The sequence below is a fragment of the Streptomyces sp. NBC_01171 genome (assembly GCF_045039805.1).
GTDB lineage: Bacteria > Actinomycetota > Actinomycetes > Streptomycetales > Streptomycetaceae > Streptomyces.
Genome location: NZ_CP108609.1, coordinates 4,617,916 through 4,673,713, shown reverse-complemented (window position 1 = coordinate 4,673,713; position 55,798 = coordinate 4,617,916). Strand labels below are relative to the sequence as shown.

Genomic DNA, 55,798 nt, shown 5'->3' with positions numbered 1-55,798 from the left:
GCAGGTAGGGGCGCTGTGAGCAGTGGATCAGGTGATTCACGCCACGACCGGCGGCTTTGCGGCCCCCGGTAAAGTGGCCGGGTCGTCATACACCCGTACGGGGGGAAGCCGGTGTGATTCCGGCGCTGACCCGCAACCGTCATCCGGCGCCCTGGAGGCCCGGTGAGCCGGAACGCCTCGGCGGGACGTTGACCGGCTCACGTGCGTGGCGCTGTGCCGCGCACGGCACCGTCGAGGCATACGGGGCCGGGCCGCCGGGGTGGTTCCCGCGCGCGTCGGCCCCTCGCAGGAGAGGCAGTCGCCGACCATGAACGTCCGCCGCAGTGCCGCGGCTCTCGCCGCCATAGGCGTGCTGGCCGCAGCCGCGCCCGCCACGGCCGCCGAGGCCGCCCCGTCCCCGAAGGCGACGGTCCCGGCCGGGCTGTTCGGCAAGGGCGACCCCACCTACGACGGCGTCTGGCGCCAGTCCCTCGCCCTGCTCGCGCAGGCCACCGCCGGTGAGAAGCCCGCGGACGAGGCCGTGAAGTGGCTGACCGGCCAGCAGTGCGCCGACGGCGGCTTCGCCTCCTTCCGCGCCGACACCGGCAAGGCGTGCGGCGGCAAGGGCGCGCAGGCGGACACCAACAGCACGGCCGCCGCCGTCCAGGCGCTCGCCGCGCTCGGCGGCCACGACGACGTGACCGGCAAGGCCGTGAAGTGGCTGAAGGCCCAGCAGAACAAGGACGGCGGCTGGGGCTACTCCCCCGGCGGCCCGAGCGACACCAACTCCACCTCCGTCGTGGTCGGCGCGCTGGCCGCCGCCGGCGAGAAGCCGGCCGAGCTGCGCGGCAAGGGGAAGACCCCGGCCGAGGCGCTGGCCTCGCTGGCCGTGCCCTGCGCCCAGAAGGGCGGCGGCGCGCTCGCCTTCCAGCCGGACAAGAAGGGCAAGCTGGAGGCCAACGCGGACGCCACGGCCGCCGGTGTGCTCGGCGCGCTCGGCAAGGGCTTCGTCGTGGAGCCCGGCAAGGCCCGCGACAAGGCCCCCGCCTGCGCCTCCTCCGGCAAGGCGACCCCGGCCCGCCTGGCCGACAACGCCTCCGCCTACCTCATCGGCGCCGTCGGCAAGTCCGGCCACCTGATGTCCGCGATGCCCGGCGCCGAGAACCAGCCCGACTTCGGCAACACCGCCGACACCGTGGTGGCGCTGGCCGCCGACGGCTGGACGGAGCAGGCGAAGGCCCCGTACGCCTGGCTGGAGAAGAACGCCGCGAAGTGGGCGCAGCAGAGCGGCCCCGCCGCCTACGCCCAGCTCGTCCTCAGCGCCCACGCGGTCGGCGCCGACCCGCACGACTTCGGCGGGACCGACCTGGTCCGCGCCCTGGACAAGCTGGGCCCGGCCCCGGTGAAGCAGGCCGCCGCCCCGGAGAAGAAGGCCACCGAGAAGTCCGGCAACAGCGTGTGGTGGATCATCGGCGTGGGCCTGGTCGCCGGTATCGGCGTCGGCTTCCTGTTCAGCGGCCGGAAGAAGAACCGCCCGTGACCTCGGTCCGCCGTGCCGCGGCCCTGCTGGTCGCGTCCCTCCTCGTCCTGGCCGCCGCCGCCGAGGCGCAGGCCGCCGGATACCGGTACTGGTCCTTCTGGGACCGCTCCGGCGACCGGTGGACGTACGCCACCCAGGGCCCGGCCTCCGAGCGTCCCGACGACGGCTCGGTGCAGGGCTTCCGGTTCGCGGTCAGCGCGGACTCCTCGGACGCCGACCGGCCGCGCGGCACGGCGGACTTCGGCTCGATCTGCGCCAAGACGCCCGCGAAGGCGGGCACCAAGCGGGTCGCGCTCGTCCTCGACTTCGGCACCCGGGCCGACGCCCCCTCCGGGGAGATCCCGCCCGCCGCGCGCGAGGTCTGCGCCCGCGTCTCCCCGGACGCGAGCACCGCCGACGCCCTGGCCGAGGCGGCCAAGCCCCTGCGCTACGACACCAACGCCCTGCTGTGCGCCATCGCCGGTTACCCGGCGCGGGGCTGCGGGGAGCAGGTGGCGGCCGATGACAAGGCTGAGAAGCCGTCGGGGAAGCAGGCCGCTCCCAAGGACGACGGCCCCTCCCTCGGGCTCCCCCTCGGCATCGGTGTGGTCGCCGTGCTCGGCGGGGCGGCGTTCTGGCAGGCGCGGCGGCGCCGGAATGCCTGACACCGGCGTCCGCGCCGCCCGCACCACCGTGCCCGTCCGCCGACGGACACGCCTCGAACTGCACCCCGGTGCCTGGTGGTTGTGGTCGCTCGGGCTCGGCACCGCGGCCACCCGCACCACCAACCCGCTGCTGCTCGCCCTGCTGATGACGGTGGCGGGCTATGTGGTGGCGGTCCACCGCTCCAGCGCGCCGTGGGCCCGCTCGTACACGGCGTTCGCCAAGCTGGCCGTCGCCGTGCTGCTGATCCGGCTCGTGTTCACGGCCGTGCTCGGCTCGCCGGTGCCGGGTACGCACGTGCTGTTCACGCTGCCCGAGATCCCGCTGCCCGACTGGGCGCAGGGCATCCGGCTGGGCGGGCCGGTGTCGGCGGAGGCGCTGCTGTTCTCCGGCTACAACGGCCTGAAACTGGCGGCCCTCCTGGTCTGTGTCGGCGCCGCGAACGCCCTGGCGAGTCCGGCCAAGCTGCTCAAGTCGCTGCCGGGCGCGCTGTACGAGGCGGGGGTCGCGGTGGTGGTCGCGCTGACCTTCGCCCCGCATCTCATCGCCGACGTCCAGCGGCTGCGCGCCGCCCGCCGCCTGAGGGGGCGCCCGGACCGGGGGGTGCGGGGGCTGTTCCAGGTCGGACTGCCCGTGCTGGAGGGCGCGTTGGAGCGCTCGGTCGCGCTGGCCGCCGCGATGGACGCCCGCGGCTACGGCCGTACCGCCGAGGTGCCCGCGCCGGTGCGCCGTACGACGACCGCGCTCACCCTGGGCGGTCTGCTCGGGGTGTGCGCGGGCACGTACGGGCTGCTCACCGCCGAGGGCGGGGTGTACGGGATGCCGGTGCTGCTCGCCGGGGCGCTGGCCGCGCTCGCCGGGCTGCGCCTGGGCGGCCGCCGCTCGCCGCGCACCCGGTACCGGCCGGCGCCGTGGGGGGTGCGGGCGTGGCTGGTGGCGGGGTCGGGCGCGGCCGTCGCCGCGCTGCTCGCGCTGGCCTCCGTACGCGATCCCGGCGCGCTGTACCCCGGTGTCGTCCCGCTGGCCGCCCCCGCGCTGCCACTATGGCCGGCCGCCGCCATCCTGCTGGGCCTGCTGCCCGTGCTCGTCGTACCCCAGGACCGCAAGGAGCCGTCGTGATCCGCTTCGAGGACGTCGCCGTCACGTACGACGGGGCGGCCGAACCGACCGTCCGGGGCGTGGACTTCGAGGTGCCCGAGGGTGAACTCGTGCTGCTCGTCGGGCCGTCCGGGGTGGGCAAGTCGACGATCCTGAACGCGGTCAGCGGACTGGTCCCGCACTTCACCGGGGGCACCCTGCGCGGCCGGGTCACGGTGGCGGGCCGGGACACCCGCACCCACAAGCCGCGCGAACTGGCCGACGTGGTGGGCACGGTGGGCCAGGACCCGCTCGCGCACTTCGTGACGGACACCGTGGAGGACGAACTCGCCTACGGCATGGAGTCGTTGGGCCTGGCTCCGGAGGTGATGCGGCGCCGGGTGGAGGAGACGCTCGACCTGCTGGGCCTCGCCGATCTGCGGGAGCGTTCCATCGCCACCCTGTCCGGCGGGCAGCGCCAGCGGGTCGCCATCGGCTCGGTGCTCACCCCGCACCCCCGCGTGCTGGTCCTGGACGAGCCGACCTCGGCACTGGACCCGGCGGCGGCGGAGGAGGTCCTCGCGGTCCTCCAGCGCCTGGTGCACGACCTGGGCACCACGGTCCTCATGGCGGAACACCGGCTGGAGCGGGTCGTCCAGTACGCCGACCAGGTCGTGCTGCTGCCCGCCCCCGGTGCTCCCCCGGTCCTCGGCGCCCCGGCCGACATGATGGCCGTCTCCCCGGTGATCCCGCCGGTGGTCGAGCTCGGCCGGCTGGCCGGCTGGAGCCCGCTCCCGCTGACCATCCGGGACGCCCGGCGCCGGGCGGGGCCGCTGCGGGAGAGCCTCGCCGGTTCCGATAGGGAGGAGCGGAGTCTCCCCCGGGTCACCGCCACCCCGGCCCGCCGCCGTTTCCGGCGGGCCGCGCCCGCCGAGCCGCAGGTCGCCGAGATCCGGGACCTGGCCGTGCGGCGAGGCCGGGTCGAGGCGCTGCGGGGCGTCGACCTGATGGTGGGCCCCGGCGAGACCGTCGCCCTCATGGGCCGCAACGGCGCCGGGAAGTCCACGCTGCTCGGCTCCCTGGTCGGCCTGGTGGCCCCGACCGGCGGCTCCGTCCAGGTCGGCGGGGCCGCCCCGCACCGGCTGAAGCCCGCCGAACTGGTGCGCCGGGTCGGCCTGGTGCCGCAGGAGCCGCGCGATCTGCTGTACGCCGACACGGTGGGCGCCGAGTGCGTCGCCGCCGACAAGGACGCGGACGCCTCCCCCGGCACCTGCCGGACCCTGGTGTCGGAGCTGCTGCCGGGCATCACCGACGACACCCACCCCCGCGACCTGTCCGAGGGCCAGCGTCTCGCCCTCGCGCTCGCCGTCGTCCTGACGGCGCGTCCCCCGCTGCTCCTGCTGGACGAGCCGACGCGCGGACTGGACTACGCGGCCAAGGCCCGCCTGGTCGCCGTGCTGCGCGGGCTGGCGGCCGAGGGGCACGCCCTGGTGCTGGCCACGCACGACGTGGAGCTGGCCGCCGAGATCGCGCACCGGGTGGTGCTGCTGGCGGACGGCGAGGTGATAGCCGACGGCGCCACGGCCGACATCGTGGTGTCCTCGCCGTCCTTCGCGCCCCAGGTCACGAAGATCCTGGCCCCGCAGCCCTGGCTCACGGTGTCCGAAGTACGGAAGGCCCTGGCATGACGCCCCCCGCCGTACGGGCCGTCCGGCTCGGCCCCCGTTCCGTCGCCGCGCTCGTGCTGGTCGGCGCGGTCGGGGTGGCCGCGTTCGGGTGGCCGTTCCTCGCACCGCCGGACTCGCAGGTCAGCGCCCATGCCGAGGATGCGCCCTGGCTGTTCGCGGGGCTGCTGGTGCTGCTGGTCGCCGTGGTGGCGGCGACCATCTCGGAGTCGGGGCTCGGACCGAAGGCCGTCGCCATGCTGGGGGTGCTCGCGGCCACCGGGGCGGCCCTGCGACCGATCGGCGCGGGTACGGCGGGCATCGAGCCGATGTTCTTCCTGCTGGTGCTCAGCGGGCGGGTGCTCGGCCCCGGCTTCGGCTTCGTGCTGGGCTCGGTGACCATGTTCGCGTCCGCGCTGCTGACCGGCGGGGTCGGGCCGTGGATGCCGTTCCAGATGCTGGCGATGGGCTGGTTCACCATGGGCGCGGGCCTGCTGCCGGGCGCCGCCCGCCTGCGCGGCCGTGCCGAACTGGCGATGCTCGCCTGCTACGGCTTCCTCGCGGCCTTCGCCTACGGCACGATCATGAACCTGGCCGGCTGGCCGTTCATGGGCACCATGGCGTCGAACATCTCCTTCGACCCGCACGCCGCGGTCCCCGCCAACCTGGCCCGCTTCCTCGCCTACTGCCTGGCCACCTCCATGGGCTGGGACCTGGGCCGGGCCGTCTGCACGGTCGTCCTCACCCTGACCCTCGGCCCGGCCGTGCTGCGCGCCCTGCGCCGGGCCACCCGCCGGGCCGCCTTCGAGACGCCGGTCACCTTCGACGCGCCCGGTACGTGAGCCACCCCATATGACCGAGGTCACCTACGACCTCGGATCGTAGACCTTTAAGTCCGTTATGCACCTTCTTGCAGCGCCTCTGACCTGCGCTTTGAGAGCCCGGTCACACCAGGGGGCGTTCCCGGCGGTCCGGCCACAACTAGTAAAAGGGGGTATTGCGGACGTTTCGGAAGCTTGCTTCTCTGGAGGCCGTCGCCTGGCGCCACGGTCCCCACGGGTCGCGGCGCCGACGCATGCGGCCACACGCGGAGCGTGCTGGAACGCGAACGGCGACCCGTCGTCCCCAACGTAAGAGGTTTTCGTGTCGTTCTCCGCCATCCGCCGCATCGTTTCCCCGAAGAAGGCCGTCACCGTGGCCGCCCTGGCCGCCGGTGTCGCCGGTGTCGCCCTCGGCGCCGCCCCCGCGCAGGCCGCGACCAACCCGTCGCCGTCCTCGGCGCAGTCGGTCGCGCACAAGATGATCCAGGACTCCGCGCAGTACAACGCGTTCAGCAAGATCGTCGAGCACGAGAGCGGCTGGAACGTCTCCGCCCAGAACAGCTCCTCGGGCGCGTACGGCCTGGTGCAGGCCCTTCCGGCCTCCAAGATGTCCTCGGCCGGTTCCGACTGGAAGACCAACCCCGCCACCCAGATCAAGTGGGGCCTGGACTACATGAACTCCCGCTACGGCAGCCCCGTCCAGGCGTGGAACTTCTGGCAGGCCAACGGCTGGTACTGAGCCACCCTCACGCGCGGGCCGTTCCCCGCACCGGGCCATCCGGTGCCACGACCACCCACGGTCGACGGCCCACCCCCTCTCCTTCCCGCACCCTCGCCACCGCTCGGCGAGGGTGCGCGCGCATGTCCGCACCCCGTGGTCCACTGGTCCGGCCCCGCCCGCCCGACCGGAGGACGCGATGCCGACGACGACCGCACCGGCCTCGGAGCACCGGGGGCGCGGGTTGCGGCTCCCGCTGGTCCTGCTCGTGCTGACCGTGGTGAGCGGGCTGATCGACGCGGTCGGCTATCTGGGCCTCGGGCGCGTCTTCACGGCCAACATGACGGGCAACGTGGTGGTCCTCGGCTTCGCCGCCGTCGGCGCGCCCGGCTTCTCCGTACCGCTCACGGCCACTTCGCTCGGCTGCTTCCTGGTCGGCGCGGCGGCGGGCGGCCGGCTCACCTCCCACGTCCGGCGCGCGACCCGGCCGACCCTCGTCGCGGAAGCGCTGCTGGTGGGCGCCTCGGCGGCCATCGCCCTCGCCTGGCCCGAGCGGCCGGGCACCCGGTACGCGCTGATCGCCCTCACCGCGCTCGCCATGGGCCTCCGCAACGCCACCGTCCGCGCCCTGGGCGTCCCCGACCTCACCACCACCGTCCTGACCATGACCCTGACCGGCCTGGCCGCCGAGTCCCGCCTGGGCAGCGGCACCGGGCAGCGCTCCCCGCGCCGGACGGCGGCCGTGCTGGCCATGTTCGGCGGTGCCTGCCTGGGCGCCTGGCTGGTCCTCCACCACGGCCTGGGCATCCCGCTGCTGCTCGCGGCGGTGGCCTCAGCGGCGCTGGCAGTCCTCGCCTCGGACCGCGACTGAGCCGGGGCCGGCCTTCCGTACGTAGACCACCACCTGGCCGCCCCACACCCGGACCCGCTCGCATTCCTGGAAGTACTCCCTGAGCGTGCGCCGTTTGACCTCCTCCTGCGGGAAGGGATCGAGGGGCTGGCCGTCGGGATCGGTCAGGGCGAGTACCCGAGGCGTGGCCATGAGGCGGGTGCGGATGGTGGCGGGGGGCAGCTCGGTGCCCTGGAGGGTGTGGGAGGCGGCCGGGGAGCGGGCGAGGGCCAGGTCGTCGAGGCGGGCGTGGAGGGTGGGGTAGGACATCAGCCACTCGCGGCGGCGGGACGGGAGGAACAGCACGCCGTCGCCGGGGTGGGACAGCTTCCGTACGGTCCGGGCGATCGCGACCACGTCGTCCTTGCGGCTCTCCGGTGTGCGGACCGCGAGGGACGCGGGCAGCAAGGCGACGGCCAGGGTCGCGGCCAGCACGCAGGCGGCCCCCTTTCCGAGCTGCGCCGGTACCCGGTCCAGCGCGAGCCCGGCGAGCAGGGCGAGGCCGGCCAGGGCGTAGAGGACGTACCGGTCGACGTACCAGGGCTTGAGCAGTGAGCCGGTGATCAGCAAGCCGGGCGGGACGATCAGCAGGGGCAGGGCGAGGGCGGTCACCGTGCGGTCGGCCCGGGCCGGGACACGGCTCAGCAGCAGGCCCAGCGTGGACACGGCGAGGAACGCGAGCCACATGGCGAGGCTCGGGCGGCCCAGCCAGCCGAGCTGCTGGTCCGCCTGCCCGGCACTGACCACCGCCAGTGGCGCCACCGCCACCAGTACCCCGGCCGCCGCCACACCCCATCTGCGCCACGGCACCCCCAGCAGGCGCAGCGTCACGGCGTGGGCGAACAGCACCAGCGCGGCGAACTCGTGCACCCAGCACACGACCGCCAGCACCACCCCGTACCCCACCCACCAGCCGTGCGCGGTGGAGCCGAGCCCGCGCAGGAAGAGGTAGGTCGCCCAGACGACACCGGCGGTGACCAGGGCGTACGACCGCCCCTCCTGCGCGTACTGCTGGGTCGCCGGGAAGAGGGCGAACAGCACGCCCGCCAGGACGCCGGTCCGGGGTCCGGCGAGCCGGGTGCCGAGTGCGCCGACCCCGGCGGCGGCGAGGGCGGTGGCCAGCACCGAGGGCAGGCGCAGCGCGGGGAGGCCGCCGTCCCAGAGGGCGAAGACGCCGTGCATGAGCAGGTAGTACAGCCCGTGCACGGCGTCGATGCGGCCCAGCAGCGCGAGGAGTTCGCCGAGCGGGCGGTGGGCGAGCTGGTAGGTGACGGACTCGTCGCGCCACATGCTGTCCTGGCGGGTGAGGCCCCACAGCCCGAGGCCCGTGGCGAGTACGGCGGGCACGAGCAACGGTGCCTTGGTGCGCCTCTCCGGAGCGCGGGGCGGGGCGAGCGGGCGGTCGAGGTCTCGCGTCGGGGTGTTCACCTGCTGCCGCCCGTCGCCGGCTCAGCCCGAGGTGACCGGCTGCGACTGGTCCTGCGGCTTGCGCGGGGCCGGGGGCCGCCCCACCTCCCCGCTGTCGGCGGCGATCCCCCGGGGCCCGAGCAGCGCGTACGTGAGGGCGAAGCCCCCGCCGACCACCAACGCCCCGCCGGCCGCGTCCAGCACCCAGTGGTTGGCGGTGGCCACGATCGCGGTGACGGTGAGCAGCGGGTGCAGCAGCCCGAGCACCTTCATCCACCAGCGCGGCGCGAGGACCGCGATCACCACCCCGCACCACAGCGACCACCCGAAGTGCAGCGAGGGCATCGCCGCGTACTGGTTGGTGATCGCGGTCATCGCGCCGTAGTCCGGGTCGGCGAGGTCCTGCGCGCCGTGCACGGTGTCGATGAAGCCGAGCCCCGGCATCAGGCGCGGCGGGGCCAGCGGGAACAGCCAGAAGCCGATCAGCGCGAGCAGGGTGGCGAAGCCGAGGGACGTACGGGCCCAGCGGTAGTCGACCGGGCGGCGCCAGTAGAGGACGGCGAGCACGGTCAGCGGGACGACGAAGTGGAAGGACTCGTAGTAGAAGTCGAGAAGTCCGCGCAGCCGGCCGACCTGGACGACCGCGTGGTTGACGGTGTGCTCGATGTCGATGTGCAGGAACCGCTCGGCGTCGAGGATCAGGCGGCCGTGGCGCTCGGCGGTGGCGCGGGCGGCCTCGTCGCTGCCCCCGGTCGCCGCGAGCCGCACCTGCGCGTAGGCGGCGTAGGTGACGCGGATGAGCAGCAGCTCCAGCAGCAGGTTGGGCCGGGTGAGCGAGCGCCGCAGGAACGGCAGCAGCGGTACGTGTCCGAGCCGCGCCGGGGTCTGGTGGGCGTACGCGGTGGGCGCCGGGGTGTCGTAGTGGGGGGAGGTGCGGGACAGGAAGGGGACGGCGGTGGCGGCGGCCAGCGCGGCGAGGAGGACGAGGTTGTCCCGCAGCGGGTACATCACCGGCGTGTTCGGCAGCATCATCGTCGCCGGGAGGGTGGTCACCAGGACCACCGCGACCGGCCAGACCGTACGGTCGGCGGCCCGCGTCCCGGCCCGGCCGACCACCGCGAGCAGCACCCAGAGGAGCTGGTGCTGCCAGGTCGTCGGGGAGCCGGCGACGGCCGCGCACCCGGTGACGGCCACGGCGAGCAGCAACTGCCCGTCGCGGGCGTAGCCCACGGCCCGGCGCAGCGCGAGGACGGCGACGGCCGCGCCGAGCAGCAGGAAGAGCGCGATCTCCAGCGGGCCGCTGAGCCCGGACCGGAGCAGGGCGCCGTGCAGCGACTGGTTGGCGAGCGCCTCGGCGCTGCCGCCGAGGCCGGCGCCCGCCATGTGGTGCACCCAGTACGTGAAGGAGTCGCCCGGCATCGCGGCCCAGGCGAGCAGGGTGCCCCCGGCGAAGGTGGCGGCGGCGGTCGGCGCGGCCCGGCGGCGGCCGGTGAACCAGAGCAGCGGGACGAAGAGCAGGACCGTCGGCTGGAGGGCGGCGGCGAGGCCGATGAGCACGCCTCCGGTGCGTTCGCCGCGCACGGTGAAGCAGCCCAGCAGGACGAGCAGGACCGGGATGACGCTGGTCTGGCCGAGCCACAGGGTGTTGCGGACCGGCAGCGACACCATGAGCAGGCTGATGGCGACCGGGGCGGCCAGCAGGGCGGTACGGCGCCCGACGGGCCGGGGCAGCGCGCGGGCGACGACCAGGCCGAGGGCGACGACCAGCAGCAGGGTGCCGAAGGTCCAGCCCCAGCCGAGGGCCTGTTCGGCGGCGCGGGTGAGCGGTTTGAGGACCAGGCCGGCGAAGGGGGTGCCGGTGAACCGGGTGGAGGCGTACAGGGAGCCGTTGACGTGCAGGACGCCCTCCGGGCCGACCCAGGTCTCCAGGTCGGTGAGACGCTGCCCGCTCGGGGTGGTGAGGACGAGGGCCATCTGCCGGACCGCCAGGATCGCGGCCACCGCCCACAGGGCGAGCCGGGCGGCGCGCAGCCGCGCTCCGGGTCCTGTCGTCGCCAGGGTGTCCGCCCGCCCGCCGTGCTCCACGTCCACCACGCCCCGCGGCCTCCCGCCCCATCGCGTCATCCGACGTCCGTCCCCCATTTGTCCGGATGACGATAGTCCGAAAGGGGTGCGGTTTCCGCTTCGCGACGCGATATGGATCACATTTCTGATGGGGATCATGCTCGGCGGACAGGGCAGACGTACCAGCGTAGACGCGGTTTCTTTGCAGAATGTAATGTTCCACTTACAGGACGTAAGGGGCCGAAACTCTCCTATCGTCTCTTTTCTGCCTGACGCACGCCATCGCCGTCGTCGTCCGGCGTCGCCCGTGTCCCCGTCGAAAGGCAGGCGAGTTCCGTTTTGGCCGCCACCGCTGTCAGTCCCCGTCCGAAGTCTCTTCGGACCTCGAAGGCCCAGGCAGAGCCCACGGTCACCGACCCCGCGCTCGTCAAGCGTGCCGTCAAGGCGGCCGCGCTCGGCAACGCCATGGAGTGGTTCGACTTCGGCGTCTACAGCTACATCGCCGTGACGCTGGGCAAAGTCTTCTTCCCTTCCGGGAACCCGACTGCACAGCTCCTCTCGACGTTCGGAGCCTTCGCCGCGGCCTTCCTCGTCCGCCCGCTCGGCGGTATGATCTTCGGCCCGCTGGGCGACCGGGTGGGACGCCAGAAGGTCCTCGCCGTCACGATGATCATGATGGCGGCGGGCACGTTCGCCATCGGCCTGATCCCCTCGTACGCCTCCATCGGCGTCGGCGCGCCGCTGCTGCTGCTGGCGGCCCGTCTGGTGCAGGGCTTCTCCACCGGCGGTGAGTACGCCGGTGCCTCGACCTTCATCGCCGAGTACGCCCCGGACAAGAAGCGCGGCTTCCTCGGGAGCTGGCTGGAGTTCGGCACCCTGGCCGGTTACATCGGCGGCGCGGGTCTGGTCACGCTGATGACGGCCCTGCTCTCCTCCGACGACCTGCTCTCCTGGGGCTGGCGCATCCCGTTCCTGATCGCCGGTCCGATGGGCATCATCGGCCTGTACCTGCGGATGCGCCTGGAGGAGACCCCGGCGTTCGCCGCCGAGGTCGAGAAGGCCGAGACCAACCGGCCGAAGGTGCCGCTGCGCGAGATGCTCGCGGGCCAGTGGCAGTCGCTGCTGCTCTGCGTCGGCCTGGTGCTGGTCTTCAACGTCACCGACTACATGCTGCTGTCGTACATGCCGAGCTTCCTCACCAGTGAGCTGAAGTACGACGAGACGCACGGTCTGCTGGTCGTCCTCGGTGTGATGGCCCTGATGATGATCGTCCAGCCGTTCGCGGGCGCCCTGACCGACCGCGTCGGCCGCCGTCCGGTGATCGCCGCGGGCTGCGCGGGCTTCCTGTTCCTGTCGATCCCGGCCCTGCTGCTGATCCGCCAGGGCAGCCTGCTCGCCGTCGCGCTCGGCATGGGCGCGCTGGGTCTGCTGCTGGTCTGCTTCACCGCCGCCATGCCGGCCGCGCTCCCGGCGCTGTTCCCGACCCGGGTCCGCTACGGCTCGCTGTCGATCGGCTTCAACGTCTCGGTGTCCCTGTTCGGCGGTACGACCCCGCTGGTGGTCACCGCGTTGATCGGGGCGACCGGCAACCTGATGATGCCCGCGTACTACATGATGGCGGCCGCCGTCATCGGTGGCTTCGCGGTGTGGCGGATGAGCGAGTCCGCGGGCCGTCCGCTGCCGGGCTCGCCGCCCGCGGTGGAGGCCGAGAAGTAGGAGTCTTTCTCCGGGCGAGGTGGGCGCGGGAACCGTACGTACGGTTCCCGCGCCCACTTCTGTCATTCCGCCCCCCAGGGGCGCGGCGCTGGGATCATCCGGGGGGGACCATGGACCCTGGCAGAGGTTTTGCGCAGACACTCGGGAAAGGCAGCACACGCATGAGCGAGTCGCAGCGGTGGGACGACGTCGACCTCTACTTCACCAGCCGGCTCGCACCGGACGACGACGCCCTGCGGGCCGCGCTGCGCGACTCGGACGCGGCCGGGCTGCCGTCCATCGCGGTGACGCCCACCCAGGGCAAGTTCCTCCAGCTCCTGGCACAGATCCAGGGCGCCCGTACGGTGCTGGAGATCGGCACCCTCGGCGGGTACAGCACCATCTGGCTGGCCCGTGCCCTCCCCGAGGACGGCCGCCTGGTCACGCTGGAGCACAGCCCGGAACACGCCGACGTGGCCGTCCGCAACATCGCGCGGGCGGGCCTGGACCGGGTGGTGGACGTACGGGTCGGCCCGGCCCTGGAGTCCCTCCCCAACCTCGCCGACGAGAACCCGGCCCCCTTCGACCTGGTCTTCATCGACGCCGACAAGGCGAACAACCCGCACTACGTCGAGTGGGCCCTCCGCCTCACCCGCACCGGCAGCCTGATCATCCTCGACAACGTCGTCCGCGGCGGCCACGTCGCCGACCCCACCAGCACCGACCCCGCCATCACCGGCACCCGCACCGCCATCGACCTCATCGCCGACCACCCCCGCCTGACGGGCACGGCCCTCCAGACGGTGGGCGGCAAGGGGTACGACGGTTTCGCCCTGGCACGGGTGGTGGGCTAGGACGACACCGGCCCGGGCTACACCTCGTGGTAGAAGCCCACGTTCACGCTGCGCGGGGCCGTGCGGTCCTGGATGACCACCTCGCCTGAGGCTCCTCGGGGGAGGCGGACCGCGCCGCCGTAGGGGACGGTCTGGGCGTATTCGCCGACGGTGAGGCGGACCTCGGAGGAGGGGTCGGGCTGGGAGCCGTGGAGCCAGGAGAGCTGCCAGCCGCCGTCGGGGCCGCAGAGGAACTCCAGGTGGACGCGGGAGACGAAGAGCCAGTCCTCCGGGGTGACCAGCCGGCACACCGCGCCGTCCCGGCCCACGCGGAGCGCGGCGCCCGGTTCGCTGGGCGCCTCGGCCATGGTCATGCCGGCCGTGGCACCCGCTTCCTCACTGGAGACGGCGGCCATGGTGAGTTCGAGCACGCGTGTTCCCCCTGAAGCCTCCTGGCGCGGACCCCTGATCGCCGCACCGCCGCCGCATGATAGAACGCCCGGCTCGTCCACGTCCGGCACAATGGGGGGCATGACCGAGCGAAAGCCACCGGGTGTCCCGTTCGAGTCGTGGGTCGACCACCAGATCGGTGCCGCGCAGCGCCGCGGCGAGTTCGACGGGCTGCCCGGCGCGGGCGAGCCGCTACCCGCGGGTCTGGACAGCGCTTACGACGAACTCTGGTGGGTCAAGCGGAAGATGGCCCGCGAGGGCCTGACCGTACTGCCCCCGGCGCTCGCCCTGCGCAAGGAGGCCGAGGACGCGCTCGCGGCGGCGTACGCGGCGCCCTCGGAGTGCGCCGTCCGGGAGATCATCAGGGCGGTCAACGTCAAGATCAAGGACATGATGTTCCGGCCCCCGCCGGGCCCGCCGCTGGGCAGGAAGCCGTACGACGTGGACGAGGTCGTGGCCGAGTGGCGACGGCTCAGGGAGACCGGCGGCGCCTGAAATCCGCTTGCCCGCGCCCCGCGTGCCCGGCTGGGATGGCACGCATGACGACGTGGACCATCACCCCGGAACCCTACGACTCCACGGTGGCCGCGGCCCTGTGGCGGGCGTACTACACCGAGGTCAGCGACCGCTGGTACCTCCTGCACGAGGGACACCGCACCGACCCGGCCGAGCTGGAGCGGGAGATCGCGGCCCGCACCGGCGCCGAACTCGCCCCGCCGAACGGTGAGTTGCTGGTGGCGAGGTACGCCGGTGAACCGGCCGGCTCGGCGGGCGTACGCCTGCTCGCCCCGGACACCGCGGAACTGACCCGCGTCTTCCTGTACGAGGACATGCGCGGCCGGGGCGGCGCCACCCCGCTGGTCCGCGCCGCCGAGGAGGCCGCCCGCGCCCTGGGCGCCCACCGGATGATCCTGGACACCCGCACCGACCTCGTGGAGGCCCGCACCCTGTACGCCCGGCTCGGCTACGCCGAGACCGAACGGCACAACGACGACCCGTACGCCGAGCACTGGTTCACCAAGGACCTCATTTCGGCCCTCGACCCGGCTTCCGTACCGCCCCGCCCTGCGGCCGCTCCCGCTCGGAGCCGCACAGCTCGGCCGTGAGTTCCTTCACCAACTGCACCAGGTCCGTGGGCCGTCCGGGCTCCCACCAGTCCCCCAGCAGCTCGGACAGGGAGTCCTCGCGAGCCTTCGCCAGCCGCGCGGCGACCTCCGCCCCGGCCGGGGTGAGCGACAGCTCGAGCCCGTCGCGCGCGGCGAGCCGCCGTTCCTCGACCTGCCGGGCGGCGGCCAGCACCGTACTGAGCGGCACGGGAGCGCGCTCGGCGAGCACGTACGGCTCCACGGACCCGTACCTGCGCATCCGCAGCAGCATCCAGCTCGCGGCGGGCAGCAGGTCGTACCCGGCGCGGGCGGTGATCTCCTCGTAGATCTCCCGCCGCCCCTCGCGGGTGCCGAGCGTGGAGAGCGCGCGGCAGACCTCCTCGTAGGAGGAGCGGTGGACCGGGTTGGGCGGGATGGTCTCGGAGGCGTCGGGCGCGGTGACCGAGCCGCGCAGCCGGTCCTCCTTGAGGAACCAGGCCAGGACGAAGCCGACGAACGCGACCGGGGCGGCGTAGAGGAAGACGTCGGTGATGGACGAGGAGAAGGCGTGCAGCGCGGCCGGCCGCAGCGTGGGCGGCAGCGCGCCGATGCCCCGCGGGTCGGCCTCCAGCGCGCCGGGCGAGACGCCGGGCGGCAGCCGGACGTCCAGGAAGGCTTCGGTGAGCTTGTCGCCGAGGCGGCCCGAGAAGACGGTGCCGAAGATGGCGACGCCGAAGGAGGCGCCGATGGACCGGAAGAAGGTCGCGCCGGAGGTGGCGACGCCCAGGTCCTCGTAGGACACCGCGTTCTGCACGATGAGGATGAGCACCTGGAGCACGAGGCCCAGCCCGAGGCCGAAGACGAAGAAGTACAGGCTCATCTCCAGCGTGGAGCTGTGTTCGTCGAGCCGGTGCAGCAGGAGCAGGCCGAGGGCGGTGACGGCGGTGCCCGCGACCGGGAACACCTTCCAGCGGCCGGTGCGGCTGACGATCTGCCCGGAGACGGTGGAGGTCAGCAGCAGCCCGACCACCATCGGCAGCATGTGGACGCCGGACATGGTGGGCGAGATGCCGTGCACGATCTGCAGGAACGTCGGCAGGTAGGTCATGGCGCCGAACATGGCGAAGCCGACGATGAAGCTGATCACGGCGGCGAGGGTGAAGGTGCGGATGCCGAACAGCTTCAGCGGCAGCACCGGCTCGGCGGCCCGCCGCTCCACCGCGACGAACGCGACCGCGAGCAGTACGCCCAGCACGGCGAGCCCGATGATCCGGCCCGACGCCCACGGCCAGGTCGTCCCGCCGAGCGAGGCGACCAGCACCAGACAGGTGGCTACGGAGGCGATCAGCAGGGTGCCGAGGTAGTCGATGGCGTGCCGGGAGGTGCGGCGCGGGATGTGCAGGGCGGTGGCGATGACGACGAGCGCGACGATCCCGATGGGCAGGTTGATGTAGAACACCCACCGCCAGCTCAGATGCTCGGTGAACAGCCCGCCGAGGAGCGGTCCGAGCACGCTGGTGGCGCCGAACACGGCCCCGAAGAGCCCCTGGTACCGGCCGCGCTCACGGGGCGGGACGATGTCGCCGACGATCGCCATCGACAGCACCATCAGCCCGCCACCGCCGAGCCCCTGGAGCGCCCGGAACCCGATGAGCTGGGGCATGTTCTGCGCCGTCCCGCACAGCGCGGAGCCGATCAGGAAGATGACGATGGCCGTCTGGAACAGCCGCTTGCGCCCGTACTGGTCCCCGAGCTTGCCCCACAGCGGGGTCGCCGCGGTGGACGCCAGCAGATACGCCGTGACGACCCAGGACAGATGTTCCAGCCCGCCGAGCTCGCTCACGATGGTCGGCAGCGCCGTCGACACGATCGTCTGATCCAGCGCGGCCAGCAACAGCCCGAGCAGCAGGGCCCCGATGGAGACGAGCACGTTCCCACTGACGTGCTCACCCCGGCGCACCTCTTCGGCGGCGCCATGCGTGTCCAAGGCCATGAAGACCTCCCAGCCCTCGGTTGCCTGCTCCCATGTTCGGCGGTGCAGGGGGCCACGGCCTGTCGAGGGCGGGGGAGGTCGTCCCGGCTTGCGCGGGCGGTCAGCCGATGAGAAGGCGGATCGTGCCGTCCTCCTGCGGCTCCACGCGCAGCTCGGTGAGGTCCTGGACCAGCGCGTCCGGCCGGTGCTGCCCGGCACGCGGGCCGACGCCCACCACGCGCATACCCGCCGCGCGGCCCGCCGCGATGCCCGCGCCGGAGTCCTCGAAGACCACGCAGTCGGCGGGGGCGATGCCGAGTTCCGCCGCGCCCTTGAGGAAGCCCTCGGGGTCGGGCTTGCTGGCGCCGACCGACTCGGCGGTGACGCGGACCTCGGGGAGGCGGAGTCCGGCGGCGGCCATGCGGGCGGTGGAGAGGGCGACGTCGGCGGAGGTGACCAGGGCGTGCGGGGTGCCGGTGAGGGCGGCGAGGAAGGCGGTGGCGCCGGGGACCTCGATCACGCCGTCCATGTCGGCGGTCTCCTCGGCGAGCATGCGGGCGTTGTCCGCGAGGTTTGCCTCGACCGGGCGCTCCGGCAGCAGCAGCGCCATGGAGGCGTGCCCCTGCCTGCCGTGCACGACGCTCATCACCTCGTCGCCGTCGAGCCCCTGGGCGGCGGCCCAGCGCCGCCAGATGCGCTCGACCACGGCGTCGGAGTTGACGAGGGTGCCGTCCATGTCGAGCAGGAGGGCGCGGGCGGTGAGAACGGCGGGCTCGGTGGCCATCGGCAGCTCCAGAGACGCGAGGGCCCCGATCGAGGGGGCCCTGTGAGGGACAGGGCGTCCGGCGGGGGTCCCTGTCGGGGACAAGGCGGCCCCGCCCGCCGGTCAGGGGAAACGGGCGGGAGCCACTTTGTTCCTCCACGGTACAAAATGCGACCGGTTCTGGCCACCACGCCTCCCGCGAGGGGCCTCCGGCCGGGCACAGGGCCCGGTCGGCGGAGCACGGCCCGGACGCGGGGCACGGCCCGCCCGCTCGACCGGCACCCGCGCCCGCCCGCACCCCGCGCCGCCCAACAGGCCCTAGCCGGCGATCGCCTCGTACAGGCTCCACACGCCGAGGCCGATCATCAGCAGGGCCGCGATCTGGGTGATCAGCCGCAGCGGCACCCGCTTCATCAGGGCCTTGCCGCCGACGATGCCGAGTCCGGCCACCGCCCACAGGCCGAGCACCGCGCCGAGGCCGACCGAGAGCGGGTCGTCGTAGCGGGCGGCGAGGTTGGCGGTCATGATCTGGGTGAGGTCACCGAACTCGGCGACCAGGATGAGCATGAAGCCCGTACCCGCGACCTTCCAGAAGGACTGGTCGGCGGGCTTCTTGATCTCCTCCTCGCCCTCGTCCTTCTTCAGCAGCAGCACGGCCGCGCCACCGAGGAAGAGGACACCGGTGAGAGCGTGCACGATCTGCTGCGGCAGCAGGGTCAGCACGCTGCCCGCCGCGACGGCGAGCACGACATGCACCAGGAATGCCGCGGCGACACCGGCGAAGACGTACGACGCGCGGTAACGGGCGCCGAGGACGAGACCGGCGAGCGCGGTCTTGTCCGGCAGTTCGGCGAGGAAGATGACGCCGAAGACGAGCGCCGTCACGGTAATGCTGATCAAGGTTCCTCAATCGGTCGGGGCCGCCCCGCCGAGAGTGCGCGTTTCACGTAGGAGACACCTCGGCACGGCAGCACACTGGGCACCCGCGCCTGGGGGCACGGGCGTGCACTGCTTGCCGAAGGTCTCGCTGGCGGGTCCCACGGGATCCCGCCTCCGGGCGCCGGCTCAGGCTCGCTGAGCAGTATGTCGACGGTCCGGCGAAGAGCTACTCCCCTTCTGCACCGCCCATGGTACGGGACGTGAAAGTTCCGTCCTGAACCTTGTCGTGTCATGAACGCGTCACTAGCTTCTTACCGGGCGCTCACCCCGCCGCAACGCCACCTGGCGAGCATTCCCCTGCCCGCGCGCCAACACTCCTACCCCACAAGGGAGTTCATATGTTCCGCATGTCCCGCTCGTCCCGGTTCTACGCGCGTCGACGGCTCGGTGTCGTCGCCGCGGCCACCGGTCTGCTCGCCTCCGCCGCCCTGTTCAACTCGCCCAGCGCCTCCGCCGCCCTGCCCACCCCGGTGAGCGGCGCCACCGCCCGGAGCTACCTCTCCCAGCTCACCGTGGCCACCGAGAACCGCACCGGCTACAACCGGGACCTGTTCCCGACCTGGATCACCATCAGCGGCACCTGCAACACCCGCGAGTACATACTCAAGCGGGACGGCACGAACGTCACCACCGACTCCGCCTGCGTGGCGACCGGCGGCAGTTGGTACTCCCCGTACGACGGCGCGACATGGGGCGCGGCCTCCGACGTGGACATCGACCACCTCGTCCCGCTGGCCGAGGCGTGGGACTCCGGTGCGAGCAAGTGGACGACCGCGCAGCGCCAGGGCTTCGCCAACGACGTCACCCGGCCGCAGCTCCTCGCCGTCACGGACAACGTGAACCAGGCCAAGGGCGACCAGGACCCGGCGACCTGGATGCCCAGCCTCACGTCGTACCGGTGCACCTACGTCCGGGCCTGGGTGCAGGTGAAGTACTACTACAACCTCTCGGTGGACTCGGCGGAGAAGAGCGCGCTGACGAGCTACCTGTCGGGCTGCTGACGGCAACCCACCTCTACGTCGACGGCTCGCCCCGGCCATCCGGCCGGGGCGAGCCGTCGTCGTTTTCCGATCATGGCTGAATGTTGAACTTGCAAGTATGCGTTAGGTATACCTAACCTGGCCCTCGTTCGGTACCCGCCGCCCCACATCCGGCCCCGAAAGAGGAGACCTCCCCCCATGTCCGCACGTCTCGACGCCGCCCAGCCGTACGCGCTCGGGCTCTTCCGCATCGTCATCGGCCTGCTGTTCACCGCGCACGGCGCCGCCTCGCTCTTCGGCGTCCTCGGCGGCGCCGCGGGCACCCACGGCGGCACGATCGCGGCGGGCACCTGGCCCGGCTGGTACGCGGCGGCCATCCAGCTCGTCGCCGGCGCCCTGGTCCTGCTGGGCCTCGGCACCCGCGGAGCCGCCCTGATCGCCTCCGGCTCGATGGCGTTCGCCTACTTCGACGTCCACCAGCAGGCGGCTCTGTGGCCCATCCAGAACGGCGGCGAGCTGTCGGTCCTGTTCTGCTGGACCTTCTTCCTGCTGGTCTTCACGGGGTCGGGGGCGTTCGGGCTGGACCGGGTGGTGGCGTCCCGGCGGGTGACTCCGTCGGAGGAGCGGACGCGGGAGCCGATAGCGGCCTGAGGGGCGGCATCGCGCGCACCCACGCCTACTCCGTGACCCACCCGAAGGGCACCGTGAAGCAGGCGACGCGAGTGGCGCCCTCGCCCGGCCGGTCCTGGATCACCACGGAGGCGGCCTCGTCGCGCCGCAGTCCCCAGGTGTGCCGGTCGCTCGCGCCGCCCGTGCCCTGGGCGTCGGTGGTGAAGTCGAGCCGGACCTCGTTGTCGTCGGCGGCGCCGGGCTGGTTCTCGTACCGGGGACCGGCGTCGACGGGGAGGGTGCCGCAGGGGCGCTGGTGGACGGAGGCCCCGAAGGAGTGACGGGGGCGCACGCCGGCGATGCGCAGGTCGATGGTGGTGGCACCGCCCGCGCTGGTGTGCTGACGTACCCGGATGGAGGCGGCGGCCGGGACATAGGACTGGTCGTACGTCACCGCGGCCGAGGGGATGAAGGCGGCGGGCGGGGCGAACCGGCCCTGGGCGTCGACGGTGTAGCCACTGGTGGTGCCGACCAGCAGCACCGCCGCCGTCACCGCGCTCAGGATTGCCGGCATGGAGCACACCTTCTTTTCCGTGATCGTGTGAGCCCCCCACACGTTGGTACGAGACATGCGCTCCGGCCGCCCTCTGGGCGCGCCGCACGGGTGAAAGGCGACGTACGGGGCGTCACGGGTCGGCCGTCGTGAACATGTTGTGATGATCACTTGATCCCCCCATGAACCTCCTGTCACCGGTCAGGCGTACGCTGTACGGCTGTAATCGGGGGAGCGACGGGGAGTAATCGTGTGGGAGAGCGTGGGGTCACTGGCGGCCGGTCCATGGATCTATGCCGTGGTGGCCGTCTCGGTCCTGCTCGACGTCTTCCTGCCGGTGCTGCCCAGCGGCGTCCTGGTCATCGCGGCGGCCACGGCGGCGGCCGGCACGGGGGCGGCGGCCGGAAAGGTCCCGCACGACGTGCCGGACATCCTGGTACTGATCCTGCTGGCGACGACGGCCTCCGTGCTGGGCGACCTCGTCGCGTACCGGCTGGCCTGGCGCGGCGGTGAGCGGCTGGACCGTGCCATCGCCCGCTCCCGGCGGCTGACCAACGCGCAGGAACGTCTCGGCGAGGCGCTGTCGCGGGGCGGCGGCGCCCTGGTCGTCCTCGCCCGCTTCGCCCCCGCCGGCCGCTCGGTCGTCTCCTTCTGCGCGGGCGCCGCCCACCGCCGCGCCCGCGACTTCGTCCCCTGGTCCGCCCTCGCCGGCCTCTCCTGGGCCGCCTACAGCACCGCCCTCGGCTACTACGGCACCCGCTGGCTCGGCACGGCATGGCTGGCCACAGCCGTCTCGATCGCGGCACTCACCGGGGCGGGCGCCGCGGCGGCGTATCTGATGCGCCGGCGGCCTGCGGGGTCCTGAGCCGCACGGAGTCCGTCATCTCCATGCCGGCTACGGGCAACGCCCACAAACCGTCACTCACTGCCGATGCACCACACCCAGCGGTTGCGGCATGCCGTCGAAGAGCGGGCGGAGCCGTATCTCGGCTGAAGTTACTCCTGCTCGTGGGCGTGCTTCAGCTTCGAGCGGGCCTGTACGCGGTCCGCGGCCGCCACCTCGGTCCAGTAGCGGTGGCCGGTGATGAAGACGGCCAGTTCGTGTTCGCGGCGGCGGAGTTTCTCGACCTCGGCCTGTTCGTCGGCGGTCCAGCCGGGGGACGCGGGCCGTTCGATCTTGCGCCAGCCGGTGTCGTCGGTGAAGCCGTCCAGCGGCACGACCGACCAGGGCAGCCGCTTGAGCAGGGCCGACAGCTCGGCCCTGATCTGATGCAGCTCCTCCTGCCCGGCGAGCAGGTCACTGGGGAATTCATGGGACGCAGACACACGGCAATGGTACGCCTGTTCGATTTTCAGTGGCGAGCTACGCCGGGCGGTTCATTCGAACGAGTGGCCTCGGGCGCCGACGCCGCCCAGCTCCTTCACCAACCGCGCCGTCACCGGCACCGCCACCCCGTGCCGCTCCGCAGCACGCAGCAACGCCCCACCGATCGCGTCGAGTTCAAGGGCCCGGCCCGCCTCCGCGTCACGCTGCATCGAGGACTTGGCCGCCGCCGGGAACAGGTCGTAGCGAGCGAGGGACCCGGCCGGGTCCGCCGGTGCACCACAGGCGCGGCCGACCTCCGCCGTCTCGGCCACCAGGGCCTCCAGCTCCGAGCGGTACCGCGTACGGGCCTCACCGATCGGCACCCCGTACCGCGTCGTGAGCAGGGCGAACGGGGCGAGGAACGCCATCTTGCCCCACAGGGCCGCCGTCTCGTCGTCCACCACGCGCGCCGTCACACCGGCCGCCGCGAGGGCCGACGCCAAGGTGTCGAGGCGGGGCCGTACCGTCGCCGCGCCCACGAGGTCGACCTCGGTGAAGGGGCTGCCGTGTTCGATCACCACACCCTCGCCGTCCCCGGTCTGGACGCGCGTGGACTCGACCCGGATCGTCGCGGGGGCGACCAGCTCGGGCGCGTACCGCCTACGCAGCTCCGCCGGGTGTTCGACGCCGTTCAGCAGCGGCACGACCAGCGCGTCACCGAGCACGGCGGGCGATACGCGGGTCAGGGCCGCGTCCAGCGTGGTGTGCTTGACGGTGATCAGGCAGGCGTCGACCGGCTCGCGCAGCTCGGTGTCCGCCTCCACGCCGGCGCCGAAGTCCCCGAACTGCCCGCTGCGCACCTGGATTCCGTCCCGGCGCAGCACCTCCGCCGTGCCCTCCCGTGCCAGGCAGATCACCCGATGCCCGGAACGGGACAGCAGGGCGGCGACAAGTCCGCCGATGCCGCCGGGGCCGAGTATCGCGACCGTGGGCTTGCTCGTCATGAACGTGTCCTCTCCAACGGTCGGCCCCGACATTCGGTGGCCGCCTGCCGCCGATCATCGGTCACGCGCGGCCCGGTTGGAGGAGACTTGAGACATGTGCCGGAGTATCAAGACGTTGCGGCCGCCCGTGTTGCCCGGTGAGGCCACCGAGGACGACATCCGCGCCGCCGCGCTGCAATACGTACGCAAGGTCTCGGGCTTCCGCGCCCCCGCCGCCCACAATCGCGAGGCGTTCGACCGCGCCGTGGACGCCGTCACGCAGGCCACGGCGGAGTTGCTGGGCAGCCTGGAGGTGCGGGGGCGGCCGGTACGGGAGGAGCCGGTCGGCGGATGACCATGGAAAAACGGCCCCCCGGACACTCCCGGAGGGCCGTCGCAAGCCTCTCGCCTGCTCGTTCTCGCTGTGGGCGCGGACGGTTTCGAACCGCCGACATCCTGCTTGTAAGGCAGGCGCTCTACCCCTGAGCTACGCACCCGCGGCCCGGCGCGTGGCCGGGATGAGTCGACAGCCTACCTTGCCTCGGGCGGTGTCCCGCAAACCCCGGAACAGGTGAGGGCGGGGGTGAACTGACCGGGCCGTGTGTTCGTCTTGAACGGGTGGGAGAATGACACCACCCAGGGCCAACCGCAGCACGGGAGAGGGATGTGACGGCGACACCGGGCACGTCAGCAGCGCAGACCCACCCGCACCCGCCGTCCCCCGTGCGCGACGCCCTCACCCTGATGAGCCTCCCCGTGCTCGCCGCGCTCACCATGGCCTCCGCGTTCGCCGGCGGCGGCACCCGGCGCTGGTTCGGCGGACGCGCCGAGAGCCAGCGGGCCGAGGCACAGGCGGCGAAGGACGCCGCGGCGGCCGCGTTCTACGAGCTGGACACCGCCCAGCGCGACCTGAGCATCTCCATCGAGACCATCTCCGCCGTCGACGACTCCCCCGCGGCCCGCCGCGCCGTCGCCGACTTCGAGGCGCTCGGCCGGCGCATAGACGAGGCGAGCCAGACGTACATCCAGGCCGTCGACGCCCAGGATCTCGACCACGACGACCTCGACGCGGCCACCGCGAACCGCGCCCGTACCGAGCTGACCGCCGCCAAGGACGAGCTGGTCCGGGTCAAGGGCGAGCTGGACCGCTTCTCCACCTCCCTCGGCCCCCTCCTCGGCAGCGCCGAGACCCAGCTCGCCCGCCTCGCGCCCGCCGTGGAGCGCGCCCGGCAGGCCCTGCTCGGCGCGAGCAACGCCCTGGACGCCGTACGCGAGAAGCGGCTGACCGCCGACGACCTGGCCGCCCGCCTCGCCGCCGTCTCCCCCGAGCTGACCCGGCTCAACCAGGGCGCCGGACAGCACGGTGTCGCGGCCACCCTGGAGCGGGCCGAGCGGGTGCAGCGGGAGGCCGGGGCGATCCGGGCCGAGGCCGAGCGGCTGCCGGAGCGCGCCGCCGAGATCGACCGCCGCCTGTCCAGCCTGAGCACCCGCGCCCAGGCCCTGACCACCCGCAGCGGCCAGGTCGAGCCGGTGCTGAGCGAGCTGCGGCGCCGGTTCGCGGCCGCCTGCTGGCAGGACCTCCAGCACGTGCCCGAGCAGGCCGCCGAGAACGTCCGCCAGGCCGAGCGCAAGCTGAACGAGGCCCGCGCCGCGCGGGAGGCCCAGCGCTGGCCGGACGCCACCTCTCTGCTGTCGACCGTACGGGCCCTGCTGAACACCACCGACGAGGCGGTCTCGGCCGCCGGGGACCGGCTGACCAGGCTGAACGCCGTCCAGAAGGACCCCCGGCAGGAGATCGAGCGGACCCGGTTCGCGCTCCGGGACGCCCAGCGGCTCGCCATGACGGGCCGTACCGCGCCCGACCCCCGGCACGCCCGCCCGCTGGACGAGGCGGTGGCCCGGCTGGACCGCGCGGTCGCCGCGCTGGACAGCGGCCGGCACCCCGACTACTGGCACTTCCTCACCGAGACCGAAGCCGTACGCGGCACGGTCGCGCGCGTCGTCGCGCAGATCCGCGAGGAGCGCGGCGGCCCGGGCCAGTGAGCCCGCCCGGCCGCGCCCCTGTTGCCGGTGCATGCGGTGCTGGCGAGTATTGAGGGGTACGGGACGGCCTCCGCACGCGCCCCCAAGGAGGCGACATGGCCGCACACGCAGTGCACTCGCGCGACAAGCAGTCCACCCGGCGCCGCACCGTGCTCGACGAGCACCTGCCCGTCGACCACAAACTGAACATCGTCTACCGCATCGGCGCGGGCCTGATCGGGCTCTTCCTGCTCATCTTCGGCATCCTCGGCCTGGTAGGCCACATCGGTGCCTTCAACGTCGGCAGCGACACCGTGGCGGGCCTGAACACCAACGGCGCGCTGAGTGTGCTCTCCATCTGCGTCGGCGTGATCCTGCTGGCCGGCATGGTGATCGGCGGCAACTTCGCCTCGACCCTGAACATGGTCTTCGGCGTGCTGTTCATCCTGAGCGGCTTCTTGAACCTGGGTCTGCTGGACACCGAGAACAACTTCCTGGCGTTCAAGATCCAGAACGTGTTCTTCACCTTCATCGTCGGCCTGCTGCTGATGACCTTCGGCATGTACGGCCGGGTCGGCTCGTCCCTCCCGCACGACAACCCCTACTGGCGCTCCCGGCACCCCGACGCCGAGCACGAGGACCCCTCCCTCACGACCCCGGACAAGCGCGCCGTCACCGGACCGGACACGAAGCCCGAGTGACACCCCCGCTCGCCGGGTCCGGCGGCTAACCTGTGCGCATGCCTCGCTACGAGTACCGCTGCCGGACCTGCGGCGACACCTTCGAACTCAGCCGCCCCATGGCGGAGTCCGCCGCGCCCGCCACCTGTCCCGAGGGCCACGACGACACGGTCAAGCTGCTGTCGGCGGTGGCTGTCGGCGGCTCCTCCGCCGCTCCGGCCCCCTCGGGCGGGGGCGGCGGCTGCTGCGGGGGCGGCTGCTGCGGCTGAGCAGGACACAAGTACGGCACCGGACGGGCGTCCGGTGCCGTTTCGCGGTGTGTACCGCTACGCCGGCAGCCGCGCCGGGACCACCGCGCCCCGCGCCACCCGCAGGAACTCGCGGGTGATCCGCTCCCCCGCGAGTACGCCCCGCTCGGCCACCGCGCCGACCAGGGGCGCGGCCCAGCCGCTGTCGGCCAGCTCGCCGTGGCCGGGCCGCCAGCCGCGGTCGGCGGCCAGCAGCAGGTCGGCGTCCAGGTGCGAGTCCCCGGCCGCGAGCGTCAGCTCCGCGCCGGTCCGCCGGGCCACCTCACGCACCGCCGCGCCCTTGGTGAGCGGCTGCGGGACCGCGTAGATCTTGCGGCCCTGGAGCGACACCGTCCAGCCCCGCTCCCCGGCCCACTCGGCCAGCTCGCCCACCCAGTCCCCGGGCAGCAGCTCCCGCTCGACCACCAGGTACGCGAACAGGTCCTCCGCCACCCGCTGCTTGCGCAGCCATACCGGGTCGGAGGCCCGGCGCAGATGGTCGGTGATCTCCGCGAGCGGCGCGCACTCGTCGGCCAGCCGGGTCAGCACCGAGGCGTGCCAGTCCTGGTCGGTGACCCCGTCGACCAGCAGATGGCCACCGTTGGCGCAGATCGCGTACCGGGCGGGCGGTCCGGGCAGGTTGATCCGCCCGTACTGGGCGCGGGTGCGGGTGGTCGTCGGCACGAACACCGCCGCGTCCGCCAGCTCGGTCAGCAGCGCGGCCGCCGTCTCCGTCATGAAGGACAGCGGGCGGGCCTCGTGCACCTCCACGCAGAGCAGCCGCGGCGCCCGGGCGTCCGGCATGGTGAGCGCGAGGGCGCCCGCCGAGTAGATCAGGGTGCGGTCGAGGTCGCTGGCCACCAGCACCGGCATCAGACGTTCACCGCCCGGCCGTCGGCACCCGTGGCACCCCGCGTGTACTTGGGGTGGATCAGCCCGACGCAGGTGTACGGCAGGTCGTCGACCTCCTCCACCGGCACCCCGCGCTGTTCGGCGAGCAGCCGCACGTGGTCGAGGTCGGCGCCCGCGTCCGCCTTGGCGAGGATCTTCCAGGGCACCCGGCGCAGCAGCACCCGCGTGGTCTCCCCGACGCCCGGCTTCACCAGGTTCACGTCGTGGATGCCGAACTCCTCACTGATCCGCTCCACGGCCCGCCAGCCCTCCCAGGTCGGCGTGCGGTCCTCGGCGAGCAGCTCCTTGACGGCCGCGTCCACCTCGTCCCGGACCTCGGGGAAGCGGGCGGAGATGGCGTCGAGGAAGGCCACCGACACATCGGCGCCGGCGAGTTCGCGGTAGAACTTCGCGCCGTGGAAGTCGTCCGGGCCGACCAGGTCGGCGCGGAGCACGGTGCGCGATATCAGGCCGGAGACCGTGGAGTTGAGGCAGGCGGAGGGTATGAGGAAGTCGTCGCGGGTGCCGTAGGTGCGCACGCACGAGCCGGGGTCGGCGAGGACGGCGATCTCCGGGTCGAAGCCGGTGACACCTTCCGCGCGCTCGAACTCCTCGATGGCGGCGGCAAGTTCGCGGGTGATGGCACCCTTGCCGGTCCAGCCGTCCACGAAGACGACGTCGCGCGGGTCGTGGTGCGCGGCCAGCCAGCGCAGCGCGTTGGCGTCGATGCCCCGGCCCCGGACGATCGAGACGGCGTAGTGCGGGAGTTCGGTCCCGTAGCGCTGCTCGGCCCAGCGGCGCATGAGGACGCCGACGGGTGTCCCGGCGCGAGCCAGTGAGACCAGGACCGGCGTGCCGCCGCGCTCGGTGAGGACGGTCTCGGTGACCACGCCGACCGCTCGGGCGATCCGGTCGGCGGAGGTCTCCAGGGCGGCGTGGAAGAGCGCCTGGTACCGCTCGCTGGGCTGGTACTCGACCGGCAGCGACTCGGCGTAGTGCGCACCGCCGTTCTGCACGGCCTCCTCGCGCTCCTCGGTCGGCGCCTCCAGGCTGACCGCGGAGAGGTCCTGGAGCAGCCAGCCGACCTCGTCGGGCGCGTACGAGGAGAAGGCGGGGCCGCGGAGGGGCTCGGGCAGCATGGCCGGCCTTTCGGGAAGGTGGGGCTCGTGGGAGGGCACGACCGCGAGCAGGACGTGCGGGGCGTGCGCCGCGAGCCGGGCGAGCAGGCCGTCCGGGGCGTGCAGGGCAGGGGTGTCCGCGGCGGAGTCGACGACGGCGACCACGGTGTCGAAGCCCGCGCCCGCGACGTTGTACGCGTACCGCTCGCCGGGGCCGTCCGCCGGGTCGTCGTGGGCGGGGAAGGCGAGCCGGGTGCGTATCGCGTAGCCGGGGTCGTCCACGGCGAGAACGGGTGAGCGGGTGGTGGTGGAGTAGCGCACCTCGGCGGGGACGGTCCGCTCCAGCTCGGCCGCGAGCCGCAGCGGGGCGTACATCAGCTCTTCGAAGCCGAGCACCAGTACCCGGCGGGAGCCGTCGGGCAGCGCGTCGGCGATCCGCGCGGCCATGCCGGGCAGCGCGGCCTCCAGCCGGGCCCGGTGGGCCGGGGTGAAGCCGTGCCGTGCGCCGTCCGGCAGCCCGGCCGGCCAGCCCAGCTCGACCCGGCTCACCTCGCCGTCCGGCACCGCGCCGGACGCGGCATCGGCCCGCTCGTGCTCCGCGACCAGCGCCTGCCCCTTCTCCAGCACGCCCTCGGGCAGCCGTACGGTCCCGGAGGCGGCCGCGACCAGGTCGACGCGGGCGCCGATCTCGGCGGCGAACCGGTCCAGCCGGGCGGCGTCCTCGGCGGAGCGCATGTCGACGAGGGCGACCACCACGTAGCGGTTGCGGGGGTGGCGGGCGTGCAGCTCGCGGATGGTGTTGAGGACGGTGTTTCCGGTGGAGAACTCGTCGTCCACCAGCACCAGCGGGCCGTCCCCGGCCAGCAGCGCTGGGTCCTCGGGGAGCAGCAGGTGGGAGGTGGCGTGGGAGTGGGACTCCTCGAAGCCGCCGGCCGGGGTGACCCCGGCGACCGGGCGGCGGGTGGAGTGCAGGTACGGGGCGAGGGCGAGGCCGTCCGCGACCGAGTGGCCGAGGCCGGTGGCGGTCTCCGCGTACCCGAGGACGACGGCGCGGGACGCCTCCGCGTCCCCGAGCAGGGCGCGGACCCGGTGGCCGAGCCGGAGCCCGTGGCCGTGGACCACGGTGGGCGACTGCGGGACGTGCTTGCCGAGCACCTTCGAGACCAGCAGATGGGCCCGCTTGGGGTTGCGGCGCAGCGCCATCCCCAGCAGGTCGGTCAGGTGCTCGTCGCCCTCCAGTTCGACACCGAGTCGCCGTGCGACCCAGGTGCCGGACCAGACGCCGTCGTTCACTGCGTTCTTCATGCGTTCCTTGCGGCTCGGGGGTGGGGAAAAGGAGGCTCTGTACGAGGGAGGGCTCAGCCGGTCACGCCGGCGGTCAGCAGGTCCACGAAGCCGACGTCCTCGTTGGCCACCCCGAAGACCTCCGCGCGCAGCAGGGTCCGCTCGGCCCAGGCGCGGTGCGGCTTCACCTCGTTCATCTTGTTCGTGTACGCGGACCTGAGGACTCCGCCGCCGTCGCTGTCCGGCCGGAGGATGTCCGCGGCATCGCTGAACTCCTCGTGGCTCACCACGGAGAGCGCGTGCACGGGAAGCACGTGGGAAGGATGGATGCAGGTCTTGCCGAGCAGACCGTTGGCCTGGTCCAGGGAGATCTCCCGCAGCAGGCCGTCCATGGCGTGTTCGATCAGCTTCTCGCGCAGTCCGACGGCGCGCACCTCCAGGAAGGGGCTCGTCCGGAGCTGCGGCTTGAAGACGCGCTCGGGGACCCGGAAGTACTCCCAGACCGGCCCGGTCACGGTGAACCCGCTGCCGTCGGCCCGGCCGAGCATGTTGACCACGTCGCCGATGACGGAGGCGACGATCTGGACGTCGTACGCGGTCATGTCGGGGGCACGGCGCAGCCCGTAGGAGGAGCAGAAGTCGGTGACGCCCAGGCGCAGCGCCAGGACCCGGTCGCGGTACTTGCCGACCGCGCGGGCGATGCCCTCCAGGGTCTCCACGCGGGACTCGCGGTAGAGCAGCTCGGGCGACTCCAGCACCGGCATGGCGAAGAGCCGCCGTCCGCACGCGGTCTCGGCCGCGCTCAGCGCCTCCAGGAAGCAGACGCCGCGCTCCTCGGTGAACTTGGGCAGCACGAATCCGGACAGCAGCCGGACGCTCGGGCCGAGGCGCCGGACCAGGTCGGGAATCTGGTCAGGTGTGCGCACCCGGATGAACAGCAGCGGCGGCTCGGCGCCGGTGCGGGCGTTGAGCGTGTCCAGCTCGGCGAACTGCCGGACCAGGTTCTCCTCGCCGGCGGGCACCTCCTCGTCCGCGATGGAGTCTTCCAGGCACAGCACCATCGAGACCACGCCGTTGCCCGTCTGCTTGACGATGTCGGCGGCGAGCCGGGGCCGGGTGGCCGGGCTGTACAGGGTGGCCCCGAGGGCCGCGGAGAGCAGCCTGGCCGGGGAGTCGGCGGTGAAGGCGCACGGCTCCTGGTGGAAGAGACGCTCCCGCGTTTCGGGGGCGATGTGCCCGAAATGACGCATAGGACTCCCTCATGGCGCGCCGAGTCTGTGATTTCCGCAAAGGGTGGCCGGTAATAGTACGTAGAGACGCATGTCGGGGGTTCCCGGCCGGCATGAATTTCCGGTTACCCGCCCGTGTCGGGTGGAACACCCCCCGCATTGTCGTGGCCAGGACCGAGAAGGCAGGATGACCGCATGACGCACGCGATGCTGAAGGGGTCGAACGTCCCGGTGGACGCCGCCACGGTACGGGCGGTGCTGCGCTGGACGCCGGGGCAGGACGTCCCCGAGGTCGACGCCTCCGCGCTGCTGCTGGGCCCCGACGGCCGGGTGCGCTCGGACGAGGACTTCGTCTTCTACAACCAGCCCCGCCACCCCTCCGGCACGGTGTGGGGGCTGGGCAGGAAGCCGGTCGCCGGGGGCCTGACCGACACCATCCAGGTGGACCTGGCCAAGGTCGAGTCCGGGGTGGACCGCATCCTGCTGGTGGCCTCCGCCGACGACGTCCCCTTCGACCGGGTCCCGGCGCTGTGCGTGCTGGTCCACGACGCCTCGGTGACCGACGCCGAGCCGCTGGCCCGGTTCGAGGTGAAGCCGGAGACCGGCGCGGAGACGGCGCTGATCTGCGGCGAGCTGTACCGGCGCGGGGACGCCTGGAAGTTCCGCGCGCTGGGCGAGGGCTACTCCAACGGCCTGGAGGGGCTCGCCACCGACTTCGGCATCTCGGTGGACGAGTCGGAGGCGGCGGCCGAGGAGCCGCGCCCCCACGAGTCCCGGTCGGTGCCGCTGCCCCCGGAGCAGCCCGTACCGCTGCCGCCGCTGCCCACCCAGCCGCCGGCCTACGGCTATCCGCAGCCCGTCTCCGCCCCGCAGCCCGCGTACGGCTATCCGCAGCCCGCATCCGCGAGCCAGGCCACCTACGGCTACCCGCAGTCCGTCCAGACGCAGGCGCCGCCCGCCTACGGCTACCCCCAGCCCCAGCCGGCGCCCGCCGCGGCCCCGCTGGACCCGGACTTCCGGCTGCCGCCGCAGGGGCCGCAGTTCCTCGGGCGCTAGCGCCCGCTCACCGGTCCGCCTTGGACTTGTAGCCCCGCCCCCAGGTCAGCCCCCAGCCGTACAGCCGGTCCAGCTCGCCCTGGAAGCCGTAGACGAACTTCACCTCGCGGCGGACCATCAGCTCGCCCTTCACGTTCTCCAGCAGGACCACCGCGCACGAGCGGGCCTGCGGGTGGCGTTCGTCGAGGCCGATCTCGATGCGCGGGCCGTTGCTCGGGTAGAGCGTGACCACGGCGTGGGTGCGGTCGAAGGCCGGGGTCTGGTCGTAGATGTACACGAAGACCAGCAGGCGTTTGATGGCGTCCCGGTGGTCCAGGTTGACGTACATCGTCTCGCCCGAGGCGGAGCCGAACCGGTCGTCGCCGCTGAGCTTGACGTACGGCGGGGCGTTGACGTCGCCCAGGTAGCCGCCGAGGGGCTGGACGACGCCCTTGGTGCCGTCGGCGAGTTCGTAGAGGCAGCCGAGGTCCAGGTCGACGTTGACCATGCTCTGGCCGTGGCCCATCACTTCCGGTGGTTTCAGTGCCTTGAAGGGGTGCCGGAAGAGGCTGCCGCGCTGGGGGCCGCCGAAGTCGGAGGTGCGCATCCGCCAGGTCAGGTTGACCCGGAGGTTTCCGGTGGCCGCGCCCTGCTTGGTGAGGGACACCTGCTGGTGCCGCTTGGTCAGTTCGATCGCGTTGGACCCGGAGCTGCCCGAGTCGAAGTCGGCGGTGCGGCCGCCCAGCAGTCCGTCGAGAAATCCCATTCCCGCCCCCCTGGTTCCGTGCTGTGGTGCTGGTCCGTGAAAAGCCGTCGGGGCGGCCGACCCGAGTCGGCCGCCCCGTTCGAAGCGTTCCTCGCCCGGCGGGGTGCCACACCCCGCCGCGTCCCCGATCTTGCCCCTAGGGGCGGGATCAGGGCACCGGACCCCCACCGACCGAGGTCGTCAGACCCCGGAGGAGATCTCCGTCTTCTCACTCGACCCGGCATCGCCGCCTGCGGCCGCGATCGCGCGGTTGCGGCGGACCGAGGACCAGAAGGACCAGGCGATCAGGACGACGCCGACCAGGCCGGTGATGACCTCGTTGATCTCGTACTGGATGGTGACCATGAGGATCACGGCCAGGGCGCCGATCGCGTAGTGGGCGCCGTGCTCCAGGTAGACGTAGTCGTCGAGGGTGCCCTGGCGGACCAGGTAGACCGTCAGCGAACGGACGTACATCGCGCCGATGCCGAGGCCCAGCGCCATCAGGACGATGTCGTTGGTGATGGCGAAGGCGCCGATCACACCGTCGAAGGAGAAGGACGCGTCCAGGACTTCCAGGTACAGGAACATGAAGAACGCGGCCTGGCCGGCCAGCTTCACCGCCGAGCGTGGCTTGCCGGAGCGGGCGGCCTCCTCCTCGGCCTCGTGCTCGGCTTCCTCCTCGGCCTCCAGCTTGTCCTCGAAGTAGCCGGAGAGACCGCCGACGACCATGTACGTGATCAGACCCGCGATGCCCGCGATCAGGACCGTCTGGGCCTTGTCGACATGGGCGCCGCCGTGCTGGTGGGCGTGGGTGGCGAAGGTGAAGGAGGTGATCAGCAGGACGATCATGGCGATGCAGACCGACAGCATGTCGACCTTGCCGAGCTTGGCCAGCGGCCGCTCGATCCAGCGCAGCCACTGGATGTCCCGGTCCTCGAAGATGAAGTCGAGGAAGATCATCAGCAGGAACATGCCACCGAACGCCGCGATCGCCGGGTGGGCGTCGGTGACGAGTTCCTGATAGCGGTCCTTGTTGTTCAGCGCGAGATTGACGGCCTCGATCGGGCCCATCTTGGCGCTGATGGCGACGATGACGACGGGGAAGACCAGTCGCATGCCGAAGACCGCGATGAGCACGCCGACCGTGAGGAAGATCTTCTGCCAGAAGGCACTCATCTTCTTCAGGATTCCGGCGTTGACCACCGCGTTGTCGAAGGACAGCGAGATCTCGAGGACGGAAAGGATCGCCACGATGCCGAAGGCCTTCCACCCCCCGTAGAAGACCGCCGCGACCAGGCCGATCGCGGTGATCGCGAAAGACCAGCCGAAGGTTTTCAGAAGCACTGGCTACCCCATCATCTTCTGGGGGCCCCTCCCAGACGCTGTCTGGGGGAGGTTTCCCCCGCCGCCGTACCCGGCTTTACGAAACGTTGACTCCGAAGTCTAGAGCGATGCCCCGAAGTCCGGACGCGTACCCCTGTCCGACCGCACGGAACTTCCATTCGCCCTGATACCGGTAGAGCTCGCCGAAGATCATGGCCGTTTCGGTGGAGGCGTCCTCGCTGAGGTCGTAGCGGGCGAGTTCCTGGTCGTCGGACCGGTTGACCACCCGGATGAAAGCGTTGGCGACCTGGCCGAAGGACTGGTTGCGCTCGTCCGCCATATGGATCGAGACCGGGAAAATGATCTTCTCGCACTGCGGCGGCACCTGGGAAAGGTCCACCAGAATCGATTCGTCGTCGCCCTCGCCCTCACCGGTGAGATTGTCGCCGGTGTGCTCCACCGAGCCCTCGGGGCTGGTGAGCTGGTTGTAGAACACGAAGTACTCGTCCCCCAGCACCCGGTTCCCGGCACCGCACAGCAGGGCGCTGGCGTCCAGGTCGAACGGGGCGCCCGTGGTGGAGCGGGCGTCCCAGCCCAGCCCGATCATGACGCTCGTGAGATTCGGCGCGGCCTTGGAGAGGGAGACATTGCCTCCCTTGGCGAGCGTGACACCCATGCTGATCCTCCCCTGTGGTGTTCTTGGTTCTCCTGCGCCACCGGCGCCGCCCGCAAACGCGGAACGGCGCCGGAGAGGTGCGAGCCGTACGGTGTCAGACGTTGACGCCGAAGTCCTGGGCGATGCCGCGCAGACCCGAGGCGTACCCCTGGCCGATGGCGCGGAACTTCCACTCCGGGCCGTTGCGGTACAGCTCGCCGAACACCATGGCCGTCTCGGTGGAGGCGTCCTCGCTGAGGTCGTAGCGGGCGAGTTCCTGGCCGCCCGCCTGGTTGACCACGCGGATGAACGCGTTGCGGACCTGGCCGAAGGACTGCTGGCGGTTCTCGGCCTCGTAGATCGAGACCGGGAAGACGATCTTCTCCACGTCGGCCGGGACGGCGGCGAGGTCGACCTTGATCTGCTCGTCGTCGCCCTCGCCCTCACCGGTGAGGTTGTCGCCGGTGTGCTCGACCGAGCCGTCGGGGCTCTTGAGGTTGTTGAAGAAGACGAAGTTCTGGTCGCTGCCGACCTTGCCGGCGTTGTTCAGCAGCAGTGCGCTGGCATCGAGGTCGAAGTCGGTGCCGGTCGTGGTGCGCACGTCCCAGCCCAGACCGACGATGACGGCGGTCAGGCCGGGAGCCTCCTTGGTCAGCGAGACGTTGCCACCCTTGCTGAGGCTGACTCCCACGGGTCCTCCATGTGGTGTCCAGGGGCCGACAGCCCCGTAGTGCATCGGATATGGGATCAACGTGCCGATCCTAGTGACGGGTTCCCGCGGAGCGCGGGGCCGTTCACAGGGTGTCGAGCGCCTTCACGTAGTCGGTCAGGTCACGGGCGTCGGGCAGGCCGTTGACGACGGTCCAGCGCACGGTGCCCGTCTTGTCCAGGATGAAGGTGCCGCGCACCGCGCACCCCTTGTCCTCGTCGAAGACGCCGTAGGCGCGGCTGACGTTGCCGTGCGGCCAGAAGTCGCTGAGCAGCGGGTATTCCAGGCCTTCCTGCTCGCCGAAGACGCGCAGGGTGTGCATGGAGTCGTTGGAGACGGCGAGCAACTGGGTGTCGCGGTCGGTGAACTGCGGAAGGTTGTCACGCAGTTCGCAGAGTTCACCGGTGCAGACGCCGGTGAAGGCGAAGGGGTAGAAGAGGAGCACCACGTTCTTCTCGCCCCGGAAGTCGGAGAGCCGAACGGTGCGGCCGTGGTTGTCCTTCAGTTCGAAGTCGGGGGCCTCGTCGCCGACCTGGAGCGCCATCGTCCTGCATCCCTTCGCTGAGCCGTACGGGTGAGCGCGGGTCACTCGCCCGGTCCCACCCTACGCAGCGATCACGCCGGGACCGCCGGGCGGACCGGGGAGTCCCGGCCCGCACGGCGCGGCGATGACGCGTTCTTTCTAACGCTTGCCGGACTTGGCGGCCTTCGGCGTCGCCAGACGCGAGCCGCTCCAGTCCTTGCCGACGCTGACGCTCTTCGAAGCGGTCAGCCCTGCGGTGGTTGCGGCCTCCGAGATGTCGCTCGGCTCCACGTACCCCGTACGGCCGGTCTTCGGCGTCAGAAGCAGGATGGCGCCGCCCTCTTCGATGTACGTGGTGGCATCCACGAGTACATCGGTGAGGTCTCCGTCGTCATCACGGAACCACAGCACAACGGCGTCGGCCACGTCGTCGTATTCCTCGTCCATCAGGTCGCCTTCGACGGCTTCCTCGATGGCCTCGCGGAGCTCCTGATCGACGTCCTCGTCGTAGCCGATCTCCTGGACCACCTGTCCGGGCTGGAACCCCAGCCTGGCGGCAGGGTTCGTCCGCTCCTCCGCGTGGTCCGCGGTCGCGCTCACGGGTTGCCTCCTGATCATGTCTTGGTGAATAACTGAGCCACGCGCGTGCGCGAAGCATTGGCCGTAGTCCACACGGGCGGGACGGATCGCGCAAGTACCCGGCCCTCCTGACCGCCGAAACGGTGACGTTCCGGGCCGCTTCGCCGTCACTCCTGGCACCGTATCCCGTTTCCCCGAGAACCACATCACACCGATGTGCCCCTTATGCGCACTTCGGAATCATCCGTCGATACGCCCATCGAACAACTTTGCCATGCCCGTCACACCCCGGGCGTATCGTTGCGTTTTGACCGGGTGACGATCCGGGTGGCCGACGGGGTGGCGAGTCGGGGCGCGGGGGAACGAAGAGAACCAGTGGATGACGTACCACGTTCCCCAGGTACACGATGGGGAACGGTGTAGGCAGGTCCCTCCGACAGGTAAGGAACAGCGTGGCTTCCGGTTCCGATCGCAATCCGATCATCATTGGCGGCCTTCCGAGTCAGGTTCCTGACTTCGATCCCGAGGAAACACAGGAGTGGCTCGACTCCCTCGACGCCGCCGTGGACGAGCGTGGCCGGGAGCGGGCCAGGTATCTCATGCTGCGGCTGATCGAACGGGCCCGCGAGAAGCGCGTGGCCGTGCCCGAGATGCGCAGCACGGACTACGTCAACACGATCCCCACCAAGAGCGAGCCGTTCTTCCCCGGCAACGAGGAGATCGAGCGCCGCATCCTCAACGCGACCCGCTGGAACGCGGCCGTGATGGTCTCGCGGGCCCAGCGCCCCGGCATCGGCGTGGGTGGCCACATCGCCACCTTCGCCTCCTCCGCCTCTCTGTACGACGTGGGCTTCAACCACTTCTTCCGGGGCAAGGACGGCGGTGACGGCGGCGACCAGGTCTTCTTCCAGGGCCACGCCTCACCGGGCATCTACGCCCGCGCGTACCTGCTGGACCGGCTCTCGGAGAACCAGCTCGACGGGTTCCGCCAGGAGCACTCCAAGTTCCCGGACGGGCTGTCCAGCTACCCCCACCCGCGCTCGATGCCGGACTTCTGGGAGTTCCCGACCGTCTCGATGGGCCTCGGCCCGCTCGGCGCGATCTACCAGGCCCGGATGAACCGGTACATGGAGGCGCGCGGCATCGCCGACACCTCCGACTCGCACGTGTGGGCGTTCCTCGGCGACGGCGAGATGGACGAGCCGGAGTCGCTGGGCCAGTTGTCCATCGCCGCCCGCGAGGGGCTGGACAACCTGACCTTCGTGGTCAACTGCAACCTCCAGCGCCTCGACGGCCCGGTGCGCGGCAACGGCAAGATCATCCAGGAGCTGGAGTCCCAGTTCCGGGGCGCCGGCTGGAACGTGATCAAACTGGTGTGGGACCGGAGCTGGGACCCGCTGCTGGCCCAGGACCGGGACGGCGTGCTGGTCAACCGGATGAACACCACCCCGGACGGCCAGTTCCAGACGTACGCCACCGAGTCCGGCGGCTACATCCGGGACCACTTCTTCGGTGACGACCACCGGCTGCGCGCCATGGTCGAGAACATGACCGACGACCAGATCCTGCACCTGGGCCGCGGCGGCCACGACCACCGCAAGATCTACGCAGCGTTCAAGGCGGCCAAGGAGCACAAGGGCCAGCCGACCGTGATCCTGGCCAAGACGGTCAAGGGCTGGACGCTGGGCCCCAACTTCGAGGGCCGCAACGCCACCCACCAGATGAAGAAGCTGACGGTCGACGACCTCAAGGGCTTCCGCGACCGGCTGCACCTGCCGATCAGCGACCGCGAGCTGGAGTCCGGCGCCCCGCCGTACTACCACCCGGGCCGCGACTCGGAGGAGATGCAGTACATGCACGACCGGCGCAAGTCGCTCGGGGGCTACGTGCCCACGCGCGTCGTGCGCTCCAAGCCGCTCGCACTGCCCGACGAGAAGGCGTACGCGAGTGTGAAGAAGGGGTCGGGCCAGCAGTCCATCGCCACCACCATGGCGTTCGTGCGGCTGCTGAAGGACCTCATGCGGGACAAGGAGATCGGCAAGCGGTTCGTGCTGATCGCGCCGGACGAGTACCGGACGTTCGGCATGGACTCGTTCTTCCCGAGCGCGAAGATCTACAACCCGCTCGGCCAGCAGTACGAGTCGGTGGACCGGGAGCTGCTGCTCGCCTACAAGGAGTCCCCCACCGGCCAGATGCTGCACGACGGCATCTCCGAGGCGGGCTGTACGGCCTCCCTGATCGCGGCCGGCTCGGCCTACGCCACCCACGGCGAGCCGCTGATCCCGGTGTACGTCTTCTACTCGATGTTCGGTTTCCAGCGCACCGGCGACCAGTTCTGGCAGATGGCCGACCAGCTCTCGCGCGGTTTCGTCCTGGGCGCGACCGCCGGCCGTACGACCCTGACCGGTGAGGGCCTCCAGCACGCGGACGGCCACTCCCAGCTCCTCGCCTCCACCAACCCGGCCTGCGTGGCCTACGACCCGGCGTACGGGTACGAGATCGCGCACATCGTGGAGGACGGGCTGCGCCGGATGTACGGCGGGGACGAGCAGCACCCGCACGGCGAGGACGTCTTCTACTACCTCACCGTCTACAACGAGCCGATCCGGCACCCGGCCGAGCCGGCCGACGTGGATGTGGAGGGCATCCTCAAGGGCGTCCACCGGCTGAAGGAGGGCACCGACGGCTCGATCCCGGCGCAGATCATGGCGTCCGGCGTCGCGGTGCCGTGGGCGCTGGAGGCGCAGCAGATCCTCGCCGACGAGTGGAACGTCCGGGCGGACGTGTGGTCGGCGACCTCCTGGAGCGAGCTGCGCCGGGAGGCGGTGGCCTGCGAGGAGCACAACATGCTGCATCCCGAGGAGGAGCAGCGGGTGCCGTTCGTGACCCGGAAGCTCGGCGGGGCGGAAGGGCCGTTCGTGGCGGTGTCCGACTGGATGCGGTCGGTGCCGGATCAGATCGCGCGGTGGGTGCCCGGTCCCTACCAGTCGCTTGGCGCGGACGGGTTCGGGTTCGCGGATACTCGCGGCGCGGCTCGGCGGTTCTTCCACATCGACGCGCAGTCGATCGTGGTGGCTGTGCTGACGGAGCTGTCCAAGGAGGGGAAGATCGATCGGTCTGTGCTGAAGCAGGCGATCGATCGGTACCGGTTGCTGGACGTGAAGGCTGCGGCGCCTGGAGCTGCCGGCGGCGACGCGTAGCGCCGCGCGGCTTGGGGCGTGGCCGCGCGATCACCGTTCCTGCTTTCGGTGATCGCGCGGCTGCCGGTCCGTTGTGGCTGGTCGCGCGGTTCCCCGCGCCCCTTCAAAACGCCACCAGTGTCCTGACCTCAGATGTGGCCCACTCCTGCGCCCGCCTCCGCGTTCACGCCTCGGCGGGTCAGGAGGGCTACCAGGATCGCGACCGCCGCGACGCCCGCCGCGACCAGTGAGGCGAGGCTCATGCCGGAGATGAAGGTGTCGTGGGCGACGTCGGTGACCTTCGCGATGATCGCCGGGGGCATCTGCTTCGTCACCGGGGCCACGCCGACCTGGACGGCCTGGGACGCCTGGTCGAGCTGAGTGGGGGTCAGCGGGGGCAGGCCCGCGCCGGTCCAGTTGCCCGGCAGGTCGTTGTCGACCTTGGAGGCCATGACGGCGCCCAGTACGGCGGTGCCGAGGCTGCCGCCGATCTGCATGGCCGCCTGCTGGAGACCGCCCGCCACACCGGAGAGGGCCATCGGGGCGTTGCCGACGATGACCTCGGTGGCGCCCACCATGACCGGGGCGAGGCCGAGGCCGAGCAGGGCGAACCAGATCGACATGGTCGCGCTGCCGGTGTCCGCCTTCAGGGTGGACATGCCGTACATGGCGACCGCGGTGAGCGTCATGCCGCCCGCGAGCGGGATGCGCGGGCCCAGCTTGGTGATGGCGAAGCCCGCCAGGGGAGAGCCGACGATCATCATGCCGGTGAGCGGGAGCAGGTGCAGACCGGCGTCGACCGGGCTGAGGCCGTGCACGTTCTGGAGGTAGAAGGTCACGAAGAACAGGCCGCCCATGAAGGCGATGGCCATCATCACCATCAGCACCACGCCCGCCGACAGCGGGACCGAGCGGAACAGGGTGAGCGGGATGAGCGGTTCCGCGACCCGCGTCTCCCACCAGGCGAAGACCACGAAGAGCAGCGCCGAGGCGCCGATGAAGCCCCAGGTCCGGCCGTCGCCCCAACCCCACGTCGGGGCCTTGATCAGCGCCCAGACCAGGCAGAACATGGCGCCGGACAGCAGGGCGATGCCGGGCAGGTCGAAGGAGCGCGGGGCGTTCTCCGCGCGGTGGTCGAGCAGGATCAGCGTGCCGAGCAGCAGGGCGAGCAGGCCGACGGGCACGTTGATGAAGAACACCGACTGCCAGTTGACGTGCTGGACCAGCACACCGCCGAGGATCGGGCCGCCGGCGGTGGAGGCGCCGATGACCATGCCCCAGATGCCGATCGCCATGTTGAGCTTCTCGGCCGGGAAGGTGGCCCGCAGCAGGCCGAGCGCGGCCGGCATCAGCAGCGCGCCGAACAGGCCCTGGAGGACCCGGAAGGTGACGACCATCGGGATGCTGTCGGACAGGCCGATGGCGCCGGAGGCCAGCGCGAAGCCGGTCACGCCGATGAGGAAGGTCTGCCGGTGCCCGAAGCGGTCACCGAGCTTGCCCGCGGTGATCAGGGCGACCGCGAGGGCGAGGAAGTAGGCGTTGGTGATCCACTGCACGTCGGAGAAGCTCGCGTGCAGGTCCTTGGCGATGGCCGGGTTGGCGATGGCCACGATGGTGCCGTCCAGGGCCACCATCATGACGCCCACGGCGACGGTGATCAGGGTGAACCAGGGGTGCCCGCGCAGCCCGGACGAGGGCCGCGGCGACGCATCGGTGGGTGACCCGTCCTCCGGTCCCGTCTTGTCGATGGTGGTCTGACTAGTCATGTAATGAGGCTAGTGACAGTCGCTGACACTTGACAAACGCATTCACAAGTCAGCGGCTGACATATGACCGTCGTTCACTCGACCGCATAGGCTGATCTGGAAGGACGTACAGGGAGAGGCCATGGAGACGCTGCGCGAGCGCAAGAAGCGGCGTACCCGCGAGGCGCTGGTGCGCGCCGCCCTCGAACTGTTCACCACCCAGGGGTACGAGCGGACGACCGTCGACGAGATCGCCGAGGCCGTCGACGTCTCGCAGCGCACCTTCTTCCGGTACTTCGCGGGCAAGGAGGACGCGGCCTTCGCCGTGCAGGAGATGACGGAGGCCCACTTCGTCGCCGCCGTCCGCGCCCGGCCGCCGCACGAGCCGCCGATGGAGGCGCTGCGGCAGGCCGTACTGGAGGGCTGGGACGACATCCGGGAGACCGTCGAGTCGGTCGTCCCGGTCGAGCTGTACCTGCGGATGTACCGCATGATCGAGTCCACGCCCGCGCTGCTCGCCGCCCATCTGCGCCGGTCGGCGGCGACCGAGCAGACCATCGCCGGGCTGCTCGCGGAGCGCGAGGGTGTCGACGTGGACGCCGACCCCCGGCCGCGGCTCGCGGTGGCGGTGTTCGCCGGGGTTATACGGGTCACCGAGCGGCAGTGGAGCACCGGGGACGACTTCAGTCTGGCCGCCATCCGGGGGCTCACGGCGGCGTACCTCGATCAGGTGGGCCCGGCGCTGACGGGGAACTGGCGCGCGGCCTGAAATCGTTGGCGGAACGGACGAGATCGTTTAGAAAGATCGTCCGTGTCCCGGTTCCCGGCACACGAAACGTGATCCCCGCCACTCGATTGACCCGAGACCCTTCCGTTCTCCTAGTGTGTCCTCCCAGTGACTTCCTTCGGCATTTCCCCCCAGCTCAGCGTATGGCGCGCCCTGCTCGCCCTGGCCGTCGTGTTCGTGATGCTCGCGACCACCGGCTGGACGGCGCTGCACACCCACCGTGAGTCGACCGCGCTGCGGTCCTCCCTGGCCGCGTGGGTGCGCGACAGCGTGCACGGCAAGCCCCTGCCGGACCCGGCGAACACCGCCCCGGCCGGGCTGGCCCGGTTCTTCGGCTCGCTCACCGCTCACGACCGCCACGACCTGGCGACGCGCTACCCGCTGGCGGTGGGCAACATGAACGGCGCCCCCGTGTCGCTGCGCTACGAGGCCAACCGGGTGGCGCTGGAGCGGGAGCGGGACGTGGAGTCGCGCCGCGTGCACGACAACCGGCTCAGTACCGCCGGCCAGCAGGACGCGGCCCGCCGGATGCACCGGTACGAGGCGCTGATGCGGCCCGAGCGGCACATCCTCGCCTTCGACCCCGAGGGTTCGGGCCGGATCGCCGAGGTGTTCGGCGACCTGCGCCGGGCCGAGCGGATCTCCGTGGTGGTGCCCGGTGTGGACACCGACCTGCTGACCTTCGAGAAGTCCTACCGCCCGTACAGCGCCCCGGTCGGCATGGCCAAGTCGCTGTACTCCGCCGAGCGGCAGGCCGCGCCCGCGACCCGTACCGCCGTGATCGCCTGGGCCGACTACACCGCGCCCGCCGGGCTCGGGGTGGACGCGGCGACCGCGATGCGCGCGGTGGACGGTGCCGTCCGGCTGAACGCGCTGTTGCGCGGGCTGCCCGGCCGGGCCGAGGTGTCGATGTTCTGCCACAGCTACGGCTCGGTGGTCTGCGGGGTCGCCGCGCCCGGCATGCCCCGCCGGGTCAGCGACATCGCGGTGGCCGCGAGCCCCGGCATGCGGGCCGCCAGCGCCGCCCACCTGAACCGCACCGCCCGGGTGTGGGCGATGCGGGACGCCACCGACTGGGTGCAGGACGTGCCGTACCTGGAGGTCGGCGGCCTCGGGCACGGCGCCGACCCGGTGTCCCGCGCGTTCGGCGCGCGGGTGCTGTCCTCGCGCGACGCGCAGGGCCACGCCGGTTATTTCCAGCCGGGCACGGACAGCCTGCGCAACCTCGCCGAGGTCGGCGTGGGGGCGTACGGGTCGGTGACGTGCGCCCGCGCGGACGAGGCGTGCCGGGCCGACGTGCCGGACGCGCCCGCCGCCGGACGCGCGTAGAAACAGCAGGAAGTGCGGTCCGCGCGGGTGGCGACGGAGGGACAAGTGCCGCATACGATGAGCCGCATGGGTGACGTACTGGCGGGTTTTCATGCCGTCTGGGAGTTCGACTCAGACTCCGTGCTCATCCGCTACGAACGGGGGATACGCACACCGAAACTCTTCCAGGCGCTCGGTGAACGGCGGGTGCCGCTCGCCGCGCTGGAGGGCGTGAGCCTGGCCGAGGGCAGGCGGGGCACCGTCGTGCTGCGCCTCCAGCCGCGCGCCGGAGCCGACCCGCTGCTGGAGGCGGCGGCCGGCCAGCTTCCCGAGGGCCTGGACCCGTACCGGCTGGTCCTGCCGGCCGAGCGGGAGACGCTGGCCGAGTACTACGCCGACGAGCTGAAGGCCACGCTGACCGAGTCCGGTCCCGCCGACCGGTATCTGATCGGCGCCCCCGAGGCGCCGCTCCGCTTCAAGGCGTACGACGGGAAGGCGTCCTTCGACGGGACCTCGGTGCGTTTCCGCTGGTCGTGGACGGGTGCGTCGTCGGCGAAGTGGAAGGCGGGCGACCAGAGGTTCGCGGTCGCGGACCTCGGCGGGGTGGAGTGGCGCTCACCGGAGGCGTTCGAGGGGTACCTCCGGCTGCTGCCGAACGACCCGGCGGGCGCCGCCGATCCGGTGCCGCCGGACCAGGACGCGCAGGCCGTGGTCTTCGGGCTCGGCTACGGGCCGGTGCACGAGTCGCTGCCCTTCGCGGCGGCCGTCCTCGCGGCGGTACGGACCCGGGGCGCCGTGCCCGCGATCCCGGCCGCGCCCCGGCGGGACCCGGCCGACATCGCGGAGCGCATCCGCCACCTGGGCGAGCTGCACCAGGCCGGTCTGGTGACCGACGAGGAGTTCTCCGCGAAGAAGGCCGAGCTGCTGGCGGAGCTGTAGCCGTCAGGGGTGCCGGACGCCGCGAGCCCGGCTTGATCGACAAGACACCCCCTAATGCTCCCGGCCCGCCGAGGTGAACGTCATGTCGGCGTACCGGTCCCCCGCGACCCGCGCGGCGATCGGCTCCAGCAGGGCCAGCTCCTCCTCGGTGAGGACGAGGTGCGCGGCACCGGCGTTCTCGGTGACCCGGTCCGCCTTGCGGGTGCCCGGGATCGGGACGACCGCGAGGCCGTGCACCGCCGCCCGCTGGTGCACCCAGGCCAGCGCGACCTGGCCGAGGGTCGCCCCGCGCGCCTGGGCCACCTGGCGCACCGGCTCCAGCAGGGCCGCGTTGGCGGTCGCGTTGTCACCGGTGAAGCGGGGCTGGGAGCGGCGGAAGTCGTCGTCGGTCAGCTCCTTGGCCGCGTCCGTGAAGGCGCCGGTGAGGAAGCCCCGGCCCAGCGGAGAGTAAGGGACCAGGCCGACGCCCAGCTCGCGGGCGGCCGGGACCACCTGCGCCTCGATGTCCCGGCTGAACAGGGACCACTCGGACTGCACGGCGGCGATGGGGTGCACGGCGTGCGCGGTGCGCAGTTCCCCCGCGGTCACCTCGCTCAGCCCCAGGTGCTTGACCTTGCCCTCGCGCACCAGGTCGGCCATGACGCCGACGGTCTCCTCCAGGGGGACGTTCACATCGCGACGGTGCATGTAATAGAGGTCGATCACGTCGACGTCGAGCCGCTTGAGGCTGTCCTCGACGGCCTGGCGGATGTAGGGGGCGTCGTTGCGGATGATCCGCCTGCTCGGGTCGTCCGGCGGGATGGACAGGGCGAACTTGGTGGCGACGACCACCTCGTCGCGGTGGGCCTTGAAGAAGGGGGCGAGGAACCGCTCGTTGTCCCCGGCGCCGTAGGCGTCCGCCGTGTCGTACAGCGTCACGCCCAGGTCGAAGGCGCGCTCCAGCGCGGCCCGCGACTGCTCGGCGTCGGCCGGGCCGTAGCCGAAGCTCATGCCCATGCAGCCGAGGCCCTGCACGCCGGTCTCCGGGCCGGTCTCGCCCAGGCGTACGGACGGCATCATGCGGTCGGTCATCGGGTGGTCCCCTCCGTGGCGTAAAAACCGATCTTCAGGTCGAGCACGGCGAGCGTGTCGCGCAGCTCGTCGATCCGGGCGAGCACGTCCCGGCGGGTCGACTCCAGCAGCTCGCGCCGCTCGTCGTAGGTGCTCTCGCCCTGCCGCACCAGCTCGGCGTACCGGACCATGTCGGCGACCGGCATGCCGGTGAGCCGCAGCTTGGTGACGAAGACCAGCCAGTCCAGGTCGCGGTTGGTGTAGCGGCGCTGGCCTGTGTGCGAGCGGTCGACGTGCGGCATCAGGCCGATCCGCTCGTACCAGCGCAGGGTGTGCGCGGTCAGCCCGGTGAAGGCGACGACCTCACTGATCGTGTACCGGTCCTGGCCGTCGGGCCGGGGATGGCGCGGCGGGGGGCCGGAGCAGAGGTCCTGGCCGGCCGTCACCCCTTGCGTGGTCTGCATCACCGTCATGCCCTCAACGCTATGACCTTCGAGCGCACTCCAAGCAAGCGGTATCCGGCAGAAATGGCCCGGACGGAAATGGCGGCGACGGGAGCCGGGCCCGGACGCTAGCGTGCCGCGCATGAACCTCGTACGCCGGGCCCTGCCCGAGGACGCGCCGGAAGTGCTGCGCCTGCGCCAGGTGATGATCGACTCCGTCTCCGGGGGCGGTGACGCGGGGACCTGGCACGAGGAGTCCCTGCCGACCTTGCGCGCCCGGCTGGCCGACCCTGCGGGCAGCTTCGCCGCCTTCGTGGTGGACCACCCGGAGCGGCCGGGGGCCCTGGCCGCGCTCGCGGTGGGGACGGTCGAGTACCGGATCGGGCGCGAGACCAACCCGCAGGGCACGATCGGCTTCGTCTTCAGCGTCGCCACCGATCCCGGTGCCCGGCGCCGGGGGTACGCCCGAGCGTGCATGGACGAGCTGCTGGCCTGGTTCCGCGCGCGGGGCGCCCGGCAGATCCAGCTCACCGCCTCCGCCGACGCCCGCCCGCTCTACGAGGCGCTGGGGTTCAAGCCCAAGCCGGACCCCTTGATGGAGCTGCGGCTGTGAGCCGCATAGGGTCGCCGGTATGTCGTTGCAGAGCCTGGCGCTGATCGAGAACTGGCCCGTCCCCACCGCCGCCGCGGGGGTCGTACGAGCCGACGGGACCGTACTGGGCACCCACGGCCCGGCCGGCCACCGCTTCCCGCTGGCCTCGGTGACCAAGCCGCTGGCCGCCTACGCGGCGCTGGTCGCGTACGAGGAGGGCGCCGTCGAGCTGGACGAGCCCGCCGGGCCGCCCGGTGCCACGGTCCGCCATCTGCTGGCGCACACCTCCGGGCTGGCCTTCGACGAGCACCGCACGATGTCGGCGCCCGGTGAGCGGCGGCTGTACTCCAACGCCGGGTTCGAGCAGCTCGGCGACCACATCGCCAAGGCCACCGACATCCCCTTCGCCGAGTATCTACGCCAGGCGGTGCTGGAGCCGCTGGGCATGACGTCGACCTCGCTGGAGGGCTCGCCCGCCAAGGACGGGGTCTCCACGGTCGCGGACCTGCTGCGCTTCGCGGCCGAACTCCAGGCACCGCGCCTGCTGGACCCCCGGACGGTCGCGGAGGCGATGACCGTGCAGTACCCGGGTACCAAGGGCGTACTACCGGGATACGGGCACCAGAACCCCAACGACTGGGGTCTCGGCTTCGAGATCCGGGGCACCAAGTCCCCGCACTGGACCGGGAGTTCGTCCTCCCCGCGCACCTTCGGCCACTTCGGCCAGTCCGGCACCTTCCTGTGGACCGACCCGGACGCCCAGATGGCCGCCGTCGCCCTCACCGACCGCGCCTTCGGCCCCTGGGCCATCGAGGCGTGGCCGGTGTTCACGGACGCGGTGCTGGCGGAAGTCCGCGGCTAGGGGCCCATCTCCCACACCAGCAGCTCCGCCGCCGTCACCCCCACCGCCGCGAGCCCCTCGGCGCCGGTGATCCGGGCCGAGTCGCCGGGGCCCAGCGTCTCCCCGGCGAGGCCGGCCTCGCCGCGCACCACGTGGACGTAGAGGTGCGCGGCGTCCGGCACCGCCGTCCGCTCCCCCGCCGCCAGCCGCCGCACGTGCAGCATCGCGCCCGCCCCGGGCAGCGCGTACGGGGTGGAGTCGGCGATGCCCGGCACGACCTCGTACGACGGCTCCCCGCCGGGCTTCAGCGGGGCCAGCCACATTTGGACGAAGGTCAGCGGGACCGTGCCGTCGTTGCGCTCGACGTGCCGGACGCCCGCGGCCGCGCTGAGGTGCTGTACGTCACCGGGGCGGACCACGCTCTCGTGGCCGGCCGAGTCGCGATGGGTCAGCTCCCCCTCGACGACCCAGGTGACGATCTCGGTGTGGCTGTGCGGGTGCTCGTCGAATCCGGCACCCGGCGCGAGCCGTTCCTCGTTGCAGGCGATCACCGCACCGAAGCGCAGGTTCGCGGGGTCGTAGTGCGGCCCGAAGGACAGGGCGTGCCGGGAGTCGATGCCCGCCTCCGGGTCTCCTCCGTGGTAACGCTCAGCGGCGCGCCGTACCTCCATCACGCCCCCACGGTAGTGCGCGCGGCGCCCGTGCCGCAGGCATGTACCGGCCGCTGCGGAAGGGCGAGACGGACCCGGCGGCACATGCGCGCGTCCCGATAAGGCAGTCTTGTCCACGTGCCCGAACCCGAATCCCACCACAGCGACCCCGCGGTACACGCCGTCCACCCGCACACCGCGACCCTGCGGCGGCTGGAGAAGTCCTCCGGCAGTCTCGCCGCGCAGGCCATCTCGCGGATGGACGACACCCTGCCGTGGTACCGGGCCATGCCCCCGGAGAACCGGTCCTGGATCGGGCTCGTGGCGCAGGCCGGCATCGCCGCCTTCACCGAGTGGTTCCGGCACCCCGAGGCGCCCCAGGCCATCTCGACCGACGTCTTCGGCACCGCGCCCCGTGAGCTGACCCGCGCGATCACGCTGCGCCAGACCGTGGAGATGGTGCGCACCACCATCGAGGTCATGGAGAGCGCCATCGACGAGGTGGCCGCGCCCGGCGACGAGCGCGTGCTCCGCGAGGCGCTGCTGGTCTACGCGCGGGAGATCGCCTTCGCCACCGCCCAGGTCTACGCGCAGGCCGCCGAGGCACGCGGTGCCTGGGATGCCCGGCTGGAGTCGCTGGTGGTGAACGCGGTGCTCAGCGGCGAGGCGGACGAGGGCGCGGTGAGCCGGGCGGCCGCGCTGGGCTGGAACTCGCCGGAGCACGTCTGCGTGGTGCTCGGCACCGCCCCGGACGGGGACAGCGAGCTGACCGTGGAGGCGATCCGGCGGGCCGCCCGGCACGCCAAGCTCCAGGTGCTCACCGGCGTGCTCGGGGACCGTCTGGTGGTGATCGCCGGCGGCAGCTCGGTGCAGCCGCTGAACGTGGCCAAGTCGCTGATCGGGCCGTTCGCGCCCGGGCCGGTGGTGGCGGGGCCGGTCATGCACGACCTCCAGGCCGCGACCCGGTCCGCGCAGGCCGCGGCGGCCGGACTGAAGGCGTGTACCGCATGGCAGGACGCGCCCCGGCCGGTACTGGCGGACGACCTGCTTCCGGAGCGCGCCATCGCGGGTGATCCCGGTGCGCGCGAGCAGTTGGTGGAGGAGATCTACAGACCGCTGGAGGAGGCGGGGTCGGCGCTGCTGGAGACCCTGAGTGTCTACCTGGAGCAGGCGAGCAGCCTGGAGGGCGCGGCGAGGATGCTCTTCGTTCACCCGAACACCGTGCGCTACCGGCTCCGACGTGTGACTGACGTCACCGGCTGGTCGCCCTCCGATGTACGATCCGCGTTCACGTTGCGGATCGCCCTGATCCTGGGGCGGCTCACCGATGGAGAGTTCCAGCCCTAGCCTTTTGTCGGGGGCCCACAAAAGCCTTCCGTGTTCTTCGTCCCTGTCCCCACGGGCGGCTTCGGCCGTCAACAAGAGAGAGTGTGAGAGTGCTCGTACTCGTCGCTCCCGGCCAGGGCGCCCAGACGCCCGGCTTCCTGACCCCCTGGCTCGAACTCCCCGGTGCCGCCGACCGCGTCGCCGCGTGGTCCGACGCCATCGGACTGGACCTCGTCCACTACGGAACGCAAGGCGACGCGGACGCGATCCGCGACACCGCCGTGGCGCAGCCGCTGCTGGTCGCGGCCGGGCTGCTGTCCGCCGCGGCACTGGGTGACATCACGCCGGGCGCGGTCGCGGGCCACAGCGTCGGCGAGATCACCGCCGCCGCCTTCGCGGGCGTGCTGGACGACATCTCCGCCCTGAACCTGGTGCGCAAGCGGGGTCTGGCCATGGCCGACGCCGCCGCGATCACCGAGACCGGCATGTCGGCGCTGCTCGGCGGCGACCCGGAGGTCTCCGTCGCGCACCTGCAGAAGCTGGGGCTGACCCCGGCCAACATCAACGGCGCGGGCCAGATCGTCGCGGCGGGCACGCTGGAGCAGTTGGCCGCGCTGGCGGAGGACAAGCCGGAGGGCGTCCGCAAGGTCGTCCCGCTGAAGGTGGCCGGCGCCTTCCACACCCGCCACATGGCGCCCGCCGTGGAGACGCTGGCCAAGGCCGCGGCCGAGCTGGCTCCGGCGGACCCGAAGCTGACCTACGTCTCCAACAAGGACGGCCGTACCGTCGCGTCCGGCACCGAGGTGCTGGAGCGGCTGGTCGGCCAGGTCGCCAACCCGGTCCGCTGGGACCTGTGCATGGAGACCTTCAAGGAACTGGGCGTCACCGCGCTGATCGAGGTGTGCCCCGGCGGCACGCTGACCGGCCTGGCCAAGCGCGCACTGCCCGGTGTACGGACGCTCGCCCTGAAGACCCCCGAGGATCTCGACGCGGCGCGCGCGCTCATCGCCGAGACCGCGACTCCTGCCGCTGACGCGGCGGGCGCCTGACAAGGAGCCCATGCCAATGGCGAAGATCAAGCCCAGCAAGGGCGCCCCGTACGCGCGCATCCTCGGGGTGGGCGGCTACCGCCCGACCCGGGTGGTGCCCAACGAGGTGATCCTGGAGACGATCGACTCCTCCGACGAGTGGATTCGCTCCCGCTCCGGGATCGAGACCCGGCACTGGGCGGGCCCGGACGAGACGGTCGCCGCGATGTCGATCGAGGCGGCGGGCAAGGCGATCGCCGACGCGGGCATCGACGCCGACCGGATCGGCGCGGTGGTGGTCTCCACCGTCTCGCACTTCAGCCAGACCCCGGCCGTGGCCACGGAGATCGCGGACAAGCTGGGCACCGACAAGGCCGCCGCGTTCGACATCTCGGCGGGCTGCGCGGGCTTCGGCTACGGCCTGACCCTCGCCAAGGGCATGGTGGTGGAAGGTTCCGCCGAGTACGTGCTCGTCATCGGCGTGGAGCGGCTCAGCGACCTGACCGACCTGGAGGACCGCGCGACGGCCTTCCTGTTCGGTGACGGCGCGGGCGCGGTCGTGGTCGGCCCGTCCCAGGAGCCCGCCATCGGTCCCACGGTGTGGGGCTCGGAGGGCGACAAGGCCGGCACGATCAAGCAGACCGTCCCGTGGGACCGCTTCCACGTGGGGGACGTCTCCGAACTCCCCCTGGACAGCGCGGGCAACATCAAGTTCCCCGCGATCACGCAGGAGGGCCAGGCGGTGTTCCGCTGGGCCGTGTTCGAGATGGCGAAGGTCGCCCAGCAGGCGCTGGACGCGGCCGGGATCTCCTCGGACGACCTGGACGTCTTCATCCCGCACCAGGCCAATGTGCGGATCATCGACTCGATGGTGAAGACTCTGAAGCTGCCGGAGCATGTCACGGTCGCCCGTGACATCCGTACCACCGGCAACACCTCGGCCGCGTCGATCCCGCTCGCGATGGAGCGGCTTCTGGCGACCGGCGAGGCCAAGAGCGGCGACACGGCGCTCGTCATCGGATTCGGGGCGGGTCTGGTCTACGCCGCCACGGTCGTTACCCTCCCCTAGGCACTCCGTGCCGGGCCGTCCGGTCCGACACGGGGAAAAATGCCACCTCATTGTCTGAACATCGAAGAAGGAGAGCGCCTGACATGGCCGCCACCCAGGAAGAGATCGTCGCGGGCCTTGCCGAGATCGTGAACGAGATCGCCGGCATCCCCACCGAGGACGTCCAGCTCGACAAGTCCTTCACGGACGACCTCGACGTCGACTCCCTGTCCATGGTCGAGGTCGTCGTCGCCGCCGAGGAGCGCTTCGACGTGAAGATCCCCGACGAGGACGTCAAGAACCTGAAGACCGTCGGTGACGCCACCGACTACATCCTCAAGAACCAGGGCTGAGTAACCCCTCGGCCGTAGGCTGCTAGGCCCCGCCACCCGGCGGTGGCGCCGTCGAATCCCGCATCTGTTGGAGAAAGAATTCCCGTGAGCCCGACCAATCGCACCGTGGTCGTCACCGGTATCGGCGCAACCACACCGCTGGGTGGCGACGCAGCTTCCACCTGGGAGGCCATGCTGGCCGGCCGGTCCGGCGTCAGCCGCCTCGAGCAGGAGTGGGCGGCCGAGCTGCCTGTCCAGATCGCCGCGCAGATCGCCGTCGAGCCGGGTGAGATCCTCCCCCGGCCGCAGGCCCGCAAGCTGGACCGGTCCGCGCAGTTCGCGCTGATCGCCGCTCAGGAAGCCTGGAAGGACGCCGGTTTCACCGCCAAGGCCGGTGAGGACCAGTCCGTGAACCCCGACCGCCTCGGCGCGGTCATCGCCTCCGGCATCGGTGGCGTGACGACCCTCCTGGACCAGTACGACGTACTGCGGGAGAAGGGCGTGCGCCGGGTCTCCCCGCACACCGTGCCGATGCTGATGCCCAACTCCCCGGCGGCGAACGTCGGTATCGAGCTGGGCGCGCGTGCCGGTGTGCACACCCCCGTCTCGGCCTGCGCCTCCGGCGCCGAGGCCATCGGGTACGCGATCGAGATGATCCGCACCGGCCGTGCGGACGTGGTCGTGGCCGGTGGCACCGAGGCCGCCATCCACCCGCTTCCCATCGTCGCCTTCGGCAACATGATGGCGATGTCCAAGAACAACGCCGACCCCGAGGGCGCGTCCCGCCCCTACGACTCGGGCCGTGACGGCTTCGTGCTCGGTGAGGGCGCCGGTGTGATCGTGCTGGAGTCCGAGGAGCACGCCAAGGCGCGCGGTGCCCGGGTCTACGCCGAGGCCATCGGCCAGGGCATCTCGGCCGACGCGCACCACATCACGCAGCCGGAGCCCTCGGGCAACGGCATCGCGCAGGCGCTGCAGAACCTGCTGGACTCGACCGACCTGAAGCCGGCGGAGATCGTGCACGTGAACGCGCACGCGACGTCGACGCCCCAGGGCGACGTGGCAGAGGTCAAGGCGCTGCGGAAGGTCTTCGGCGACGACGTCGACCACATGGCCATCTCCGCGACCAAGTCCATGACGGGTCACCTGCTGGGCGGCGCGGGCGGTATCGAGACCGTCGCGTCCATCCTCGCGCTGGTGAACCGCACGGCCCCGCCGACGATCAACGTCACCGAGCTGGACCCGGAGGTGAACGCGGACGTCGTCGTGGGCGAGCCGCGGGCTCTCCCCGAGGGTCGGATCGCGGCCCTGAACGACTCGTTCGGCTTCGGCGGCCACAACGTCGTTCTGGCGTTCCGCAGCGTCTGACCTGAAGCACTGAGAAGGCCCCCACCGACCGGTGGGGGCCTTTCTCGCGTCCAGGGGGTTACGCCGGCTCAGACGACCTGGTGGAGCCAGCGGACCGGGGCGCCCTCGCCCGCGTGCCGGAAGGTCTCGAGTTCGTCGTCCCAGGGCTTGCCGAGGAGCTTGGAGAGTTCGGCCTCCAGATCGCTCTCGCCCTGGCGGCTGCGCTGGAGGGCGGCGCGCAGGCGGTCCTCGGGGATGAGGATGTCGCCGTGGATGCCGGTGACGGCGTGGAAGATGCCGAGGTCGGGGGTGCAGCTGTAGCGCTCGCCCTCGGCGGCGGCGGAGGGCTCGGCGGTGACCTCGAAGCGGAGCAACTGCCAGCCGCGCAGCGCGGAGGCGAGCTTGGAGGCGGTGGCCGCCTCGCCCTGCCAGGAGAACTCCGAGCGCCAGGTGCCGGGGGCGGCGGGCTGCCGGATCCAGTCCAGGCTGACGCGCGTACCCAGCACGCCGGCGATGGCCCACTCGACATGCGGGCACAGCGCGCGCGGCGCGGAGTGCACGTACAGAACTCCACGTGTCGTCACCGGAACCTCCGGGCTGAGCGGGACATCTTGCGGGCTGGTCGAGCGGCCATGACGCGTCGGCCGCATTGATGGCGAGGCTACCTTGCGGGGATGCAAGGAGTGTGACGTACCGTCGGTCCCGGTGCCAGGAAACCTCTGCCATTCACCCAGGGGGACGCTTGTACGGGGGTGTGCCGTTCCAGCGGGGGCGGACGGGAACCCTCGCACGTTGTGATGGGTGGGCGCACCGGCGGTCGGTGCGCCAAGGAGCGAGGAGACCTGCGGGGATGCGGAAACCAGGCCACCGGGCGCGGGCCGTCCTCGCCGTGCTGACGGCGGCCGTGCTGGCGAGCGGGTGTGACTCCATCCGGGGCGGTGACGCGGATACGGGCGTGTCCCGGCCCTCCGCCCGCCCCTCCCCGGTGTGGAACGCGCACCCGGACTCCATCGCGGCGGTGGGCGACTCCATCACCCGCGGCTTCGACGCCTGCCAGGTGCTCGCGGACTGCCCCGAGGTGTCGTGGGCGACGGGCGCGGACACCGGTGTGGACAGCCTGGCGGTACGGCTGCTGGGACGGCGGGGCGCCGCCGAGCGGGGCTGGAACTACGCGGTGACCGGCGCCCGGATGGCCGACCTGCCCGGCCAGATGGCCGAGGCGGTGCGGCGCCGCCCGGAGCTGGTGACGGTGATGGTGGGCGCGAACGACGCCTGCCGGTCCTCGGTGTCGGCGATGACCCCGGTGGCCGACTTCCGCGCGGACTTCGAGCGCTCGATGGCGGCGCTGCGCAAGGAGCTGCCGAGGACTCAGGTGTACGTGGCGAGTGTGCCGAACCTGCTGCGGCTGTGGTCGGAGGGCCGGGCCGATCCGCTGGGCAAGGAGGTGTGGAAGCTGGGCATCTGCCCGTCGATGCTGCGCGGCGCGGACGACCTGACCGAGGCGGCGACGGTGCGGCGGCAGGAGGTCCAGCACCGGGTGGAGGCGTACAACTCGGTGCTGGCGGAGGTGTGCGCGAAGGACGAGCGCTGCCGCTCCGACGGCAACGCGGTCTTCGACTACCGCTTCGGCACCGGGCAGTTGAGCCAGTGGGACTGGTTCCACCCGAGCCGGGACGGCCAGGCCCGGCTCGCCGAGATCGCGTACCGGACGGTCACGGAGCGCAGACCGTGACCTAAGGTTTCCCACATGGGCGAACTTTTCGGCACACTTTCCGACGGGACCCCGGTGCACCGCTGGACGCTCGAGCGCGGTGGCGTACGGGTCCGGGTGCTGTCGTACGGCGGGATCGTGCAGTCGGCCGAGGTGCCGGACCGGGAGGGGCACGCGGCGAACGTGGTGCTCGGTTTCTCCTCCGTCGAGGGCTATGTGGACCATCCGGGCCCGTATCTGGGCGCGTTGGTGGGCCGGTACGCCAACCGGATCGCGGGCGGCCGCTTCCCGCTGGACGGGCGGACCTACGCGCTGGCCCGGAACAACGGGCCCAACTCGCTGCACGGCGGGGAGCGCGGCTTCGACCGGTACGTGTGGGACGCGGAGCCGGTCGGGCACGGGGTGCGGCTCAGCCGGGTCAGCCCGCACGGCGAGGAGGGCTTTCCGGGGCGCCTTCAGGTCTCGGCGACGTACACGCTTCAGGAGTCGGGTGCGCTGCGGATCGCCTATGAGGCGGTGACGGACGCGCCGACGGTCGTGAACCTCACCAACCACTCGTACTGGAACCTGGGCGGTTCGGGGCACGCGGGCGGTCATGAGCTGCGGCTGGACGCCTCGCGGTACACGCCGGTGGACGACGGTCTGATCCCGGTGGGCGAGCCCGTGGACGTGACGGACTCGCGCTTCGACTTCCGCGCCTCCCGCAAGATCGGCTCGGGGTACGACCACAACTACGTGCTGGACAAGGGGGTCACACCGGCGGCCGAGGAGGTGGCCGAGCTCTACGACCCGGCGTCCGGGCGGGTGCTGACGGTGGCGACGACCGAGCCGGGCCTCCAGCTCTACACCGCCGACCACCTGGGCGCCCCGTTCGCGCCGGGCGAGGGGATCGCACTGGAGACCCAGCACTTCCCGGACTCCCCCAACCGCCCCGACTTCCCCACCACCCGGCTGGAGCCGGGCGAGGTGTACCGCTCCGCGACGGTGTACGGCTTCGGGACGCGCTGAGCCGCCCCGGACAGCATTCAGCCCCGGTCCAGGTGTCAGGTTCCGGGACCGGGGCTGATGTCGACGGTAATCCGCGCCGGGCGCCCCGGGGCGCCGGATCGGGGGTCCGGGCGGGTTCTCCTACGAACCCTTCACGCCCGTGTCACGACTTCGCCTTCTCGGCCGCCGGGCCGGGCTCAGGCGGTGACCGCCCGGTCGCTCTCCGGCTGCTCCTCCGCGAGGGGTTCGCCGAGGAGGTCGCGGGTGAGGAGGGTGGCGCCGGCGACCGCGCCGGGCATCAGGAACACCGCGACCACGGGGACCAGGAAGGCAACGCCCAGCGGGACGCCGAAGCCCCAGGCGAGCATCTTGCGGGAGCGCAGCAGGGCGAGGCGGGCGCGCAGGTCGACGTCCCGGCGCTGGAGGGCCACGG

The 55,798-nt window shown here is 72.0% G+C and carries 56 protein-coding genes, 1 tRNA gene and 1 riboswitch (1 of these 58 cut by a window edge); of the genes, 32 read left to right on the top strand and 25 right to left on the bottom strand.

Annotated features, from left to right (window positions below):
• Nucleotides 1-102: 102 nt before the first annotated feature.
• A riboswitch (cobalamin riboswitch) is annotated at nt 103-177 on the top strand.
• Between the two features lie 130 nt (nt 178-307).
• From OG448_RS21515 to OG448_RS21485, 7 genes are all read left to right on the top strand, one after another.
• Complete coding sequence (locus OG448_RS21515; RefSeq protein WP_405556083.1) at nt 308-1,519, top strand: prenyltransferase/squalene oxidase repeat-containing protein; 1,212 nt, start codon at nt 308-310, stop codon at nt 1,517-1,519.
• Complete coding sequence (locus OG448_RS21510; protein ID WP_405556081.1) at nt 1,516-2,163, top strand: SCO2322 family protein; 648 nt, start codon at nt 1,516-1,518, stop codon at nt 2,161-2,163. The genes OG448_RS21515 and OG448_RS21510 overlap by 4 nt, the downstream gene beginning before the upstream one ends.
• Nucleotides 2,156-3,280 carry an energy-coupling factor transporter transmembrane component T gene (locus OG448_RS21505; protein WP_405556080.1) on the top strand — a complete coding sequence of 375 codons (1,125 nt, stop codon included), beginning with the start codon at nt 2,156-2,158 and terminating at the stop codon, nt 3,278-3,280. The genes OG448_RS21510 and OG448_RS21505 overlap by 8 nt, the downstream gene beginning before the upstream one ends.
• On the top strand, nt 3,277-4,926 hold the full coding sequence (locus tag OG448_RS21500) for an ABC transporter ATP-binding protein (protein ID WP_405556078.1): 1,650 nt from the start codon (nt 3,277-3,279) through the stop codon (nt 4,924-4,926). Before OG448_RS21505 ends, OG448_RS21500 begins: the two co-directional genes overlap by 4 nt.
• Nucleotides 4,923-5,744 carry an ECF transporter S component gene (locus OG448_RS21495; protein WP_405556076.1) on the top strand — a complete coding sequence of 274 codons (822 nt, stop codon included), beginning with the start codon at nt 4,923-4,925 and terminating at the stop codon, nt 5,742-5,744. Before OG448_RS21500 ends, OG448_RS21495 begins: the two co-directional genes overlap by 4 nt.
• 301 nt (nt 5,745-6,045) lie before the next feature.
• Nucleotides 6,046-6,462 (top strand): transglycosylase SLT domain-containing protein, encoded by a 417-nt coding sequence (locus OG448_RS21490; protein ID WP_405556074.1) that lies wholly within the window; start codon nt 6,046-6,048, stop codon nt 6,460-6,462.
• 178 nt (nt 6,463-6,640) lie between these two features.
• Nucleotides 6,641-7,312, top strand: coding sequence for a YoaK family protein (locus OG448_RS21485; protein WP_405556073.1), 672 nt, complete (start codon nt 6,641-6,643; stop codon nt 7,310-7,312).
• On the opposite strand, the gene OG448_RS21480 is transcribed toward OG448_RS21485, so the two are convergent.
• Both OG448_RS21480 and OG448_RS21475 read right to left on the bottom strand, forming a co-directional pair.
• Entirely contained in the window at nt 7,274-8,758 is a 1,485-nt protein-coding gene (locus OG448_RS21480) for a glycosyltransferase family 39 protein (protein ID WP_405556071.1), read from the bottom strand. The genes OG448_RS21485 and OG448_RS21480 overlap by 39 nt on opposite strands.
• Nucleotides 8,759-8,779: 21 nt before the next feature.
• Nucleotides 8,780-10,879 carry a bifunctional glycosyltransferase 87/phosphatase PAP2 family protein gene (locus tag OG448_RS21475; protein WP_405556070.1) on the bottom strand — a complete coding sequence of 700 codons (2,100 nt, stop codon included), beginning with the start codon at nt 10,877-10,879 and terminating at the stop codon, nt 8,780-8,782.
• A gap of 261 nt (nt 10,880-11,140) precedes the next feature.
• Here OG448_RS21475 and proP point away from each other — a divergent pair, with 261 nt between their 5' ends.
• On the top strand, nt 11,141-12,517 hold the full coding sequence (gene proP / locus OG448_RS21470; RefSeq protein WP_405556068.1) for a glycine betaine/L-proline transporter ProP: 1,377 nt from the start codon (nt 11,141-11,143) through the stop codon (nt 12,515-12,517).
• Between the two features lie 161 nt (nt 12,518-12,678).
• Complete coding sequence (locus tag OG448_RS21465) at nt 12,679-13,350, top strand: O-methyltransferase (protein ID WP_405556066.1); 672 nt, start codon at nt 12,679-12,681, stop codon at nt 13,348-13,350.
• A gap of 17 nt (nt 13,351-13,367) precedes the next feature.
• Here the strand turns inward: OG448_RS21465 and OG448_RS21460 are convergent, their stop codons facing one another.
• The gene (locus tag OG448_RS21460) at nt 13,368-13,760 is read right to left on the bottom strand and encodes a hypothetical protein (protein WP_355380636.1); all 393 of its coding nucleotides are present in this window, start codon (nt 13,758-13,760) and stop codon (nt 13,368-13,370) included.
• A gap of 100 nt (nt 13,761-13,860) precedes the next feature.
• Between OG448_RS21460 and OG448_RS21455 the strand changes: the two genes are divergently transcribed.
• Entirely contained in the window at nt 13,861-14,274 is a 414-nt protein-coding gene (locus tag OG448_RS21455; RefSeq protein ID WP_405556064.1) for a DUF1992 domain-containing protein, read from the top strand.
• A gap of 44 nt (nt 14,275-14,318) precedes the next feature.
• Nucleotides 14,319-14,885: a GNAT family N-acetyltransferase gene (locus tag OG448_RS21450; RefSeq protein ID WP_405556062.1), complete on the top strand. Its 567-nt coding sequence runs from the start codon at nt 14,319-14,321 to the stop codon at nt 14,883-14,885.
• Here OG448_RS21450 and OG448_RS21445 read toward each other — a convergent pair.
• The 3 genes from OG448_RS21445 to OG448_RS21435 form a co-directional block, all read right to left on the bottom strand.
• Nucleotides 14,806-16,857: a DHA2 family efflux MFS transporter permease subunit gene (locus OG448_RS21445; protein WP_405556060.1), complete on the bottom strand. Its 2,052-nt coding sequence runs from the start codon at nt 16,855-16,857 to the stop codon at nt 14,806-14,808. The genes OG448_RS21450 and OG448_RS21445 overlap by 80 nt on opposite strands.
• 100 nt (nt 16,858-16,957) lie before the next feature.
• Nucleotides 16,958-17,620 (bottom strand): HAD-IA family hydrolase, encoded by a 663-nt coding sequence (locus OG448_RS21440; RefSeq protein WP_405556059.1) that lies wholly within the window; start codon nt 17,618-17,620, stop codon nt 16,958-16,960.
• Between the two features lie 297 nt (nt 17,621-17,917).
• Nucleotides 17,918-18,499, bottom strand: coding sequence for a TMEM165/GDT1 family protein (locus OG448_RS21435; protein WP_135790282.1), 582 nt, complete (start codon nt 18,497-18,499; stop codon nt 17,918-17,920).
• 386 nt (nt 18,500-18,885) lie between these two features.
• Here OG448_RS21435 and OG448_RS21430 point away from each other — a divergent pair, with 386 nt between their 5' ends.
• Both OG448_RS21430 and OG448_RS21425 read left to right on the top strand, forming a co-directional pair.
• Nucleotides 18,886-19,539 (top strand): DUF1524 domain-containing protein, encoded by a 654-nt coding sequence (locus OG448_RS21430; RefSeq protein WP_391291595.1) that lies wholly within the window; start codon nt 18,886-18,888, stop codon nt 19,537-19,539.
• 177 nt (nt 19,540-19,716) lie between these two features.
• Nucleotides 19,717-20,169: a DoxX family protein gene (locus OG448_RS21425; protein ID WP_405556057.1), complete on the top strand. Its 453-nt coding sequence runs from the start codon at nt 19,717-19,719 to the stop codon at nt 20,167-20,169.
• A 25-nt stretch (nt 20,170-20,194) separates the two neighbouring features.
• On the opposite strand, the gene OG448_RS21420 is transcribed toward OG448_RS21425, so the two are convergent.
• Nucleotides 20,195-20,701 carry a superoxide dismutase family protein gene (locus tag OG448_RS21420; RefSeq protein ID WP_405556055.1) on the bottom strand — a complete coding sequence of 169 codons (507 nt, stop codon included), beginning with the start codon at nt 20,699-20,701 and terminating at the stop codon, nt 20,195-20,197.
• Nucleotides 20,702-20,930: 229 nt separating this feature from the next.
• Between OG448_RS21420 and OG448_RS21415 the strand changes: the two genes are divergently transcribed.
• The gene (locus OG448_RS21415) at nt 20,931-21,545 is read left to right on the top strand and encodes a DedA family protein (RefSeq protein ID WP_405556053.1); all 615 of its coding nucleotides are present in this window, start codon (nt 20,931-20,933) and stop codon (nt 21,543-21,545) included.
• A gap of 131 nt (nt 21,546-21,676) precedes the next feature.
• Here OG448_RS21415 and OG448_RS21410 read toward each other — a convergent pair whose 3' ends face one another.
• Nucleotides 21,677-22,006, bottom strand: coding sequence for a hypothetical protein (locus OG448_RS21410; RefSeq protein ID WP_391291599.1), 330 nt, complete (start codon nt 22,004-22,006; stop codon nt 21,677-21,679).
• Between the two features lie 51 nt (nt 22,007-22,057).
• A complete protein-coding gene (locus OG448_RS21405; protein WP_405556051.1) occupies nt 22,058-22,990 on the bottom strand; it encodes a ketopantoate reductase family protein in 933 nt (310 codons plus the stop codon).
• A 94-nt stretch (nt 22,991-23,084) separates the two neighbouring features.
• Here OG448_RS21405 and OG448_RS21400 point away from each other — a divergent pair, with 94 nt between their 5' ends.
• Nucleotides 23,085-23,324, top strand: a complete 240-nt coding sequence (locus tag OG448_RS21400; RefSeq protein WP_405556049.1) for a DUF2277 domain-containing protein — start codon at nt 23,085-23,087, stop codon at nt 23,322-23,324.
• 70 nt (nt 23,325-23,394) lie between these two features.
• Here the strand turns inward: OG448_RS21400 and OG448_RS21395 are convergent.
• A tRNA-Val gene (locus OG448_RS21395) sits at nt 23,395-23,466 on the bottom strand.
• Nucleotides 23,467-23,635: 169 nt separating this feature from the next.
• On the opposite strand from OG448_RS21395, the gene OG448_RS21390 reads away from it, so the two are divergent.
• The 3 genes from OG448_RS21390 (at nt 23,636) to OG448_RS21380 (ending at nt 25,940) form a co-directional block, all read left to right on the top strand.
• Nucleotides 23,636-25,012: a hypothetical protein gene (locus OG448_RS21390; RefSeq protein WP_405556047.1), complete on the top strand. Its 1,377-nt coding sequence runs from the start codon at nt 23,636-23,638 to the stop codon at nt 25,010-25,012.
• 95 nt (nt 25,013-25,107) lie between these two features.
• Nucleotides 25,108-25,692 (top strand): DUF4383 domain-containing protein, encoded by a 585-nt coding sequence (locus tag OG448_RS21385; RefSeq protein WP_405556045.1) that lies wholly within the window; start codon nt 25,108-25,110, stop codon nt 25,690-25,692.
• 38 nt (nt 25,693-25,730) lie between these two features.
• Entirely contained in the window at nt 25,731-25,940 is a 210-nt protein-coding gene (locus OG448_RS21380; RefSeq protein ID WP_391291604.1) for an FmdB family zinc ribbon protein, read from the top strand.
• 57 nt (nt 25,941-25,997) lie between these two features.
• On the opposite strand, the gene OG448_RS21375 is transcribed toward OG448_RS21380, so the two are convergent.
• From OG448_RS21375 to OG448_RS21365, 3 genes are read right to left on the bottom strand one after another with little or no spacing between them, the layout of a single operon-like run.
• Nucleotides 25,998-26,831, bottom strand: a complete 834-nt coding sequence (locus tag OG448_RS21375; protein ID WP_405556043.1) for an HAD family hydrolase — start codon at nt 26,829-26,831, stop codon at nt 25,998-26,000.
• Nucleotides 26,831-29,272, bottom strand: coding sequence for a phosphoribosyltransferase (locus tag OG448_RS21370; RefSeq protein ID WP_405556041.1), 2,442 nt, complete (start codon nt 29,270-29,272; stop codon nt 26,831-26,833). Before OG448_RS21370 ends, OG448_RS21375 begins: the two co-directional genes overlap by 1 nt.
• A gap of 53 nt (nt 29,273-29,325) precedes the next feature.
• Nucleotides 29,326-30,501: an HpcH/HpaI aldolase/citrate lyase family protein gene (locus OG448_RS21365; RefSeq protein ID WP_405556039.1), complete on the bottom strand. Its 1,176-nt coding sequence runs from the start codon at nt 30,499-30,501 to the stop codon at nt 29,326-29,328.
• A gap of 174 nt (nt 30,502-30,675) precedes the next feature.
• On the opposite strand from OG448_RS21365, the gene OG448_RS21360 reads away from it, so the two are divergent.
• Nucleotides 30,676-31,536: a TerD family protein gene (locus OG448_RS21360; protein WP_405556037.1), complete on the top strand. Its 861-nt coding sequence runs from the start codon at nt 30,676-30,678 to the stop codon at nt 31,534-31,536.
• Nucleotides 31,537-31,543: 7 nt separating this feature from the next.
• Here OG448_RS21360 and OG448_RS21355 read toward each other — a convergent pair whose 3' ends face one another.
• The 6 genes from OG448_RS21355 to OG448_RS21330 all read right to left on the bottom strand — a co-directional run bounded on the left by OG448_RS21355 (nt 31,544) and on the right by OG448_RS21330 (nt 36,073).
• Nucleotides 31,544-32,281 carry a Tellurium resistance gene (locus tag OG448_RS21355; protein WP_405556035.1) on the bottom strand — a complete coding sequence of 246 codons (738 nt, stop codon included), beginning with the start codon at nt 32,279-32,281 and terminating at the stop codon, nt 31,544-31,546.
• A 180-nt stretch (nt 32,282-32,461) separates the two neighbouring features.
• Nucleotides 32,462-33,607, bottom strand: coding sequence for a DUF475 domain-containing protein (locus OG448_RS21350; protein ID WP_391291610.1), 1,146 nt, complete (start codon nt 33,605-33,607; stop codon nt 32,462-32,464).
• Between the two features lie 76 nt (nt 33,608-33,683).
• Complete coding sequence (locus OG448_RS21345) at nt 33,684-34,262, bottom strand: TerD family protein (protein WP_030808086.1); 579 nt, start codon at nt 34,260-34,262, stop codon at nt 33,684-33,686.
• Between the two features lie 94 nt (nt 34,263-34,356).
• Complete coding sequence (locus tag OG448_RS21340; protein WP_086695838.1) at nt 34,357-34,932, bottom strand: TerD family protein; 576 nt, start codon at nt 34,930-34,932, stop codon at nt 34,357-34,359.
• 103 nt (nt 34,933-35,035) lie between these two features.
• Entirely contained in the window at nt 35,036-35,494 is a 459-nt protein-coding gene (locus tag OG448_RS21335) for a peroxiredoxin (RefSeq protein ID WP_086695839.1), read from the bottom strand.
• Nucleotides 35,495-35,632: 138 nt separating this feature from the next.
• Nucleotides 35,633-36,073 (bottom strand): DUF3052 domain-containing protein, encoded by a 441-nt coding sequence (locus OG448_RS21330; RefSeq protein ID WP_018545328.1) that lies wholly within the window; start codon nt 36,071-36,073, stop codon nt 35,633-35,635.
• Nucleotides 36,074-36,504: 431 nt separating this feature from the next.
• Here OG448_RS21330 and aceE point away from each other — a divergent pair, with 431 nt between their 5' ends.
• Complete coding sequence (aceE, locus tag OG448_RS21325; RefSeq protein WP_405556033.1) at nt 36,505-39,252, top strand: pyruvate dehydrogenase (acetyl-transferring), homodimeric type; 2,748 nt, start codon at nt 36,505-36,507, stop codon at nt 39,250-39,252.
• 128 nt (nt 39,253-39,380) lie between these two features.
• Here aceE and OG448_RS21320 read toward each other — a convergent pair whose 3' ends face one another.
• A complete protein-coding gene (locus OG448_RS21320) occupies nt 39,381-40,997 on the bottom strand; it encodes an MFS transporter (protein WP_405556032.1) in 1,617 nt (538 codons plus the stop codon).
• A 121-nt stretch (nt 40,998-41,118) separates the two neighbouring features.
• Between OG448_RS21320 and OG448_RS21315 the strand changes: the two genes are divergently transcribed.
• From OG448_RS21315 to OG448_RS21305, 3 genes are all read left to right on the top strand, one after another.
• Nucleotides 41,119-41,745: a TetR family transcriptional regulator gene (locus OG448_RS21315; RefSeq protein ID WP_086695842.1), complete on the top strand. Its 627-nt coding sequence runs from the start codon at nt 41,119-41,121 to the stop codon at nt 41,743-41,745.
• Between the two features lie 126 nt (nt 41,746-41,871).
• A complete protein-coding gene (locus tag OG448_RS21310; RefSeq protein ID WP_405556030.1) occupies nt 41,872-43,092 on the top strand; it encodes an alpha/beta hydrolase in 1,221 nt (406 codons plus the stop codon).
• A gap of 66 nt (nt 43,093-43,158) precedes the next feature.
• Nucleotides 43,159-44,010, top strand: a complete 852-nt coding sequence (locus OG448_RS21305; protein WP_405556028.1) for a DUF4429 domain-containing protein — start codon at nt 43,159-43,161, stop codon at nt 44,008-44,010.
• Nucleotides 44,011-44,061: 51 nt separating this feature from the next.
• On the opposite strand, the gene OG448_RS21300 is transcribed toward OG448_RS21305, so the two are convergent.
• Together OG448_RS21300 and OG448_RS21295 are read right to left on the bottom strand one after the other, a co-directional pair.
• Complete coding sequence (locus tag OG448_RS21300; RefSeq protein WP_405556027.1) at nt 44,062-45,081, bottom strand: aldo/keto reductase; 1,020 nt, start codon at nt 45,079-45,081, stop codon at nt 44,062-44,064.
• A complete protein-coding gene (locus tag OG448_RS21295; protein WP_405556025.1) occupies nt 45,078-45,533 on the bottom strand; it encodes a MerR family transcriptional regulator in 456 nt (151 codons plus the stop codon). The genes OG448_RS21300 and OG448_RS21295 overlap by 4 nt, the downstream gene beginning before the upstream one ends.
• A 112-nt stretch (nt 45,534-45,645) precedes the next feature.
• On the opposite strand from OG448_RS21295, the gene OG448_RS21290 reads away from it, so the two are divergent.
• Together OG448_RS21290 and OG448_RS21285 are read left to right on the top strand one after the other, a co-directional pair.
• Nucleotides 45,646-46,116, top strand: a complete 471-nt coding sequence (locus OG448_RS21290; RefSeq protein ID WP_405556024.1) for a GNAT family N-acetyltransferase — start codon at nt 45,646-45,648, stop codon at nt 46,114-46,116.
• Nucleotides 46,117-46,135: 19 nt separating this feature from the next.
• On the top strand, nt 46,136-46,957 hold the full coding sequence (locus OG448_RS21285; RefSeq protein ID WP_405556023.1) for a serine hydrolase domain-containing protein: 822 nt from the start codon (nt 46,136-46,138) through the stop codon (nt 46,955-46,957).
• Here the strand turns inward: OG448_RS21285 and OG448_RS21280 are convergent.
• Nucleotides 46,954-47,610 (bottom strand): pirin family protein, encoded by a 657-nt coding sequence (locus OG448_RS21280; protein ID WP_405556022.1) that lies wholly within the window; start codon nt 47,608-47,610, stop codon nt 46,954-46,956. The two genes, OG448_RS21285 and OG448_RS21280, sit on opposite strands and share 4 nt — an antisense overlap.
• 114 nt (nt 47,611-47,724) lie before the next feature.
• On the opposite strand from OG448_RS21280, the gene OG448_RS21275 reads away from it, so the two are divergent.
• From OG448_RS21275 to fabF, 5 genes are all read left to right on the top strand, one after another.
• Nucleotides 47,725-48,933 carry a PucR family transcriptional regulator gene (locus OG448_RS21275; protein WP_405556021.1) on the top strand — a complete coding sequence of 403 codons (1,209 nt, stop codon included), beginning with the start codon at nt 47,725-47,727 and terminating at the stop codon, nt 48,931-48,933.
• Between the two features lie 89 nt (nt 48,934-49,022).
• Nucleotides 49,023-49,961: an ACP S-malonyltransferase gene (locus OG448_RS21270; protein WP_405556020.1), complete on the top strand. Its 939-nt coding sequence runs from the start codon at nt 49,023-49,025 to the stop codon at nt 49,959-49,961.
• Nucleotides 49,962-49,977: 16 nt separating this feature from the next.
• On the top strand, nt 49,978-51,009 hold the full coding sequence (locus OG448_RS21265) for a ketoacyl-ACP synthase III (RefSeq protein ID WP_030808130.1): 1,032 nt from the start codon (nt 49,978-49,980) through the stop codon (nt 51,007-51,009).
• Between the two features lie 83 nt (nt 51,010-51,092).
• On the top strand, nt 51,093-51,341 hold the full coding sequence (locus OG448_RS21260) for an acyl carrier protein (protein WP_225839890.1): 249 nt from the start codon (nt 51,093-51,095) through the stop codon (nt 51,339-51,341).
• Between the two features lie 84 nt (nt 51,342-51,425).
• Nucleotides 51,426-52,688 (top strand): beta-ketoacyl-ACP synthase II, encoded by a 1,263-nt coding sequence (gene fabF / locus OG448_RS21255; protein WP_405556018.1) that lies wholly within the window; start codon nt 51,426-51,428, stop codon nt 52,686-52,688.
• 68 nt (nt 52,689-52,756) lie between these two features.
• On the opposite strand, the gene OG448_RS21250 is transcribed toward fabF, so the two are convergent.
• Entirely contained in the window at nt 52,757-53,251 is a 495-nt protein-coding gene (locus tag OG448_RS21250) for a DUF3145 domain-containing protein (RefSeq protein ID WP_030808139.1), read from the bottom strand.
• Nucleotides 53,252-53,517: 266 nt separating this feature from the next.
• On the opposite strand from OG448_RS21250, the gene OG448_RS21245 reads away from it, so the two are divergent.
• Nucleotides 53,518-54,399, top strand: a complete 882-nt coding sequence (locus OG448_RS21245) for an SGNH/GDSL hydrolase family protein (protein ID WP_405556016.1) — start codon at nt 53,518-53,520, stop codon at nt 54,397-54,399.
• Nucleotides 54,400-54,414: 15 nt separating this feature from the next.
• Entirely contained in the window at nt 54,415-55,386 is a 972-nt protein-coding gene (locus OG448_RS21240) for an aldose epimerase family protein (protein ID WP_405556014.1), read from the top strand.
• A 176-nt stretch (nt 55,387-55,562) separates the two neighbouring features.
• Here the strand turns inward: OG448_RS21240 and OG448_RS21235 are convergent, their stop codons facing one another.
• Nucleotides 55,563-55,798: the end of an EI24 domain-containing protein gene (locus OG448_RS21235; RefSeq protein WP_405556012.1), read on the bottom strand. It continues 553 nt past the right edge of the window; only the last 236 of its 789 coding nucleotides appear in the window; the start codon falls outside the window, past its right edge; its stop codon occupies nt 55,563-55,565.

Coding starts and splice junctions, on each gene's coding strand:
- OG448_RS21455 (WP_405556064.1), top strand. CDS start 13,861: ATGACCGAGCGAAAGCCACCGGGTGTCCCGTTCGAGTCGTGGGTCGAC.
- OG448_RS21285 (WP_405556023.1), top strand. CDS start 46,136: ATGTCGTTGCAGAGCCTGGCGCTGATCGAGAACTGGCCCGTCCCCACC.
- OG448_RS21475 (WP_405556070.1), bottom strand. CDS start 10,879: ATGGGGGACGGACGTCGGATGACGCGATGGGGCGGGAGGCCGCGGGGC.
- OG448_RS21335 (WP_086695839.1), bottom strand. CDS start 35,494: ATGGCGCTCCAGGTCGGCGACGAGGCCCCCGACTTCGAACTGAAGGAC.
- OG448_RS21315 (WP_086695842.1), top strand. CDS start 41,119: ATGGAGACGCTGCGCGAGCGCAAGAAGCGGCGTACCCGCGAGGCGCTG.
- OG448_RS21430 (WP_391291595.1), top strand. CDS start 18,886: ATGTCCCGCTCGTCCCGGTTCTACGCGCGTCGACGGCTCGGTGTCGTC.
- OG448_RS21360 (WP_405556037.1), top strand. CDS start 30,676: ATGACGCACGCGATGCTGAAGGGGTCGAACGTCCCGGTGGACGCCGCC.
- OG448_RS21380 (WP_391291604.1), top strand. CDS start 25,731: ATGCCTCGCTACGAGTACCGCTGCCGGACCTGCGGCGACACCTTCGAA.
- OG448_RS21305 (WP_405556028.1), top strand. CDS start 43,159: ATGGGTGACGTACTGGCGGGTTTTCATGCCGTCTGGGAGTTCGACTCA.
- OG448_RS21320 (WP_405556032.1), bottom strand. CDS start 40,997: ATGACTAGTCAGACCACCATCGACAAGACGGGACCGGAGGACGGGTCA.
- OG448_RS21260 (WP_225839890.1), top strand. CDS start 51,093: ATGGCCGCCACCCAGGAAGAGATCGTCGCGGGCCTTGCCGAGATCGTG.
- OG448_RS21495 (WP_405556076.1), top strand. CDS start 4,923: ATGACGCCCCCCGCCGTACGGGCCGTCCGGCTCGGCCCCCGTTCCGTC.
- OG448_RS21515 (WP_405556083.1), top strand. CDS start 308: ATGAACGTCCGCCGCAGTGCCGCGGCTCTCGCCGCCATAGGCGTGCTG.
- OG448_RS21370 (WP_405556041.1), bottom strand. CDS start 29,272: ATGAAGAACGCAGTGAACGACGGCGTCTGGTCCGGCACCTGGGTCGCA.
- OG448_RS21450 (WP_405556062.1), top strand. CDS start 14,319: ATGACGACGTGGACCATCACCCCGGAACCCTACGACTCCACGGTGGCC.
- OG448_RS21445 (WP_405556060.1), bottom strand. CDS start 16,857: ATGGCCTTGGACACGCATGGCGCCGCCGAAGAGGTGCGCCGGGGTGAG.
- OG448_RS21365 (WP_405556039.1), bottom strand. CDS start 30,501: ATGCGTCATTTCGGGCACATCGCCCCCGAAACGCGGGAGCGTCTCTTC.
- OG448_RS21300 (WP_405556027.1), bottom strand. CDS start 45,081: ATGACCGACCGCATGATGCCGTCCGTACGCCTGGGCGAGACCGGCCCG.
- OG448_RS21440 (WP_405556059.1), bottom strand. CDS start 17,620: ATGGCCACCGAGCCCGCCGTTCTCACCGCCCGCGCCCTCCTGCTCGAC.
- OG448_RS21405 (WP_405556051.1), bottom strand. CDS start 22,990: ATGACGAGCAAGCCCACGGTCGCGATACTCGGCCCCGGCGGCATCGGC.
- OG448_RS21295 (WP_405556025.1), bottom strand. CDS start 45,533: ATGACGGTGATGCAGACCACGCAAGGGGTGACGGCCGGCCAGGACCTC.
- OG448_RS21245 (WP_405556016.1), top strand. CDS start 53,518: ATGCGGAAACCAGGCCACCGGGCGCGGGCCGTCCTCGCCGTGCTGACG.
- OG448_RS21425 (WP_405556057.1), top strand. CDS start 19,717: ATGTCCGCACGTCTCGACGCCGCCCAGCCGTACGCGCTCGGGCTCTTC.
- OG448_RS21420 (WP_405556055.1), bottom strand. CDS start 20,701: ATGCCGGCAATCCTGAGCGCGGTGACGGCGGCGGTGCTGCTGGTCGGC.
- OG448_RS21385 (WP_405556045.1), top strand. CDS start 25,108: ATGGCCGCACACGCAGTGCACTCGCGCGACAAGCAGTCCACCCGGCGC.
- OG448_RS21265 (WP_030808130.1), top strand. CDS start 49,978: ATGGCGAAGATCAAGCCCAGCAAGGGCGCCCCGTACGCGCGCATCCTC.
- OG448_RS21375 (WP_405556043.1), bottom strand. CDS start 26,831: ATGCCGGTGCTGGTGGCCAGCGACCTCGACCGCACCCTGATCTACTCG.
- OG448_RS21465 (WP_405556066.1), top strand. CDS start 12,679: ATGAGCGAGTCGCAGCGGTGGGACGACGTCGACCTCTACTTCACCAGC.
- OG448_RS21505 (WP_405556080.1), top strand. CDS start 2,156: ATGCCTGACACCGGCGTCCGCGCCGCCCGCACCACCGTGCCCGTCCGC.
- OG448_RS21485 (WP_405556073.1), top strand. CDS start 6,641: ATGCCGACGACGACCGCACCGGCCTCGGAGCACCGGGGGCGCGGGTTG.
- OG448_RS21290 (WP_405556024.1), top strand. CDS start 45,646: ATGAACCTCGTACGCCGGGCCCTGCCCGAGGACGCGCCGGAAGTGCTG.
- OG448_RS21400 (WP_405556049.1), top strand. CDS start 23,085: ATGTGCCGGAGTATCAAGACGTTGCGGCCGCCCGTGTTGCCCGGTGAG.
- OG448_RS21240 (WP_405556014.1), top strand. CDS start 54,415: ATGGGCGAACTTTTCGGCACACTTTCCGACGGGACCCCGGTGCACCGC.
- OG448_RS21355 (WP_405556035.1), bottom strand. CDS start 32,281: ATGGGATTTCTCGACGGACTGCTGGGCGGCCGCACCGCCGACTTCGAC.
- OG448_RS21345 (WP_030808086.1), bottom strand. CDS start 34,262: ATGGGTGTCACGCTCGCCAAGGGAGGCAATGTCTCCCTCTCCAAGGCC.